41 protein-coding genes (1 of these 41 running past the window's edge) are annotated in these 57,671 nt (G+C 52.6%); 33 read left to right on the plus strand and 8 right to left on the minus strand.

Translation table 11 applies throughout. The features are described 5' to 3' along the window. The first annotated feature begins 152 nt into the window (after positions 1-152). From pssA to ACSFXJ_RS05360, 4 genes are read left to right on the plus strand one after another with little or no spacing between them, the layout of a single operon-like run. Positions 153-680: a CDP-diacylglycerol--serine O-phosphatidyltransferase gene (gene pssA, locus ACSFXJ_RS05345; protein ID WP_435924174.1), complete on the plus strand. Its 528-nt coding sequence runs from the start codon at positions 153-155 to the stop codon at positions 678-680. After that, complete coding sequence (locus tag ACSFXJ_RS05350; RefSeq protein ID WP_435924175.1) at positions 680-1,165, plus strand: DedA family protein; 486 nt, start codon at positions 680-682, stop codon at positions 1,163-1,165. The genes pssA and ACSFXJ_RS05350 overlap by 1 nt, the downstream gene beginning before the upstream one ends. Positions 1,166-1,187: 22 nt before the next feature. Continuing rightward, a complete protein-coding gene (locus ACSFXJ_RS05355) occupies positions 1,188-1,868 on the plus strand; it encodes a response regulator transcription factor (RefSeq protein ID WP_435924176.1) in 681 nt (226 codons plus the stop codon). Continuing rightward, entirely contained in the window at positions 1,865-3,634 is a 1,770-nt protein-coding gene (locus tag ACSFXJ_RS05360; protein ID WP_435924177.1) for a sensor histidine kinase, read from the plus strand. Before ACSFXJ_RS05355 ends, ACSFXJ_RS05360 begins: the two co-directional genes overlap by 4 nt. A 70-nt stretch (positions 3,635-3,704) precedes the next feature. Here the strand turns inward: ACSFXJ_RS05360 and ACSFXJ_RS05365 are convergent, their stop codons facing one another. Both ACSFXJ_RS05365 and ACSFXJ_RS05370 read right to left on the minus strand, forming a co-directional pair. Continuing rightward, the gene (locus tag ACSFXJ_RS05365; RefSeq protein ID WP_435924178.1) at positions 3,705-4,016 is read right to left on the minus strand and encodes a PH domain-containing protein; all 312 of its coding nucleotides are present in this window, start codon (positions 4,014-4,016) and stop codon (positions 3,705-3,707) included. A 152-nt stretch (positions 4,017-4,168) separates the two neighbouring features. Then, positions 4,169-5,125 (minus strand): hypothetical protein, encoded by a 957-nt coding sequence (locus ACSFXJ_RS05370; RefSeq protein WP_435924179.1) that lies wholly within the window; start codon positions 5,123-5,125, stop codon positions 4,169-4,171. A gap of 97 nt (positions 5,126-5,222) precedes the next feature. On the opposite strand from ACSFXJ_RS05370, the gene ACSFXJ_RS05375 reads away from it, so the two are divergent. Next, positions 5,223-5,834: a copper amine oxidase N-terminal domain-containing protein gene (locus tag ACSFXJ_RS05375; protein WP_435925677.1), complete on the plus strand. Its 612-nt coding sequence runs from the start codon at positions 5,223-5,225 to the stop codon at positions 5,832-5,834. Between the two features lie 92 nt (positions 5,835-5,926). On the opposite strand, the gene ACSFXJ_RS05380 is transcribed toward ACSFXJ_RS05375, so the two are convergent. Continuing rightward, entirely contained in the window at positions 5,927-6,775 is an 849-nt protein-coding gene (locus tag ACSFXJ_RS05380) for an AraC family transcriptional regulator (protein ID WP_435924180.1), read from the minus strand. 119 nt (positions 6,776-6,894) lie between these two features. Between ACSFXJ_RS05380 and ACSFXJ_RS05385 the strand changes: the two genes are divergently transcribed. Continuing rightward, positions 6,895-9,261, plus strand: coding sequence for a beta-galactosidase (locus ACSFXJ_RS05385; RefSeq protein WP_435924181.1), 2,367 nt, complete (start codon positions 6,895-6,897; stop codon positions 9,259-9,261). 1 nt (position 9,262) lies between these two features. Here the strand turns inward: ACSFXJ_RS05385 and ACSFXJ_RS05390 are convergent, their stop codons facing one another. Both ACSFXJ_RS05390 and ACSFXJ_RS05395 read right to left on the minus strand, forming a co-directional pair. Further along, positions 9,263-9,670, minus strand: coding sequence for a hypothetical protein (locus ACSFXJ_RS05390; RefSeq protein WP_435924182.1), 408 nt, complete (start codon positions 9,668-9,670; stop codon positions 9,263-9,265). A 96-nt stretch (positions 9,671-9,766) separates the two neighbouring features. Continuing rightward, entirely contained in the window at positions 9,767-9,964 is a 198-nt protein-coding gene (locus ACSFXJ_RS05395) for a hypothetical protein (RefSeq protein WP_435924184.1), read from the minus strand. Between the two features lie 220 nt (positions 9,965-10,184). On the opposite strand from ACSFXJ_RS05395, the gene ACSFXJ_RS05400 reads away from it, so the two are divergent. From ACSFXJ_RS05400 to ACSFXJ_RS05505, 22 genes are all read left to right on the plus strand, one after another. After that, positions 10,185-11,948, plus strand: coding sequence for an NTTRR-F1 domain (locus tag ACSFXJ_RS05400; protein WP_435924186.1), 1,764 nt, complete (start codon positions 10,185-10,187; stop codon positions 11,946-11,948). A gap of 186 nt (positions 11,949-12,134) precedes the next feature. After that, positions 12,135-13,088 (plus strand): carbohydrate ABC transporter permease, encoded by a 954-nt coding sequence (locus tag ACSFXJ_RS05405; protein WP_435924187.1) that lies wholly within the window; start codon positions 12,135-12,137, stop codon positions 13,086-13,088. Then, positions 13,085-13,930, plus strand: a complete 846-nt coding sequence (locus ACSFXJ_RS05410) for a carbohydrate ABC transporter permease (RefSeq protein ID WP_435924188.1) — start codon at positions 13,085-13,087, stop codon at positions 13,928-13,930. Before ACSFXJ_RS05405 ends, ACSFXJ_RS05410 begins: the two co-directional genes overlap by 4 nt. Before the next feature lie 101 nt (positions 13,931-14,031). Further along, positions 14,032-15,762, plus strand: a complete 1,731-nt coding sequence (locus tag ACSFXJ_RS05415; RefSeq protein ID WP_435924189.1) for a sensor histidine kinase — start codon at positions 14,032-14,034, stop codon at positions 15,760-15,762. 105 nt (positions 15,763-15,867) lie between these two features. Next, complete coding sequence (locus ACSFXJ_RS05420; RefSeq protein ID WP_435924190.1) at positions 15,868-17,202, plus strand: ABC transporter substrate-binding protein; 1,335 nt, start codon at positions 15,868-15,870, stop codon at positions 17,200-17,202. A 128-nt stretch (positions 17,203-17,330) separates the two neighbouring features. Beyond that, the gene (locus ACSFXJ_RS05425) at positions 17,331-18,953 is read left to right on the plus strand and encodes a response regulator transcription factor (protein WP_435924191.1); all 1,623 of its coding nucleotides are present in this window, start codon (positions 17,331-17,333) and stop codon (positions 18,951-18,953) included. Between the two features lie 15 nt (positions 18,954-18,968). Further along, positions 18,969-21,047 carry an alpha-glucuronidase family glycosyl hydrolase gene (locus ACSFXJ_RS05430; protein WP_435924192.1) on the plus strand — a complete coding sequence of 693 codons (2,079 nt, stop codon included), beginning with the start codon at positions 18,969-18,971 and terminating at the stop codon, positions 21,045-21,047. A 119-nt stretch (positions 21,048-21,166) separates the two neighbouring features. Continuing rightward, entirely contained in the window at positions 21,167-21,718 is a 552-nt protein-coding gene (locus tag ACSFXJ_RS05435; protein ID WP_435924193.1) for a cupin domain-containing protein, read from the plus strand. Positions 21,719-21,971: 253 nt separating this feature from the next. Then, a complete protein-coding gene (locus ACSFXJ_RS05440) occupies positions 21,972-23,003 on the plus strand; it encodes a LacI family DNA-binding transcriptional regulator (RefSeq protein ID WP_435924194.1) in 1,032 nt (343 codons plus the stop codon). Positions 23,004-23,276: 273 nt separating this feature from the next. Beyond that, on the plus strand, positions 23,277-24,638 hold the full coding sequence (locus ACSFXJ_RS05445) for an ABC transporter substrate-binding protein (protein ID WP_435924195.1): 1,362 nt from the start codon (positions 23,277-23,279) through the stop codon (positions 24,636-24,638). 107 nt (positions 24,639-24,745) lie between these two features. After that, entirely contained in the window at positions 24,746-27,682 is a 2,937-nt protein-coding gene (locus ACSFXJ_RS05450) for an extracellular solute-binding protein (RefSeq protein ID WP_435925678.1), read from the plus strand. Between the two features lie 12 nt (positions 27,683-27,694). After that, the gene (locus tag ACSFXJ_RS05455; RefSeq protein WP_435924196.1) at positions 27,695-28,603 is read left to right on the plus strand and encodes a carbohydrate ABC transporter permease; all 909 of its coding nucleotides are present in this window, start codon (positions 27,695-27,697) and stop codon (positions 28,601-28,603) included. Positions 28,604-28,622: 19 nt separating this feature from the next. Continuing rightward, positions 28,623-29,525, plus strand: a complete 903-nt coding sequence (locus ACSFXJ_RS05460) for a carbohydrate ABC transporter permease (protein WP_435925679.1) — start codon at positions 28,623-28,625, stop codon at positions 29,523-29,525. Positions 29,526-29,539: 14 nt separating this feature from the next. Beyond that, positions 29,540-31,045 (plus strand): SMP-30/gluconolactonase/LRE family protein, encoded by a 1,506-nt coding sequence (locus ACSFXJ_RS05465; RefSeq protein WP_435924197.1) that lies wholly within the window; start codon positions 29,540-29,542, stop codon positions 31,043-31,045. Continuing rightward, positions 31,026-31,646 carry a Yip1 family protein gene (locus ACSFXJ_RS05470; RefSeq protein WP_435924198.1) on the plus strand — a complete coding sequence of 207 codons (621 nt, stop codon included), beginning with the start codon at positions 31,026-31,028 and terminating at the stop codon, positions 31,644-31,646. The genes ACSFXJ_RS05465 and ACSFXJ_RS05470 overlap by 20 nt, the downstream gene beginning before the upstream one ends. Positions 31,647-31,658: 12 nt before the next feature. Further along, positions 31,659-34,232 (plus strand): DUF5696 domain-containing protein, encoded by a 2,574-nt coding sequence (locus ACSFXJ_RS05475; protein ID WP_435924199.1) that lies wholly within the window; start codon positions 31,659-31,661, stop codon positions 34,230-34,232. Beyond that, a complete protein-coding gene (locus tag ACSFXJ_RS05480; RefSeq protein WP_435924200.1) occupies positions 34,229-35,128 on the plus strand; it encodes a carbohydrate ABC transporter permease in 900 nt (299 codons plus the stop codon). Before ACSFXJ_RS05475 ends, ACSFXJ_RS05480 begins: the two co-directional genes overlap by 4 nt. Before the next feature lie 15 nt (positions 35,129-35,143). Further along, positions 35,144-36,139 carry a carbohydrate ABC transporter permease gene (locus ACSFXJ_RS05485; RefSeq protein WP_435924201.1) on the plus strand — a complete coding sequence of 332 codons (996 nt, stop codon included), beginning with the start codon at positions 35,144-35,146 and terminating at the stop codon, positions 36,137-36,139. An 18-nt stretch (positions 36,140-36,157) separates the two neighbouring features. Further along, positions 36,158-37,222, plus strand: a complete 1,065-nt coding sequence (locus ACSFXJ_RS05490; protein WP_435924202.1) for a glycosyl hydrolase — start codon at positions 36,158-36,160, stop codon at positions 37,220-37,222. A 166-nt stretch (positions 37,223-37,388) separates the two neighbouring features. Continuing rightward, positions 37,389-38,309, plus strand: a complete 921-nt coding sequence (locus tag ACSFXJ_RS05495) for a helix-turn-helix transcriptional regulator (RefSeq protein WP_435924203.1) — start codon at positions 37,389-37,391, stop codon at positions 38,307-38,309. Between the two features lie 329 nt (positions 38,310-38,638). After that, a complete protein-coding gene (locus ACSFXJ_RS05500) occupies positions 38,639-39,208 on the plus strand; it encodes a YdeI/OmpD-associated family protein (protein ID WP_435924204.1) in 570 nt (189 codons plus the stop codon). 34 nt (positions 39,209-39,242) lie between these two features. Beyond that, positions 39,243-39,572 (plus strand): hypothetical protein, encoded by a 330-nt coding sequence (locus tag ACSFXJ_RS05505; protein WP_435924205.1) that lies wholly within the window; start codon positions 39,243-39,245, stop codon positions 39,570-39,572. Between the two features lie 265 nt (positions 39,573-39,837). Here ACSFXJ_RS05505 and ACSFXJ_RS05510 read toward each other — a convergent pair whose 3' ends face one another. Continuing rightward, on the minus strand, positions 39,838-41,616 hold the full coding sequence (locus ACSFXJ_RS05510) for an ABC transporter ATP-binding protein (RefSeq protein WP_435924206.1): 1,779 nt from the start codon (positions 41,614-41,616) through the stop codon (positions 39,838-39,840). Next, on the minus strand, positions 41,609-43,378 hold the full coding sequence (locus ACSFXJ_RS05515; protein WP_435924207.1) for an ABC transporter ATP-binding protein: 1,770 nt from the start codon (positions 43,376-43,378) through the stop codon (positions 41,609-41,611). The genes ACSFXJ_RS05510 and ACSFXJ_RS05515 overlap by 8 nt, the downstream gene beginning before the upstream one ends. Positions 43,379-43,592: 214 nt before the next feature. Here ACSFXJ_RS05515 and ACSFXJ_RS05520 point away from each other — a divergent pair, with 214 nt between their 5' ends. Continuing rightward, positions 43,593-44,438: an MBL fold metallo-hydrolase gene (locus tag ACSFXJ_RS05520; RefSeq protein WP_435924208.1), complete on the plus strand. Its 846-nt coding sequence runs from the start codon at positions 43,593-43,595 to the stop codon at positions 44,436-44,438. A 90-nt stretch (positions 44,439-44,528) separates the two neighbouring features. Beyond that, positions 44,529-47,315 carry a chitinase N-terminal domain-containing protein gene (locus ACSFXJ_RS05525; RefSeq protein WP_435924209.1) on the plus strand — a complete coding sequence of 929 codons (2,787 nt, stop codon included), beginning with the start codon at positions 44,529-44,531 and terminating at the stop codon, positions 47,313-47,315. A gap of 698 nt (positions 47,316-48,013) precedes the next feature. Here the strand turns inward: ACSFXJ_RS05525 and ACSFXJ_RS05530 are convergent. Continuing rightward, positions 48,014-48,706, minus strand: coding sequence for a hypothetical protein (locus tag ACSFXJ_RS05530; RefSeq protein WP_435924210.1), 693 nt, complete (start codon positions 48,704-48,706; stop codon positions 48,014-48,016). A 587-nt stretch (positions 48,707-49,293) separates the two neighbouring features. Here ACSFXJ_RS05530 and ACSFXJ_RS05535 point away from each other — a divergent pair. From ACSFXJ_RS05535 to ACSFXJ_RS05545, 3 genes are all read left to right on the plus strand, one after another. Continuing rightward, positions 49,294-53,985: a carbohydrate binding domain-containing protein gene (locus tag ACSFXJ_RS05535; protein WP_435924211.1), complete on the plus strand. Its 4,692-nt coding sequence runs from the start codon at positions 49,294-49,296 to the stop codon at positions 53,983-53,985. Positions 53,986-54,132: 147 nt separating this feature from the next. Continuing rightward, on the plus strand, positions 54,133-55,137 hold the full coding sequence (locus tag ACSFXJ_RS05540; RefSeq protein WP_435924212.1) for a LacI family DNA-binding transcriptional regulator: 1,005 nt from the start codon (positions 54,133-54,135) through the stop codon (positions 55,135-55,137). Between the two features lie 251 nt (positions 55,138-55,388). Further along, on the plus strand, positions 55,389-57,671 hold the 5' portion of the coding sequence (locus ACSFXJ_RS05545; protein WP_435924213.1) for a cellobiose phosphorylase. Its footprint extends 939 nt past the window's final position; the window shows 2,283 of its 3,222 coding nt (coding positions 1-2,283); its start codon is at positions 55,389-55,391; its stop codon lies off the right edge, out of view.

Raw genomic sequence — 57,671 nt, forward strand, 5'->3', positions numbered from 1 at the left:
GATACCGAGGCCTTTCTCCTTTTAGGAGAAGGGCCTTTTTGCATGGCACGCGGAAAACACAAGAAGAACACATCTTTTGTCTACAATGGTCGAAGCGGCCGGAAGGAATTGGACAGGCCTCTACAAGCCGAATGGATTTGGAGTGATTTATAATGAAAAAAGTATTTCCGTCCGTATTGACGCTAGGGAATCTATTATTGGGCTTTTCCGCCATTTTATTCGTATATCAGGGCGAAACCGCTATCTCCTTCATGCTAATTTTGCTGGGATTGCTCTGCGATTTTTTTGACGGTTTTTGCGCCAGAAAGCTGGATGCCGTCTCGGAACTGGGCAAGGAGCTTGATTCGCTGGCCGACCTTGTCACTTTTGGGATCGCGCCGGCGGTATTGGCTTACGTCACCTCGCTGCATGAAGTCCGCGTATTGGGAATTGTCGGCTGCTTGACTTACGTCTGCTGCGGTGCCCTGCGTCTGGCACGCTATAATGCTGCCCAGAGCCATATGCCGGGCTTTGTCGGAATGCCGATCCCGCTCGCGGCCATGCTCATTCTGCTGATGAGCGCTTCGCTGCAGCCGGTGCTGGCGGCGTTTGGGGCTTTGCTGCTTAGTTTGCTGATGGTCAGCAGAATTTCTTTTCCCGGCTTGAAAAAAATGAAGCCTGAAGTTGCAGAGGAATGCTAATGGAACCAGTGCTTCAATTTTTGTCCGATTACGGGTATGTCGCAATCTTCGTCCTTTTAACGCTTGGTATCGTCGGCTTGCCCGTGCCGGACGAACTGCTGATGACAGCGATCGGATATTTGACTTTAATCGGTACCATGAAGCTTCCTTATGCCTTGTTCTTTAGCTTCTTCGGCGCGTTGAGCGGCATGATCGTCAGTTACTCGATCGGGTTGAGAGCCGGCCGCCCCTTTCTGGAGCGTTACGGGAAATGGATAGGTTTGAAGCCGCACCGGATCGCCAAGGTCGAAGGATGGATGAATAAATACGGTCCCTTTTCCATTATGATCGGTTATTTTATTCCCGGATTTCGGCATGTCACCTGTTACCTGTGCGGAATAAGCCGGATGCCGCTGCGAAAATACTGTCTATTCGCGTCCATCGGCGCCTTTTTTTGGTGTTTTATTTTTATCATGGCGGGAAGAATTTTGGGATATGCGCATTAACGAACAGAAAGGAGCGCGCGTTTTGACGAAGAAAGTGCTGATCGTTGAGGACGAACTTCGAATCCGGGAGCTCATTTCGGATTATTTTGCCGCCCAACAGTGGGAGGTATGCCAGGCGGGGGACGGCGAAGAAGGTCTTTACGCCTTCGAAACGGAAATGCCGGATCTTGTGATTCTCGATTTGATGATGCCCGAGATGGACGGTTGGGAACTGTGCCGCCAGATCCGTCGCCGTTCGGGTGTCCCAATCATTATTCTAACCGCGGTATCCGGAGATGAGCGGCAGATCGAAGGCTATGAGTTGGGGGCGGATGATTACGTAACCAAGACATTTAGCCCCAAAGTGCTCGTCTCGAAAGCCGAAGTGCTGATGAAGAGAATTGCCGGCCAACTCTCTCCTTCTCCCTATTCGCCGGTTGGTTGCGGCGTTATGCTGCATATTCAAAGTCGGCGATTGGAAAGGGAGGGAGCGTCGATCGACCTGACGCCGAAGGAATATGAACTCCTTCAATTACTGTTGCGCAACCGGGGGATCGTGCTGCCTCGGGACACCATCTTGAGCCACACTTGGGGACCGGATTATGAAGGGGATATTAGAGTCGTGGATACGCACATTAAAAAGCTGAGAAGCAAGATGGGGCCGGCTGCAGACTGTATCCGCACCGTATTCGGTATCGGTTATATTTATGAGGAGGCTCCATGAAGCGATTCGGCATTACAACCAAGCTTTTTATCGCTACGGCCGTGATCTTCATTCTTTTTTATCTTATCGTGCTCATGTGTCAGCTGCTGGTTTTTCCCGAATTTTATGAGCACAGGAAAATGCTCAAGCTGGAACGGGCGGCAACGTCGTTAGCGTCGATATACCAAAAGGATCCTGAAGCCGCCCGCGAGCCGTATTCGAAGACATGGTTTCAGATGCACAAGAATGACGCCGATTTCGCATTGACGGACTTTGCGGGAAATATGACGGTCGACGATCCTTTTCGGATGCGGATAATCCGCAAGGACGGCACCGCCATTGACGTCTCGCTGTCTTATTTCGTCAGTGCTTACAGGCGGGAATTCAAGCGTATGAATATTAAGATTGGACAAGAGGTGGAGGTACGAGGAGAATTCGCCGAGGATCCGGGCAGCATCACCTTTTATCCGCATTATCTCAAAAAAAGAGATGGAATCAATGCTGGCGTGCAAGAGATTGGAAAGATCGAGGCGGGGGGTACGGAATCCGATGTGGAGATTGGAAAAGTGGAGAAGATTAGCGTCCCCAATCCCAACAAAGCAGGCTTACGTCTGGGTATCCTCTATTCGGCTATGGACGAGTTTTTTCCCTTGTCGACAGCCTATACGGATCGGTTGAAGAAAATGGAAACGATCGAGCAGAGGTGGACCGATCCGTGGACCGGAAGCCGAAATGGGATTATCATGCAGCCGGTGCTCAGCCGGGACGGCGGGATCGAAGTGCTGTTTCTGGTGACTTCGCTGCAGGAGATCAAGGAGACGAATAGCGCATTGCGCCTGTTCTTTGGATATTTGGGCCTCGGCGGCTTCATATTGATCATGCTGCTTTCCATCTTTTATTCCCGGATGATCACACGTCCCCTTTTGCTGCTGAACAAGCGAGCCGAGGAAATGAAGCATTTGAATTTTTCCGGGGGAGAGCCTATTCAACGTAAAGACGAACTGGGTAGTTTATCGAATACCCTCATTGATTTGTCCGGCAAGTTGGAAAGGACGTTGGGCGAACTGAATGAAACGAATGCCCGCTTGAGAAGGGAGATCGAACAGAACAAGGAGCTGGAACAACTGCAGAAGGACTTTTTTGCCAACGCTTCGCATGAACTCAAAACGCCGATCAGCATTGTGCGGGGATTTGCGGAAGGCATGCGGGACGGGATCAGCGCGGGCCGTCAGGATCATTATGTCGGCGTAATTCTGGAGGAAAGCGGGAAAATGGAGCGACTCGTTCAGGATATGCTGGACCTGCTCCGGCTGGAATCGCCTACAGTCAAACTTTACAAATCTCCGATTCTGCTCGGCGAGCTTACGGAGGATATGCTGGGGAAGCTTGTATATCAGCTGCGGGAGAAGCGTCTTACCGTCCGGGTAAATCGAGATCGTGAACGGGAAATTATGGCGGATGCCGCCAAGATGGAGCAGGTGGTGATGAATTTGATGACCAATGCCATCCGCCATGCCGAAGAGGGCAGCACCATCCAAATCCAAGTCTCGGTAGAAGGCGAAGCCTGCGTCTACACCATCCATAACAAGGGCGAGGCTATTCCGGATGCTTACCTGAAACGAATATGGGAGCGATTCTTTCGGGCAGAGCCTTCGAGGGACCGCAAAAGCGGGGGGACGGGCCTCGGTCTCGCCATCGTCAGAAGGATTTTGGAGCTGCATGAGTGTGAATACCAGGTGGAAAACAGGGATGGCGGCGTTATGTTTACCCTCAAGTTTTGGACCTAAGCTTGTCTTCACGAAATAAAGAAGGAGCATGACAGCAAAGTCTGCTCCTTTTTGTATTGCAGGGGAGGGCTTATTGGCAGATACGTCTGGAGAGGATCATATAGAATTCTTTAATATTGGCGAGTTTGTCGAACTCCAATTCATGTTTTCCCGCTTTTGTGATGACATTGATCTTATTGGTCAGCGAAAAGGATCCGGTGATCTCAAATCCAATTTCTTCGATCTTGCTGTATGGAATGGAGGTCACTTGCGTTTGCTTGCTTAATGGAACCTTTCCCACATAAATTAAACGTTTGTTGGTGAGCGCAACGAAGTCGCTGGAAAGGCCATAGGTCCGTTCGACCTGTTCGCCTTCGAATAAAAATTCATATAGTTGCTGCATGTGCTTCTCGCGGTTATCGCCGCTTTTAAAGAGTGTATAGTTCGATAGTCTCTAACAATTTCCTCCATGAAATCACTGCAATCGACAGAAAAGAGAGGTCAAGGAACATCCTCAGAATTCCCGAACATGAATTGTCGGCTGATTAGCTCAAGTTAATTTTTATATGAGAGTGATAACTTCACAACGATTTCAATCATTTCTTTTATCTGTTGATTTGTATTTAATACCCCACCTCGTCTTCTTAAAAATTCATGAAGCATGAGTACCTTTTTCCCCTCGATAATATGGAACGAAAACTTTTTCTCACGGGGAATTTCAACAGGCGTCTCAAAGTTTACATCCATTATTTTCAATATATCAATAAATGCCTCTGAAGCAGATTTACCATTGCATATAATCCAGGCGTCTTTAGCTGATTCGTTAAGAATCAAGTTTAATAATTTGACTAAATAATTCTTAAAACAAACCTCTGTACGGAAAAGTTCATCTAAACCATCTCTTGATAAGGAAAACTCTTTCGATGCGAAAGGAATGAGCTCAACCACCGCCATGGGCTTAGTCGAAATGAGTTCAAGGTACTTTTGCTTTGTTTTGGCATTATTACTACCCTTCCGGAAGTCCGACCAGCTTACGAATTTGCGTTTCTCTAATGAATTCATTAACAAGCCCAAGTTTCGATAATAAGGAACAACTGCTCCGGGGTCACCAAGCACTCTGTTAAAAATATGGTCTCCCTCAAGATTTTTCGGGTTATGATACTCAGCTAGCGCTTCCCAAGTTTTCAAATGTCTTGTATCCCCGGCTTCCCCATCGTCATGAGGATTTAATCCTAATATTACGTATCCGAAGTTGCTTCCGGATGAGGCAATAGGACAGAACTTATCCGGATGAAGCCGGTATTTTGGATTGCTTTTCGGATTAAGAATAAATTCAATCCTTTTGACCAGCTCTGTGAATACTTCGTTCTTACCAATAGGCCCCTTCAAAGTTTCATTTGTGAAAGATTGCATCAATTCTAGAAAATGATTATTTTGCATTTTTCCACTCTCCGATAGCGTCATAAGACAATATATAATTTGAACATATTGAGAGGCATAATGGTTTTCCAATAATCTCCTCCTTATCTTAATGTTATGCTACTATAATTAGTAACATAATACTAAAAAGGGGTTGTTTAATTTGAGAAAGAGATGGATATCAGGGGCTATGGCACTATTTTTGGCGTTTTCAAGCACATCTATGATTTCCGCTCATCCGGGAAGAACGGACTCAAAAGGCGGGCATACGTGCAAAACGAATTGCGAGAAATGGGGATTGGAATATGGGGAGTACCATTACCATAACGGCAAGGGATCTTCCTCCTCGAACAGCACATCGTCAAAGAATTCATCCTCTTCCGGCTCAAGCACGAAAGCTTCTTCATCCAAAAAATCCGCCTCTAAACCTGCAACGCCTGCATACAAGGAGTCTGGGCTTGAGGTATACGTGAATGGAGATAAGCTCAATTTTGGCAGTCAACCGGTTATTTACCAGAATACGAATCTTGTACCTTTGCGCGAAATTGCCGAGGGATTGGGAGCATCCATTTCCTATGATAAAGATAGCGGCACGATCGGAGTAAGTAGAGGAACAAATAAAATTACGCTTACGCTCGGAAGCAAAACCGTATTTTATAACGGTACCTCCGAAACGGCAAACGTGGCTCCTAAAGTCATCAAAGACGTTACCTATGTTCCTGCTCAGGTTTTTGCCAGAGGACTAGGAGCGAGCATTGAATACAATGCCGACAGTAATTCGCTTGAAATTTCTATCAACTGATACTAAATAGTATAAAACCAAGGCCGTATGGAAATCGGGAGACCCTCCTGTTTTTCATAGGCCTTTTATTTTTTTAAAAGGTATGAAGCAGCTCATCTGCTCCGAAGCAGACTCCCATACCGCTTCGGCGTCGTACCATACGTCCGCTTAAACATCCGGATAAAATAACTGGTCTCCATGCCGAGCTGTTGGGCGACGGCCTCGACGGTCATGTCGGGCTGGCCCTCCAGGAGCTGAACGGAACGCTTCATGCGGAGTTGAAGAATATACTGCTGCGGCGTTACGCCATAATGAGCAACGAAAAGCCGGTGGAAATGCTGCATGGAGTACCCTGCGGCCCTCGCCACATTGCTAAGGAGCAACCGTTCGTTATAGTGGTCATGGATCAGTTTTACGGCTGCCTGAAGCGCCGGGTTCGATTGACCGGCCGGGTAGATGCGGCTTACGCTTCGCTTGCCGAACGACTGGCCCTCAAGTACGCCCAAAAGGAGGGTATACAATCGTTTGGAGGCATCCCAATAGGCATTCTCTCCGTTTAGGCTGATCAAATGCCAAAGCGATTCCAATTGAGTCCAAAGCGCACTAAAGTCCGGAACATGGAGGACTCTGCACGAGGTCTTGCCGTTAGACCCTAGGAGGGGAGCGGCGGCGGGACCGTTAAAGGCGACGAACCCGAGATCCCAGACGTCATCGGAGTTATAAGGACGATAGGTATGGGGAACATGGGCGGGGAGAAAAAGAGCGGTGCCCGGCGTCAAAATCAGTTCATCCGCCCCCTCGATTTGAAGCCGTCCCGCGCCGCTTCGGGTCAAAAACAACTGATTTGCCGAATAGCCTTCCGGACGGGACAAATGTTTCTGTTCATGACTTCCGATACAGCAGACGTAAAGCGGCAATGTCTCATCCAGGTTTGCAAATTCGGCAAGAAGAAAAGGCAGCATCCAGGAACCCTCCGCAAATGTTAAGATTGTACGATTTTTTGAACTGAATATTCTATAAGTATAAAAGTATTATCGGATATGATCAAAAGGAGATGAGTGAATGGGAGGAGTTTTTTGAGATGGAGTATCCTATAGATGCGCGGATTCCGGTTAAGACGATCACCCCGTCCTCTTTACGAATGGGAGGCATCTACCCGGAGGGAGTCCGTATCGGTTTTACGAATTATTACCTGCAAATCGATGGAAAACCGGTGATTCCCGTGTGCGGCGAATTCCATTATTCGCGCTATCCGGAGTCGGAGTGGGAGACGGAGCTGGCAAAAATGAAGATGTCGGGCATCAACATCATCGCCACCTACATCTTCTGGAACCATCATGAAGAAATCGAAGGTACGTTCGATTGGAAGGGAAACCTCAATCTGCGGAAATTTACGGAAATGTGCGCGCGCCAAGGGCTCTACCTGATCCTCCGGATCGGTCCGTTTTGCCATGGGGAGGTACGTAACGGCGGTTTGCCCGACTGGCTGTTCGGCAGGCCTTTCGAGGTTCGCTCGAACGACGCAGGGTACATCGAATATGTCCGCAGGCTATACGGGGAAATCGGCAGACAAGCGGAAGGCTTCATGTATCGGGACGGGGGACCGGTGATCGGGATTCAGCTTGAAAATGAGCTCAACGCCGCGGCCGCGCTGTGGGAGTTGACCGCGAAGCAAGGCGACGAGTATATGAGCGGCGGTAGCGGAGGCGACGAAGGGGTGGAGCATATGCGAATCCTCAAGCAGCTTGCCGAGGCGGCCGGGTTGATTGCGCCGATTTACACATCGACGGGATGGGGAGATGCACCCCTGCTGGAGGACGAAGTTCTTCCGCTTTATGGCGGATACGCATATACGCCTTGGAGCATCAGCGCGGACAATCCGGCACAGAAGCCGACGAACGAGTATGTTTTTGTCAGCTATCATGACGATGAATCGGATTCCGGTGAGTTTCGGCCGCCATACCCCAAAACGAAATATCCTTTTGCCTGCTGCGAAATGGGCTGCGGGATGCAGACCTGGTATTTATCGAGGTTTCAGGTGGAGCCGGAGAGCGTCCTGGCGATGAGCCTGGTCAAGGTAGCCGGAGGATGCAACTTTGTCGGCTACTATATGTTCCATGGAGGGACCAATCCGGTCGGAAAGACCGGCTATTTGAATGAAAGCACGACTCCGAGGATCACCTATGATTTTCAAGCTCCGCTCGGAGAGTTTGGGCAATTCCGGAGCTCCAATCATCTGCTTCGGCCGTTTCATTATTTTCTGCGTCAATTCGGCGGACGGCTGGCTCCGATGGGGACGGTGCTCCCGGTAGGGGCGGAATCGATCCGTCCGGAGGATGCGGAGACGCTTCGGTATGCGATTCGGACCGACGGAAAATCGGGATTTTTGTTCGTAAACAATTATCAGGATCACGTCGAGATGGGGTCGCATGAGGATGTGCGGTTCAAGATCGCCCAAAGCGGCGGTACTCTCGCGTTCCCGCAAAAGACTTCGCTTACGGTTCGTCCCAACGCCTCCATGATGCTGCCGTTCCATTTCGATCTTGACGGATTGAATTTGACGTATGCGACGGCGCAGCCGGTCACGGCCGTTGAAACGGCAGACGCGGCGACTTATTTCTTTGCCGTTCCGGCAGGCGTGGACGGGGAGCTGGCCTTCGATACGTCAAGCTCCGAGGACATTGTCGCCGACGGAGCCGGGCTTGAGCGCGGCCGGGAAGGTTCGGCCATCGTGATCGTTCCGCGCGACAATTCGGCATGGATCCGGATTCGGCGTGAAGGGAAGCGGGAGATCCGCGTCTATGTGATGACCGCAAAAGAAGCGGGAACACTGTGGGAGGCGGAAGTATCCGGCACGCGTCGTATTTTTTTCTCCGAATCGCCGCTGGCCGTGAAGGAAAACGTCCTTGAACTTTACATGAACGGGGAGGAAGAATTCGCTTTCCGCGAATTCGCAACCGAAGAATCGCAGCCCCCTTGGCGGACCGAGTCGGGGCATTGCAAGGTATCCATGGAAAAAGAGGGCTTGTTCCGCAGCTACTCCATCCGGCTGCCCAAGCTGCAGATTCCCCTGGAAGTTAAGCGGATGAAGGATCATAAAGTGGTCGTAAGCTTCGAACCCGCTTTGCTGCACGAGTCAGACGATATTCTGTTGAATATCGACTATACAGGGAACGTGGGTTATGCCTTCTCCGACGGGCGACTCTTCCATGATCATTTTTATAATGGGGCCCCGTGGGAAATCGGTTTAAAACGCTTCGAAGCTCAGCTTCAAAACGGAGAGATCGTGTTGGAAACGACGCCGCTGCGCAAAGGAGTCATGACGGTGGACGCCAACGCGGCCATGGCGGTGGAGCGTCATTTTTCCGGGGAGCAGCAGGCAATTTTCCACCGGATTTCCGCCAAGCCCGTACGCCGGATCCTGCTGCATGCAAATATAGAAGGGTGATTTAATCCATCTTCTTTTTTAGTGCATCATTTTCCTGTTTCAAACGGTCGAGCTCGGATTTTAAGTGGTCGATGTCTTGTTCGATATTTCTTTTCCGCGAAACTTCTTTTATAGCTTTATGGCTCATGAAGGCAAAAATAAAACAGATCACTCCCCAACTTGCAAACTCTTTTGTCGGGCTTACCGCGCCTAAGAGACCGATCGATCCTGCCACAATGAACCATACTTTGGAAAGCCTAGGTTTATTAAATACGAAGGCCAGACCCAGTATGAGAAAAATGCCCATGAAATTGCTGATTAGGGACATGGTCTCATTTTCGCTCCGGCTAAACTCCGGAAGAGGATGATTCCCTTGATAAAAGACAAAAATCATAAAAAAGAACGATAAAATACCTGTTGCGATTCTCATTATGGTGATTACCTCCGAATGATGTCGTCCATGGATATATCGGCATAACCGCCGAATCCATGAAGAAGGGGCCTATTGGCCCCTTTTTCACATTCGTCATTCCATTGGCTTCCCGTTAAGCGTCGGCGGAGCTTCTTGCTTCATTTCCGGACCGAACTCATCGTCTTTTGCGGCCGGATTACCATCTTGATTCCACGCGTCCATCGTCATAAAGGCCCTGCTGCGCCCGCCATCGGTCGAATCTTTAGCTTTGGCACGCTCAAGCTGCTCTTTCGCTTTCTCGTTTGCGTCCATCGGGTCACCTCCTCCAGTCGTTGAATAAAGTATCTCCAATAATCGGGTTGTGAAATTCCTTAAATTACCTTTTGAATTCTAAAGAGAGCCGATTCTCTTCAAAAATAAATATGTAATTGACATAGGACAAGCGCCATTACAAATCTATAAGCTAGTAAATAAGATGTTAGTAGGTTTCGTGGCTGTCCATGAAACACGATGAGTAAAGGGGTGAGATTTATTGCCAATTCAAAATATCATTATTAACGGCAGCTTCGAGACCGGGGAATTCAGTCCATTCGTCGCACATAATGCTTCGATTACTCGCACTTACAGCCATTTGGGTTATTTCAGTGTTTTATTACCCGGCGGACCGGTAAACTCCTACATTTACCAATTCGCGCCCATCAATCCGGGCGACAATTCGGAATTGTTCGTTTCTCTTTCCCGTTTAGGCTCTGGTGAGAGTCCGGCCGTCAGCTTGAGTGTACAGTATTATGATGCTGAACTTAACTTTATTGAGTATCAATTAATCGGCGTTGTGGACGACGGGGTCCTTCCGAATGTAGCCGATAAGGATTGGACGGAGTTTTATGCAACTGCCGGACCGGCACCCGCAAATTCAGCCTTTGTATTTCTTCTCGTGAATAAATTGCCGAGACCTGTAAGCTCCGATGTTCTCGTTGATGACGTTACGTTGTTGACGGCTCCATTTGGGGGTTCGCCAGGTCCAACCGGACCTCCAGGTCCGACAGGAGTGGCGGGCCCGACGGGTGCAGCCGGCGCGACTGGAGCAGCAGGTCCAACCGGACCTCCAGGCCCGACGGGAGCAGCCGGCGCGACTGGAGCCACTGGCCCGACGGGAGCGGCAGGCGCAACGGGAGCGGCAGGCCCAACGGGAGCAGCAGGCCCGAGCGGGGCAGCAGGCCCGACAGGAGCCACCGGCCCGACGGGAGCAGCAGGCGCAACGGGAGCCACCGGCCCGACGGGAGCCACCGGCGCGACGGGAGCGGCAGGCCCGACAGGAGCGGCAGGCGCAACGGGAGCCACCGGCGCGACGGGAGCGGCAGGCCCGACCGGGGCAACAGGCCCGACGGGAGCAGCAGGTGCGACGGGAGCAGCAGGTGCGACGGGAGCAGCAGGTCCGACAGGAGCGGCAGGCCCGACGGGAGCAGCAGGTGCAACGGGAGCCACCGGCCCGACGGGAGCGGCAGGCCCGACCGGGGCAACAGGCCCGACGGGAGCGGCAGGTGCGACGGGAGCAGCAGGTCCGACAGGAGCGGCAGGCCCGACGGGAGCAGCAGGCGCAACGGGAGCCACCGGCCCAACGGGAGCAGCAGGCGCAACGGGAGCCACCGGTCCAACGGGAGCAGCGGGCGCGACGGGAGCCACAGGCCCGACGGGAGCAGCAGGTCCGACCGGGGCAACAGGCCCGACGGGAGCGGTAGGCGCAACGGGAGCAGCAGGTGCAACGGGAGCAGCAGGCCCGACGGGAGCAGCAGGCCCGACCGGGGCAACAGGCCCGACGGGAGCGGCAGGCGCGACAGGAGCAACGGGTCCAACGGGAGCCACCGGTCCGACTGGAGCAACAGGTCCTAATTTTACCGAAAGCTCCGGCTTCGCCGCGAATACGACAGGAACGACAATTTCGGTCGTACTTGGCGGTACAGCCGTGCCGCTTCCGAGTGCCCAAAATTTAAACAATATTACCGTCAACGCGGCCAACACCGTATTTACAGTCGCAAATCCGGGAAGGTATTACATTTCCTATAATGTCAACACTACTTTGGCGGTCGGGGTTACCGCCCAATTGGTGATCAACGGTGCCGCCAATGCGGCATCATCCAGAACCGCCCTTGCGGGGGTAACCGAACTGCATGGCGAAATCATCCTGAACTTGACCGCAAACAGCACGATATCGCTTCAGCTGGCCGGGCTGATCGTGGCGGCCGTGCTGCAGGCCGGGCAAGGTGCGACACTTACGATCATTCGCTTGGACGATTAAAAAACATGCAAAAAAGACCGGGATAATCCCGGTCTTTCTTTTTTCAAGATAACCGGGAGCTTCATGCGATGAAAGCTAAAATACCAGCATATTCTGAAAATATTGAATGATTTTGAACAATTGTCTCATGTAGTTCCCGGCAGCTCTCCATCTATACTTAAGGTACGGAAAAAGGAGAGTGAATTTATGGAACGATCCACGTCTTTAGCATCCGGAGTACCTGTCCGCAAAAAAACATTTCTCAAGCGCTGGGACTCTCCAATTGCAGGTTACCTGTTTATTTCCCCGTGGTTGATCGGTTTCTTGGCTTTGACGGCCTATCCGATGCTGCTATCCCTCTATTATTCCTTCACGAATTATACCTTGATGAAGCCGATCGAATGGGTCGGTCTGGAAAATTACAATCGTATTTTGAATTCGGACGAGAAATTCGCCAAATCGTTATGGATCACGTTTTATTACGTGCTGGCTTCGGTGCCGCTGAAGCTGATTGCCGCGCTGCTGGTCGCCATGCTGCTGAAAAAAGCGGTGCGCGGAATCTCGGTCTACCGAACGGCCATCTATTTTCCCTCTTTGATCGGGGCGAGCATTGCGGTTTCCCTGTTATGGAAAAATATTTTCGGCGTGGACGGCTTCTTCAACAAGCTCCTAGGCGCTTTCGGAATCCCGGGAACGGGCTGGGTGACGAATCCGGATACCGCGTTATGGTCGCTGATCGGGCTGTCGGTCTGGCAATTCGGCTCTTCGATGGTTATTTTCCTCGCGGGCCTGAAGCAGATTCCGAATGACCTGTATGAAGCCTCGGCGGTGGACGGTGCGGGCAGGATGAGACAATTTTTCAAAATAACGCTCCCTATGTTGTCCCCAACGTTATTTTTCAATCTCATCATGGGGGTCATCAACTCCTTCCAGATGTTCACGCCTGCCTACGTGATCACCGCCGGGGGGCCGATGAACTCCACCTATGTGTACGCGCTGTATTTGTACGAACGGGCATTCAGCCGCTATCAACTGGGCTATTCCTCCTCCTTGGCCTGGATCATGCTGCTGTTGATCGTGGCTGCCGCCGTGATCATTAACCTGACTTCGAAATACTGGGTATTCTATGAATCCGAAAGCCAGGGAGGGAAACGAAAATGACCAGGTCCAGCCGGAACAAATTCATTCGCCATTCGGTGCTCATTATCTTCAGTCTGATCATGGTTTACCCGGTCATTTGGTGGATCGGCGCTTCTTTAAAAAACAACCGGGAGCTGAGTTCCCCGTCCATATTCCCGACCGTGCCCCAGTGGTCGAACTATACCAAGGGCTGGCATTCCGTACCGGGATTTACGTTCACCGATTTCTATGTGAACACCTTTTATTTAATCATCGCGGTCGTCATCGTAACCGTGATTTCCAGTACGCTGGTTGCTTTCGGATTCGCCAGATTGGACTTTCCGCTGCGCGGATTCTGGTTTTCCCTGCTGATGCTCACGCTCATGCTGCCGGGCCAAGTACTCATCATTCCGCAGTATGCCATGTTCCACCAATTCGGCTGGGTCAACACGTATTTGCCGTTCATCGTCCCCCATGCCTTGGCAGGTGGAGCGGGAGGAACCTTCTTCGTCTTTCTGCTCGTTCAATTTATACGGGGGCTCCCGCGGGAGCTGGATGAATCGGCAAAAATAGACGGATGCAGCTGGTTCGGGATTTACTGGAGAATCATCATGCCGTTGTTAAAGCCGTCCATCGTTACCGTCGTTATTTTCTGCTTCCTGTGGAACTGGGACGATTTCCTCGGCCACCTGTTGTACATTAATTCCGTGGACAAATATACGGTCGGGCTGGCTTTGCGGATGATCAACGATTCCCAAGGCGGCGCGGAGTGGGGACAATTGCTGGCCATGTCGCTCGTTTCTATTTTGCCGGCGACGCTCCTGTTTATTTTTGCCCAGAAGTACTTTGTCGAGGGTGTTGCCACGACAGGGCTAAAAGGCTAGCCAGCTTTTCCATCATATATTAAAATTAGAAAACATTGAGGCAGCGGTTCGCCGCAGCTTCAATGTTTTTTTCGGATAGATGAAAACGGAGGATGCGCGAAATGATCAATCCTTTCAAAAAATACCGGATCGACTCCTTATTTATGATTTGCTTTGCCGGGTTGATCGCGATTGTACTGGCGATTACGGTATGGATCAGTTATGTCATTACTTCGCGGGAATTGGCCGAAAACACGTCTTATTACCAAAAAAGACTGCTTGAGGAGTTGAACAACGAAATTACGGGCCGGCTTACGTCGATTGAGCAAATATCGCTGACAACGTCCAGAGATAACGACTTGCTGACTTTTTTGTCGGGAAAAGAAGACGAATTCAACCACTATCAGAGGTCGAAGGGAATTCAGCAGGCGCTGGCCCATCTAACCTATTCCATTCCGCAAATCCAGGCCATCGATCTATACATGATGCAGCCGGAATGGGGGGGAGAGCAGAGCTACATCCAATTTCATGATTTGACCAAAGCCGTCTATCAACCCTGGTATTCTTCTTTGCGGAAAAATGATTTCGCCTGGTCGAAGGAGCATGAATTGTCTACATATAAGGGAAATGTGCCCGTGTTGAGCTTTTCCCGCAAGGTGTACAACAATTCCCGTTATTTGGGCATTCTCGTCGTGCATGTGAAAGCCGATTGGATCAGAAGCATTCTTGCCGGCTATTCCCAAGATTCGAACAGGATCCTTTTGGATATGAACGGCAGGGAACTGCTAAACGTCGGAAGGTCGATGAAAGATACCGGATTAAGAGAGCAGGACCTGCGGTTCCCGGACGAATCCGGCGTGTTCCGGTCACATACTCAGCCGTACGGCGTCGAGTCCCTGGTCGTATACTCCAAGGTTGCCGACTCAGAGTGGATGCTGTTGGAGATCACCCCGTGGAAGCAAATTACGGCGGGAAGCGTCAAGCTTGCGGGGGCGATTATTTCGATCGGCATCGGGGCATTGTTGCTTGCCTTTTTATTAATGCTCTGGTTAAGCCGTCAATTTATGAAACCGGTCGCCCAGCTGGTAAGAGCGATGAAGAATTACGCGGTCGGAGGAGAACAGGCGGAGCTGGCCAACGACTATACGAATGAATTCGGCATTCTGTTTGCGGGATTCCGCAAGATGAACGAGAGAATCCAGGCTTTGTACGCATCGCTTGCCGAACGTTACGAGAAGCAGCGCAAGGCCGAGATTGAAGCGCTCCAAGCCAATATTAATCCGCATTTTCTTTATAACACCTTAGATCAGCTGAATTGGATGGCGATTGCGGAAGGACAGGAGAAGATGAGCCGCATTCTGGAACTGATGGGGCGCATGTTCCGCATCGGATTGTCGCATGGAAAAAGCTTTATTACGCTGGAAGAAGAGCTGACTCATGTCAAATGCTATTTGGAAATCCAGCAGATCAGGTGGGAAGACGGATTGGATTACGAGGTGCAGGCTTCCCAGGACGTGCTCGGCTTGTGTATACCCAAAATGACGCTTCAGCCTTTCGTCGAAAATTCCGTCATTCACGGCTTCAACGGAAGGCGGAACGGTCGGATTCTGATCAAGGTTGGAGAGCAGGACGACCATGTCCGGATCATGATTATGGACGACGGCAACGGGCTGGGCCAGCGGGACAAAGAAAATCATCGCCGAAAAGGAGGGTACGGCATCCGGAACGTGACAGAGCGGTTTTCGGCTTATTTTAACGATGATTTCGCGATTGCCATCGAGAATGGGGATCCGCAGGGGGCGGTGGTGTCGATCGTCTTTCCGAGGCTGGAAGAATCGTATAGCGAAGCATAATCAGACGATTTTATAATAAATTGTGCATCTCTCTTATACTCCGGCTAGCCTCGAATTGATAGGATACTAATTGACCACATTATATTGTTTTAGGGGGAAGTCGGCATGAACAAATGGAAGCGATTGCAATTCGTCGCGGTATTGATGGTGCTCTCCTTGCTGGTGGCGGCCTGCGGCAGCGGCGGAGGCAAAGGAGGCAACTCAAGCAATGCGGGCGGCACAACGGCAACCACGAACGAAACCCCGGCCGAAACGGGCTCGGCACAGGAAAATGTGAAGCTGCGGATTATGTGGTGGGGCTCGCAGCCGCGTCACGAAGCGACGCTGAAGGTACTGGATTTGTATACGCAGAAAAATCCGCATGTGACGTTCGAGCCGGAATACTCCGGGATGGACGGCTATCTGGATAAACTCTCTACGCAGGCGGCCGCGCATAACGAGCCGGATATTTTTCAAATGGACCCGGGCTGGATTTCGGACTGGACCTCCCGCAACCAATTGGAAGAACTCGATACCAAGGTTAAACTGGACGAACTGACGCCAAGCCTTTTACCGATCGGGCAGAGAGACGGCAAGCAATACGGCGTACCGCTGGGATCCGTTGCTTTCGGGATGATTTATGACAAGGCGGCCCTTGAGAAATTGGGCGCAACGATGCCGGAAGACGGCTGGTCATGGGACGATTTCTTCGCATTGGCGGAAGAAGTAAAGCCTAAACTGGCTAAAGGCCAGTACTTCACGTTGGATTATGCCGGTAACTACTTCGTGTTCAGCGCTTATCACTATGCCAAGGGCAAAGGTACGCTGATCACGGAAGACGGCAAATTCAATATCGATGAAGCGACATTTCTGGAATGGACGAAAAAATTCGAGCAGCTGCGCAAGGACGGACTGGTGCCACCTGCCGATTTGAACGCGTCCGACAAGGAAATGGACCCGACGGCAGACTTGCTGGTGAACGGCAAAGTGCTGTTCCGTTACTCTTTCTCCAATAACTACACCACTTGGGACAGCATGAAAGAAGGGGCGTATGATCTGGTGACGATGCCTCGGGCCGAGGAAGCCGGAGGTTGGCTGAAGCCTTCCATGTATCTCAGCCTTTCGCCGAATTCCAAGCATAAAGAAGAAGCGGCCAAGTTTATCGACTGGTTCGTCAATGATCCGGAGGCAGGGGCTATCCTTGGAACCGTTCGCGGCGTGCCCGCCAATGCCAAGATCGCCGAGAGCCTGATTCCGAATCTGCCGGAAGGGGAGAAAGTGGGCATGAAGCTGATCGACGCAACGACCCCGGACGGCCAAACGTTTACGACAGGGCCGGAAGGATGGGTGAATTTCATCGACAAAGACTTCCCTCTCGTGCGGGATGAGCTGAGCTTCGGCAGAACCACGCCGGAAAAGGCCTATGAATCTCTGAAGAAGGCCGCTCAAGAATACGAATAAGCGAATAAGCGAATAAGCCATTCCCGGTTCGCGTCATGCCTGAGCGGTTTTTTTAAGCCTATCGGGCATGGCGCTTTATCGGCTAGTATGAAGCATTGCCTTTTGCAAAAAAGAAGGGGGATCTTCAGATGTGGAAGATAGGAATCGTGGATGACGACCGCGCGGTACTGCAGGGAATCCGAAAAGCCATTCCTTGGGATGAGCTGAATGCGGAGTGGGCAGGAGAAGCGTTGAACGGGGAAGAAGGGCTTGAAATGATCGAATCCGCTTGTCCCGATATCGTGATTACCGATTTGTATATGCCTGTCATGAATGGTCTGGACATGATCGAACAGTTGCGGAAAAAGAATGATTATGCGGGTAAAGTGATTATTTTGAGCGGTTACTCGGACTTTGAATATGCCCGCCAGGCATTACGCTTGAAGGTGAACGATTACCTTTCCAAGCCGGTCAGTCTTCCGACGCTAAAGTCGGTTTTAAGCCAGGCCATATCCGACTTGGAGGAACGGGAGGAGCGGCGGATGAAGCAGGATGAACTGCTGCGGAAGCTGCGTGTGTACGAACCGTTCGTCGAGAAGGAATGGGTCAAATCCATTGCGGCGGGCACATTGAAAGATCCCCGTCTTCAAAGCGAAATCCCGGCGCCATATCAAAGCTGGCTTGATTTTGACCATACTGTCGTAGGCATCGAATTGGTCCGCGATCAACGGGCGGCCAAGCTGAGCTTATCCGACTGGAGCCTCCTCCGGTTCGCAATCGGCAATATGGTTTGCGAGATTGCCCAAGCCGTGTTCTCCTCTTTTGATCATGCCGATCTCCACACGAATCGCTCCGTGATCATTATTCATCATGACCGAACGGAGTCTGCCGGGCGCTTGCGGCAGCGGATGGAGCAGCTCAGCGTCAGATTAATCGACTGTGCGCGGAACTATTTGAAGCTGAAGCTCCGGATCGGGATCGGGGAACGCAAGAGCAACATAAGTGAAATCGGCGTCTCGACGGAAGAAGCGTTTCGTGCGATCGATTTGAATTTCCGGCCGGCGGTTCCGGAATATGATCTGTATTTCTACAATACGCAGGAGCTGAGTCATCAGGGGAACGAGCCCCCGGTGCGTCCCGTTAAGCTTTACCTGGAGCTGGCCGGCGCGATTCGAACGTCGCAGGAAAATCAGGCCCGCACGATGATCAAGGATCACATGATGCGTTTGGAACAAGCGGGCGGGATCGCCAAGCCTTACGTCGGCATGCTGGCCGGAGAGCTGTGGGGCATTATCGCCTTCGCGTTTTATGAGACCGGAACGGTGGTCGATGATATTTTCTCGAATGATTGCATTGCGCGCGAAATAGCGGAGCTGCAGCGTCCATCCGAGCTTGCCGAATGGCTCGGCAACAAGATCGGGCTTGTGTTCGGCAGCCGCGAATGGGGCGGAAACGGAAAGCATCGTCAGGCCGTCGACTTTATGATCGAGTATATTCACGAACACTATGCCGAGGATATTACGCTTGGCAGTTTGGCGGATAAGGTTTATATTTCCCGAAACTACTTGTCGATGATCTTCAAAAATATGACGGGCGAGACGTTCAACAATTATTTGACGAGAGTCAGGATTGAGAAAGCGCGGGAACTGCTGATGGAGAACAACGCGCTGGTTTACGAAGTGGCCGAAAAGGTCGGATATAAAAATGTTCCGTATTTCAGCACGCTGTTCAAGAAAATTACGGGCATGAACCCGACGGAGCTCGGAAAATGAATATGAGGAGGCAATATGAACAGGATTTATGATCCGGCCTGGTTGAATTTTGGCGGAAGCTCGGCGGAACGTTTCAAAACGTTTAAGCCGCTTGAAGCTTATTTGCGTAAGATCGTGACGGCGGAGGCCAACCCTTCGCAAGTGTTCCGTACGGCGATTCAAGAATTGACCGGAGGCATTGCTCTTCTGACAGGGGCGGAGCCCGAGGTTATTCACGAAGAGACCGCCGGTAGTTTCCTGATCTTGGCTACCCTCGGCAGCGGGGGATACCCGCCCTTCCTGGACGAAACGCTTGGTGCGGGGGAAGCTGCCCGTTTGGGAGAAGAAGGTTACATCCTGCGCAGTTCCGGGGGAGACAAGAAATTCATACTGATTGCGGGAGGGACGGAAAAGGGAGTGCTTCACGGCGTATTTCATTTCCTGCGCCTGCTCCAGACGGGCCGTGCGAACGAAGCGTTAAATCTGCTGGAAATTCCAAAATACCGGCTTCGCATGGTCAATCAGTGGGATAACATGGACGGAACCATTGAGCGCGGATATGCGGGCAGGTCGATATTTTACAAAGACAACGCCATCGTTCCCGATCTGACTCGCGTACGGGAGTACGCCAGATTATTAGCCTCCGTCGGGATTAACGGGATCGCGGTCAATAATGTAAACGTCCATGCTGCGGAAACGAAGCTGATAACTCCACCCGTGCTGCCCGATGTCGCCCGATTAGCCGACGTGTTCCGCGATTACGGAATCCGCCTCTATCTCAGCGTAAACTTCGCGGCGCCGCTGGAGCTAGGGGATACCTCCACAGCCGATCCGTTGGAACCGGAAGTGCGGGGCTGGTGGAAACGAAAAGCGGCCGATATATACCGGTACATTCCCGACTTTGGCGGTTTTCTGGTCAAGGCCGATTCGGAGAACCGTCCCGGGCCGTTTACTTACGGGCGGAATCATGCCGATGGAGCCAATATGCTGGCGGAAGCTTTGGAGCCCTTTGGCGGACTCGTCCTGTGGAGATGCTTCGTGTACGACTGCCATCAGGATTGGAGGGATCGCAAAACGGACCGCGCACGCGCCGCCTATGATCACTTCAAGCCGCTGGACGGCCAATTTAAAGACAATGTAATCCTGCAAATCAAGAACGGACCGATGGATTTTCAGGTCAGAGAACCGGTGTCTCCCTTGTTCGGAGCCATGGAGCGTACGAATCAAATGCTGGAACTTCAGATTACGCAGGAGTACACAGGCCAGCAAAGACACGTATGCTATTTGATTCCGCAATGGAAAGAGGTGCTGGAATTCGATACGCTTTGCCAAGGGAAAGGCAGCAAGGTAAAGGAGATCGTGGCCGGGCAGGTATATTCTTTTCAGCATAGCGGGATTACGGCGGTATCCAATATCGGCGATGACCTGAATTGGACGGGGCACTACCTTGCCCAGTCGAACCTTTACGGGTACGGGCGATTGCTATGGAATCCGGATTTGACGGCGGAAGAGATTGGCGAGGAGTGGACCCGCATGACCTTTGGACTTGATCAGGACGTGACTGATACCATCCTGGAAATGCTGATGGAGTCCTGGCCGGCCTATGAAAATTATACCTCGCCGCTTGGCGTGGGCTGGATGGTCGTGCCGCATACACACTATGGCCCGGACGTGGACGGTTACGAATACTCCAAATGGGGAACGTATCATTTTGCGGATCGGGACGGTATCGGAGTAGACAGAACGCAGGCTTCCGGAACTGGGTATGCGGGCCAATATGTCGGCGCTAATGCAGCCATGTATGAGGGCTTGGAAACTTGCCCGGACGAACTCCTGCTGTTTTTTCACCATGTTCCGTATACCCATGTTTTGAAATCCGGCAAGACGGTGATTCAGCATATTTATGACACCCATTTTGCGGGGGTGGAGCAGGTGGAACAGTGGCTCGTGCACTGGGATGCCCTGGAGCGCAAGCTTGATCCGCGGCGCTTTAATCATGTCAAAGAACGGTTGCTGGAGCAGTTGGAGAGCGCGAAGCAATGGCGCGATGTGATCAATACGTACTTTTACCGAAAATCGGGTATTAAAGATGAGCACAATAGAGTGATCTATTAGCGGCAAGGGCCTTGAATTTCAACCCGGGTTGGAATTCAGGGCCTTTTATGTTTCCTTCACCCTGCTATAGGCACCCGCATAGGCTATAACGAGAAAGGGAACCTGGGAGGAGAATGAAATTGTACTGTAAGACTTGCCAGCAATATTACGGGTATGAACCGGTAAGAGGGGCCTATTGGCCTTCGTATTATTACAACCCGCCCGCGTCCGGACATTGGCGTTTCTACCGGGATCATGAGCAAATGACGATGAATATCAAGGACCACGGTCCGAATCCATTCGTCGTCAATATCGAAGAGGCGGCCGAGCACAACCGAAATTTCCGGACCGCATTATGGACGGGAACCCACTTGCAGGTCACATTGATGAGTCTTATGCCGGGTGAAGATATCGGATTGGAAATTCATCCGGGGACTGATCAATTTCTTCGTATCGAAGACGGGCATGGCTTCGTGCAAATGGGAGCCCGGAAAGACCGGCTGGATTTCCAAAGAAACGTGAATGAGGATGATGCGATCATCGTTCCTGCCGGAACTTGGCATAACCTGACCAATACGGGAACGAAGCCGCTCAAGCTGTACTCGATTTACGCTCCTCCCCGGCATCCGTTCGGAACCGTGCAAAGAACGAAAGCGGACGCTTTGGCGGGCGAAGGTCATGCTTCGTATTAACAATAGGTTACATTTTCTGGAAGTTGATTTTCTGATATAATGAAAAAAACGCGGGAAGCCGGCTCTTTCTTCGTAAAAGAAGAGTCGGCTTTTGCATATCGAGAGAGATAAAAATGAGCAAGAATGACAAAGAGAGATTAATATTTTGGATTATTTGCTTCCCGTGTTATTATGTAATAAACCTAACGTAAACTAACACGTTTGAGGTTCGGAATTTTTAGAAAAATAATATGTCGTCAAGTAGGTTGATAAAATGAAAAAAGTAACGATCCAGGAAATCGCAGATTATTCCGGGGTGTCCAAGTTTGCCGTATCCCGTGCTCTCTCGGGGAAGCCGGGAGTCAGCGCGCAGACGAGAGAGATGATATTAAAAGCCGCGGGCCAGCTCGGATACTTCAAGAGTTCCGGAAAATCGGCCTTGGTGCAAGTCCCTCCCCAGGACGCGGAAGGAGAAGCCTCGCCCGGGGCTATCCTCGTGTTGTTCCCGAATGTCCGATACCAGGATATCGACTCGCTGTATTGGGGCCGGGTTTTCAACGGAATTTCCGCCCGCCTGAACCAGAAAGGGGCGGACATTCTTACGCTTACGGAACCGTCGGGGGAATCGTCCATGTTTTCCCTGCTCAATCCGAATGCGATTGGCGGAATTTTAACGATCGGAGCCGTGTCGACGCAGGTTCTGCTTGAGATCAAAAATTTGGACATCCCTGTTGTCATGGTGGATCACCAGGATCCGGCCTTTCAGGCGGATGCCGTATTTTCGGACAATTTCCATTGCATGAGAGAAATGATGATCAAGCTGGTCAGCAAAGGCTACAGAAACTTCCAGTTTGTCGGACAGATCGGGTACGCACAGAGCTTTTACGAACGATGGCTGGGGTTCAGATCGGTCATGGAAGAGCATCAGCTGGACTACGTGCAGATTCCTGAGCTCATCGGGCCGGAAATCGCGCATGTTCATGAAGCGGTGCCTAAAGTTGCGGCCGCCCACGAATTGCCGGAGGTGTTTGTTTGCGTGAACGATACGACGGCCCAATTCGTGATGGAAGCTCTTCAAAAGCTGGATGTCCCCGTTCCCGGCAAGATACAATTCACCGGATTCGATAACACGGATGAAACGCTGCCTCTCCTTGCGACCGTGGACGTGAACAAGGAGCTTCTTGGCATGCGGGCCGTTGACAAGCTTTTATGGCGCATGGCCAATCCGCAGTCAAATTTCGAAAGGCTGCTGATTTATGGAGATGTCGTTCTCCGGGAGAACAATTCCGTTTCTAAAGAGCAATAAGAATAAAGGTTGCAAGCCCTGGCGATGAAGGTGATCGCCGGGGTTTTTATTTTGTTTTGCAGGACAAGTTAGCATAAAACCCATCTTGTTATCATAATTATTTATTGACGAATTATATTGTTGGCGGTATATTATTTGGCAAACGGTAATAACAAAATGGGGTGATTTACAATAACTTGTTTTGTAATAGGTGTTATTTTGTTAGTAAATGAATGAGAATGTAAGCGGGGTTTCATGAAAGTAAGATCTATAGAACAAATGGGAGGTTTCACAATGAAAAAAATGAAAGGGCTTTCTTTATTGTTGTTCTGTCTTATTTTTCTGCTTTCCGCCTGCGGTGGCGGCAATAACACCGCCCAGAATACGCCGTCCCCGTCGCCGGAAGCGACCAATACGGCTCCGCAGGAATCGGCCGAGCCCGAACCGTCGGAGGAGCCTGCCATTGATTTGGGAGGACGGGTGATCAAGGTTGCCGCTTGGTGGGATTTGAAGCCGGCCGGGGCAACCGCGGGTGACAAGGCGCGCCTCGAAAAAATAGCTGAAGTTGAAAAAAAATATAACTGCAAATTTGAATTTGTGAACGTGCCGTTTGAGGAGTACATGAACAAATTCACGACGAGCGTACTGGCCGGCGAGCCGTTCGCCGATATCGTGCAGATGGAATATAAGTCCGCATTGCCTGCCATTTTGAAAGGGCAATTGCTTCCGCTCAGCGAGTTTACGACAGAAAAAAACAACATCAACAACGGGGGCAACCTGCAAATGAAATATCCTGCGATCGGTGGCGGGGAATATGCTTTCGATAACCCGCTTTCGATCGGACCGGGGCTCCACTACAACCGGGAATTGTTCAAGAAACTGGGCCTCCCGGACCTTCAGGAACTTTACAGTAAAGGAGAATGGAACTGGGATAAGCTTTTGGAAATCGCCAAACAGGCGACAAAAGATACGGATAACGACGGAAAAACGGATGTTTGGGGCTTTTCCGGCTGGGCCATCGATGCGGTGAAGCACTTCACGGCAGCCAACGGCGGAGTAACCGTAGACTCCAATAACGCGAAGGAAATGTTGTCCGACCCGCGCACTATTGAAGCCGCGGAATTCGTGAACCGTTTGTACAACGTCGATAAGGTCGTTCGGGTAAAAACGGGCAACAAGACCAACTGGGAAGAAACAAACACGTTTAAAGACGGCAATGTGGCGATGTTCCCTGCAGCGGAATGGATGCTCGGCGATTTGACATTTGAAGTCGGCATCGTGCCATACCCGAACGGGCCGCAAGGATCGGCGGAACAAACCTATGCGAACACCGCGGCTTCCGCCAAATTCATTCCGAAGGGCGTGAAGGACCCGGCAGCCGTGTACCAGGCCTATGAAGAAACGTTCGATTTCCCGCCGACCGAGGAATATCCGGGGCAGGATTACCTGGAAAGCATGTACAGCAACCAGGAGGACATCGACATGATCCGCGAGCATATCGTGGGCACGGGCGTCATTACCTTGGACGAAGCGTATCCGGACTATCCGACGAACGCGTTCGTGGAAGACATTATCGTGAACAACCAATCCGTCACCGCGACAGCCGAAAAATACAAGCAGCAGGCGCAGGCAGCCGTCGATAAGCTCGGCAAGTAAGGGTTCGCGTCTTTAGCTGAATAGATTGGCGGGAAGGGGACGTATTTATCATTCGCGTCCCTTTCCTGTTCACACGGGCTTTGCGAGGAGGATGGACTTTGACTGGGATACAGAAGCTTAGCAATAAATGGGGATGGTTGTTGGTCATCGTCGCTGCCGTTTTGCTGATCCTGTGGATCGCCGGCGTTTTCGGCGGCACCGCCGATTCAACAAGAACGGGAGGAAAGATCACCGAGCTTCCGGTCGTCAAGCTGGCCGCCGGGGTGAAAGGGAACTCGTCCTTGCCCTCCTATACCGATTACTTGGCCGGATTCGAAGGAGCCTCGCGACCCGACGCGGAAGTCGTTATCGAGGCCTCGGAGTTCTCCCGTGCGGATGGTGCGGATATCAAGAAGCTGGAAAATTACGAGGGAAGCGACGGAATCTCGGTTTATACCGGGGAGAAGGGCGAGATCGAATGGAAGGTCGCCGTTCCCGAGGCGGGATTTTACAATTTGTCGCTGCTTTATTTTCCGGTGGAAGGTAAAAGCTCCTCGATCGAACGATCGCTCAAAATCGACGGCGGCATCCCGTTCGAGGAAGCGGGGTACCTGCAGTTCGACAGGATCTGGGACAACGAGAAGCCGGATATCGAGCGGGACAACCAAGGCAACGATTTGAGGCCGAAACAGGCGGAGCGTCCGGAGTGGCGGGAGACCTTGATGGAGGACTCCGACGGATATATCACGGAACCGTTCCGATTTTATTTTGACAAAGGAGAACATACGTTGACGTTGGCCGCCTCGCGGGAGCCGATGGTCATTCGGAGCCTGAAGCTGTTCAAGCATGAAGAGGCGCTTCCGTACGAAGAAGCGAAACGGCAATACGAAGCGGAAGGATGGAAGGAAACCGAAGGGCGGCTCATCGTCGTACAGGGGGAAGACGCAATCCGGAAATCCTCGCCGACACTCTATCCGCTGAGCGAACGTTCGAGTCCGAGTGTAAGCCCTTACAGCGCGTCCAAAGTGCGGATAAACACGATCGGGGGCTATAGCTGGCGGCTCCCCGGGCAGTGGATCGAGTGGGAGATCGACGTTCCCGAGACGGGCTTGTATAAAATCGGGTTCCGGACCCAGCAAAATTTCGTGCGGGGGATTTACTCGACGCGGAAGCTGACGATTGACGGACAAGTACCCTTCGAGGAAATGAACCGGGCTCCATTCCGCTATCAAAGCGGATACCGGATCGATGTGATGGGGGCGGAGGACCCGTATTTGTTCAAGCTGGAAGAGGGTAAGCATGTGCTCCGTCTCGAGGTCAGCCTCGGAGAATTCGCGCCGCTGATCCAACAGGTGGAGGACAGCCTGCTGAACCTGAACGCGATGTACCGAAAAATACTGATGATAACCGGCACCAAGCCGGATGAGTATCGGGATTACCGGGTTGAGCAGCGGATTCCCGAGCTGCTGGAGGTGTTCCAGGCGGAAAGCGAACGCCTGAAAGCGATAGCGGCAAGGCTTGTGGAGCTCTCCGGACAGTCGAGCGACCAGGAAGCGCTGCTCAAGACGATGGCGGTTCAGCTCGACGAGATGTTGAAGGAGCCCGAAACGATTCCGCGGAGACTGACGGCATACAAGACGAACACCGGCGGCCTGGGCACCTGGCTGCAGCAGGCCAGAGAGCAGCCGCTGGAGATCGACGAGATTTATATCGCATCCCCGAATCAAAAGCTGCCGAAGGGCGGTCTCGGCGCGGGCGATAAAATCGTCCACGAGTTGTCCACCTTTGCGGCTTCGTTCTTCATCGATTACAACCGGATCGGCAACGTGGCCGACGAAAAGGATCAGCGATCGGTAACCGTATGGATCGGCAGCGGACGCGATCAGGCGAATGCGATCAAGGCGATGATCGACGAGACGTTTACGCCCCAAACCGGCATTAACGTTAACCTGAAGCTCGTCAACATGGGTACGATTTTGCCCGCGACGCTGGCCGGGCAAGGCCCCGACGTCGCCATGCAAATCGGCAACGATTTGCCGGTCAATTTCGCGATGCGGAATGCGGCGGCCGATTTGACGCAGTTCGGCGATTACGAAGAGGTGGCCGCCCGATTCCGGGAGAGCGCGATCGTGCCGTACGAATATCGCGGCGGTGTGTATGCGCTGCCGGAAACGCAGACGTTTAACATGCTGTTTTACCGCAAGGATGTGCTTGCCGAGCTTGGCCTTGAAGTGCCGGAAACCTGGGACGACGTCTCGAATTTGCTGGCCGTGCTGAACAAAAATCATATGGCCTTCGGTCTCCCGGTCGTGGCCCAGGCGCCGAACCAATGGACGACGCTGCCGCCGAACTCGATGTACGCTACCTTGCTGATGCAAAACGGCGGACAATTTTACCGGAATAACGATACGGAATCGGACCTGGACTCCAAGGTCGGCATCGAGTCGTTCAAGCAGTGGACGGAGTATTATACGGATTACAAGCTGGAGCGGGAGTACGATTTCCCGAACCGGTTCAGAACCGGCCAAATGCCGATCGGCATTGCGGATTACACCACGTACAATCAACTGTCTGTGTTCGCCCCGGAAATTCGCGGCTTGTGGGGGTTTGCGCCGGTGCCCGGTACGGTCAAGGAGGACGGAACCGTCGATCATACCGTTCCGGCCGGAGGAAGCGGGGTGCTGATGCTGGATGATGCCAAAGATAAAGAAGCCGCTTGGGAGTTTTTGAAGTGGTGGACGAGTGACGACACGCAAACGACCTTCGGGAGAGAGATGGAAGGACTTATGGGTGCCGCTGCCCGTTACCCGACCGCGAACATTAACGCGCTCGCTCAGCTGCCATGGCCGGTGGAGGATTACGAGAACCTGGAAGAGCAGTTCAAATGGGTCGAAGGCATTCCCGAAGTGCCCGGCGGCTATTCCACGGGAAGAAATCTGTTCAACGCGTTTTACAGATCGGTTATCAGCGGGATCGAGCCGCGGGAAGCGATCATGGATTCCGTTCAATATATCCACGACGAGATCCGCAACAAGCAAGAAGAATTCGGCCAGCCGCAGAAGTAGGGGGGAATCGATATGCACAATACCTGGTGGGCCTTAAAGTGGCGCGAGATCAAAGCCAGCAAGCATTCCTACATTCTGCTGGCGCCGTACATGATTTTATTCATGCTGTTTACCGTGCTTCCCGTTCTCATTTCGATCGTACTGAGCTTTACTTATTTCAACATGCTGGAATTTCCGCGGTTCGTCGGGTGGCAAAACTATACCCGTCTTTTTCTCGAGGACGACATCTTCCTGACCGCGATGAAAAATACGCTCCTGTTCGCGGCGATCACGGGACCCGTCAGTTACCTGGCCTGCTTCGTGTTCGCCTGGATCATCAACGAGCTCGGCCCAAAGCTCAGGGCGTTCATGACGCTGATTTTCTACGCTCCGTCCATTTCGGGCAACGTGTATTTCATCTGGCTGATGATTTTCTCGGGGGACCGCTACGGGATCGCTAACGGGCTGCTCATCAAGCTCGGCTTTATTTTGGAGCCGATTCAATGGCTGAAGACGGAAGCCTATATTTTGCCGATCATTATTCTCGCCCAGCTGTGGCTGAGCCTGGGAACCGGCTTCCTCGCGTTTATCGCCGGCCTGCAAACGGTCGACAAAACGCTGTACGAGGCCGGGGCCGTCGACGGCATCCGCAATCGCTGGCAGGAGCTGTGGTACGTCACGCTTCCGTCCATGCGTCCGCAACTGATGTTCGGCGCCGTCATCCAGCTCACGACCTCGTTCGCCGTCGCGGACGTGTCGATCGCACTGGCCGGTTTTCCGAGCGTCAACTATGCCGCCGAGACGATTGTTACCCACCTGATCGATTACGGGACGACCCGGTTTGAAATGGGCTTCGCGTCCGCGATTGCGACCGTGCTGTTCATGCTGATGGTCGGAACGAACCTGATCGTCCAAAAACTTCTGAGTAAGGTGGGTGAGTAACGTGAAAGTGGAAACGAAAATGACCGGAACGGGGGCCCTAAGCCGCCCGTTGCCGTTCAAATTCAGACTGCGGCGGGGAAAAAAGCGGGTCAACCGTTCCTTTGCCGGGACCTTCTTCCTGTTCCTGCTGCTTGCGGCGTTCGGCGCTTTCATGGCGCTTCCGCTCGTCTATGCGATCAACAACGCGTTCAAACCGCTTGACGAAATCTTTCTGTTTCCGCCGACGCTATTCGTCCGAAATCCGACGTGGAACAATTTTCTCGATCTCATGAACCTGCTCGGCCAGTCGTGGGTACCGTTTTCCCGTTACATTTTCAATACGGTGTTCATTACGGGAGCGGGAATCGTAGGTCATGTCATTCTCGCTTCGGCTGCGGCGTATCCGCTGGCCAAGCACAAATTTCCGGGCAAATCGATCCTGTTCACGATCGTGGTGCTGTCGCTGATGTTTACGCCCGTCGTGACGCAAACGCCGAACTACATGATTTTGTCCTGGCTCGGCATGATCGACACGTACTGGGCCTTGATTATTCCGGCGTTCGCCTATTCCCTCGGCCTGTATTTGATGAAGCAGTTCATGGAGCAGATTCCCGATGCGCTGCTGGAGGCGGCGAAGATCGACGGAGCCAGCGAATACCGGATCTTCTGGCAGATCGTCATGCCGAACGTCAAACCGGCTTGGCTGACGCTGATCATATTGCTGTTCCAAATGCTGTGGGGAAGCGACGGGAACGGGTTCATTTACAGCGAGCAGCTGAAATCGCTCCACTACGCCGCGAACCAGATCATATTGGGCGGGATTGCCCGGGCCGGCGCGGGGGCGGCGGTGGCGCTCATCCTGATGAGCGTTCCGATCACCCTGTTCGTGTTCGCGCAGAGCCGGATCATCGAAACGATGGCGACGTCGGGCATGAAGGATTAAGGGAGGGGAGAAATATGACAGCGAAAAAATGGTTCGTTTACGCCGCAGCGATCTCCCTGATACTGACTTCCGTCATACCCGGCACGTCGTCCCGTGCTTCGGCGGCGCCAGCTTCTTCCCCGGTTTCGGGAACCGCTCCGGCACCGTACGAAAGCTACAACTACAATTTCTGGAAGGAAGCGACGCCGATGCCGGCGGCTTACTTGCCCGAGAAATACATTACCGGCAAGGAGCTGGGGGTCGGAAATTTCCTCGAACCTGCAGACATGCATATGTCGGATGCGGGCACCCTGTACGTCCTGGATAGCGGCAACCAGCGGATCGTAAAGATTCCGGAGGACGGAACGGGAGCCGAAGTCATTTCCTCCTTCGACAATAACGGCAAGGAGGACGGGTTCGCCAATCCCTCGGGCATATTTACGGACCGGGATGAACGCATCTATGTGGCGGACACGGATCACGGCCGGGTCGTCATCTTGAGCCCGGAAGGAAAGCTCGTGAGCATCATCGAAAATCCGCAATCGGAAGTGCTGCCGGCGAATTTTCAGTTCGTGCCGCTCAAGGTGAGCGTCGATGAAGCGAAGCGGGTGTTCGTGGTCGCCCGCGGCGTCTATGAAGGCATCATGCAATTCGACGAGAAAGGGACGTTCATCGGGTACGTCGGGACGATCAAGGTCAAACGCAACTATGTCGACTATTTCTGGCGGCTCGTATCCACCAAAGCGCAGCGGGCGCAGATGGCGCTGTTCGTGCCGACGGAATTTTCCAATCTGGATATGGATCATAAAGGCTTCGTCTACGCCACGAATATCGACGTCGGTTCCAAGGAACCGATCAAACGGTTGAACCCGTCCGGCGAGGACGTGCTGAAACGGTTCGGATACTACGACGTGGCGGGAGACATCTACTACCGAAGAGTCGTCGGGCCTTCGAAGTTCGTGGACATCAAGGTGATGGGAGACGGCATGTACAGCGCGCTCGACTCCACGCAGGGACGGGTGTTTACGTACGACGAGTCCGGCAATCTTCTGTACATTTTCGGAGGACGCGGTAATCAGCTGGGCATGTTCAAAACGCCTGTGGCGATCGAACAGTCGGGAGAACGGCAGTTTGTACTGGACCGGGGCAAAGGTAACATTGTCGTGTTCGGACCTACGGAGTTCGGGCTTAACGTCAATACGGCCGTCCGCCTGCATTACCGGGGCGAAGATACCGAGGCGGAAAGCTATTGGAACCGGGTGCTCGAGTTGAACGCCAATTATGATATCGCTTACACCGGGATCGGCAAAGCCAAGCTGATGCGTAAGGAAAATAAAGAGGCATTGACCTATTTCAAGCTTGGCATGGACCGTAAAAACTACTCCGTCGCCTACAAAAGATACCGCAGAGAAGTGATGAAGGAGCATTTCGGCACGGTGCTGACACTGCTTTTGACGGCCGTGCTGGCCTTTGCCGCTTATAAGGCAGCGAGACACTGGAAGCAAAGGAGGGTTAAGGGCCATGAAGCGGGACGATCTTAAATTTCCTCTCCATGTCATCGTTCATCCGTTCGACGGTTTTTGGGATATGAAATACGAACAAAGAGGCAAGCTGCGCATCGCATTGGCGATTCTGTTCCTTCTCGTGGTTGCCATGATTTTGCAGCGGCAGTTTGCCGGTTTTCTCGTTAATTTCAACGATCCCCGGCGGCTGAACAGCATGAGCGAGCTCGTTTTCGTCGTGCTGCCGTTTTTTCTGTGGTGCATTGCCAACTGGTCGGTGACGACGCTGATGGGGGGCGAGGGCAAATTCAGGGATATCGTGATGGCTACCTCGTATGCGCTCGTTCCGATGGTGCTGATATATCCGCCGATGACGCTGGTCAGCCGGTTTATGGTGCAGGAGGAAACGTCTTTCTACTACCTGCTGAACACGGTGGCCGCCATTTGGTTTATCGGCCTTTTGTTCGTCGGCATCATGACCGTTCACCAGTATACGCCCGCAAAAACGGTGCTGACGATGATCCTGACCGTGATCGTGATGGGCATCATCGTTTTCCTGGGAACGCTTATTTTCAGCATGCTGCAGCAAATTTACGAGTTTATCGTCAACATTTACAGAGAGCTTATTTTTCGGGTATAGGAGGCGGGAGACATGAATAAACGAAAATGGACCTTTACGCTGCTCGCCTGTGCCGTTATCGTCGCCATCGCCGGAGGGTTTATGCTGTTTAACCAGGGGGCTCCGGCGGTTGATCCCGCCGATTACCGGCCGAAGGCCGAGGGCCCTGAGCCCGGAAAAGAGCTCGCTGCGCTGCAGGATGGGGGAGCCGGGGTTCCCGGGATGATGCTGGTCGCACAAAATGAAGCTTTATCTTTATATTACAACGAAAAAACGGCCGAAGTGGCCGTCGTGGATCGCGAAAGCGGCGAAGCCTGGTACAGCAATCCGCAAGGGCGAGACGAAGACGCGATCGCTTCCCCGTTCGAAAAAGAAGTGATGGCCTCCCAATTCGCCGTCTCGTTCCGCGACGAAATCGGCACGCTGGAGACCTATTGGAGCAACCCTTGGAGCGTGGTAAACAACAACTTTTCGGCGGCGGCGATCGAGAACGGCATCCGGGTGACGTATACGCTCGGCGACGTTTCGCTCGGGATTGACGCCATGCCGAAATTCATCACCAAGGCAAGGTTCCAGGAAAAGGTGCTGAGCAAGCTGGACGAGACGCTCGCCAAGTACGTGGAGGTGCGCTACTACCCGGTGAAGGACAATCCCGACTTGCTGGAGCGGCTCGACGACCAGGTGAAGAAACCGCTCGTCATGAAAAAAATGCTGGCCGCCTTCCAGGAAGCGGGATACACGGAAGAAGACCTTGCCTTCGACAACGAGGCGAACGGCGGGGGTGCGGGCGGCGGCGCGGATAAGCCGAATTTCACGGTACCGCTGGAATACCGTCTGGACGGGGACTCCCTCGTCGTGTCGGTGCCGGTCGCTCAAGTGACGGAAAGCGCGAAGCACCGCATCCGCAGTATCGATCTGCTTCGTTTCTTCGGAGCGGCGGGAACGCAGGATGAAGGATATATGCTGGTGCCTGACGGCAGCGGCGCCCTGATCCGGCTCAACAACGGCAAGGTGAAGGAAGAGCAGTACGTCCAGCGGGTATACGGAGACGACCCGAACGACAACAGCTGGAGCCGGGGGCAAGTCGCCCGGAAGGCGTCCATGCCGGTTTACGGCATGAAAGCCGGCGATACCGGATGGTTCGCCGTGATCGAGGAAGGCGATGCGGTCGCAAGCATCGCCGCGGACATCAGCGGCAAGCAAAATTCCTACAACTATGTGTTCAGCAGCTTCGCCGTGCGCGGCGAGGATGAGCTGGAGCTGTACACGGGAAGCGAGGTTCAGGAAATTCAGCTGCTGAACGATAAATTGTACCAAGGCGATCTGACGGTCCGCTACCGGTTTCTGACCGGAGACGATGCCAGTTATTCCGGCATGGCGCGGACTTACCGGGAAGCGCTGGTCGGGCAGAACAAGCTGCGGCCGCTGGAAGAAGGGACGGACCTGCCGTTCTATGTGGATGTGCTGGGAAGCATCGACAAGCAGAAGTCTTTCCTGGGCGTTCCTTATGACGCCGTCGTGTCGATGACGACCTTTGAACAGGCCGGCCAAATCGCGCGGGAACTTGAGGATGACGGCATCTCCAATGTCCGGATGCGGTATTTAGGCTGGTTCGGCAAGGGCGTCCACCATAAAGCGCCGGTCAAGGCGAAGCCGGACGGGGTGCTTGGGAGCGGAGGCGACTTCAAAGAACTGTCCGCGCAGCTTGCGGAACAAGGCGGAGCCCTTTACCCGGATGTGGCGTTCCAGCGGGTGTACAGGGATGACGGTAATTTCAACCCGTCGTCGGACGCCGTGCGCTTCGTCACGAGGGATGTAGCCGAGCTTCATCCGTACGACCGGAATATGAACCGGATGGATCCGTATTACGGAACCTATCACCTGTTGTCGCCGGCGAAGCTGCCGTACTATGTCGGGAAGTTTTCGGACAGCTACGGAAAATACGGTCTCGGCGCGTTGTCGCTGCGGGATCTCGGCGGCGTGCTCAGCTCGGATTACCGGGTGCAGCGGGTCGTCTTCCGGGAAGACGCGAAGGCCATTGTGACGGACCAGCTAAAAGATTTAAGCGAAGCTTTTCCGGATCTGATGGTCTCGGACGCCAATGCTTACAGCTGGCCTTACGCCAAACATGTGATTGACGTCCCGGTAGCGAGCAGCCGGTTCAGCCTGACGGATGAGGAGGTTCCTTTTTATCAAATGGTCGTTCACGGGTATCTCGATATTGCCGGAGAGGCGCTGAATCTTAGCGATGAGCAGGAGCTGCGCAGACAGGTATTGACCTCGGTCGAGTATGGCACTTCGCCGCATTTCCTGTGGTCGTATGAGCCAACATCGGTGCTGAAGTTTACGCGGTTCGACTCGATGTTTTCCACGGAATACAAGGCTTGGTATGAGGACGCCGTCGCTTATTACAAAGAAGTCAACGAGGTGCTCGGTCCCCTGCGGACCCGGCCGATTTCCGAGCATATCCGGCATCGGGAAGGGGTTGCGGAAGTGAAGTATGAAGGCGGGGCGTCGGTCATCATTAACTATACGGATCAGCCGGTTACGGTAAACGGCGTTCGGGTGGAGGCACGGCATTTTGCTTTGGGTGGTGACGGGGCATGAAATTGAAGCTTAGCTTAACGCAAAAACGCTCCATGCTCGGCCTGTTGTTCATTGCGCCGTGGCTGCTCGGATTTATTTTCCTGTTCGCGGGACCGCTTGCCCAATCGATTCGCTTTAGCTTCAATAAGCTGACAGTGGCGCCGACCGGGTATGAGCTGCAAAATGTCGGCTGGAGAAACTTCACCGATGCGCTGTTCGTTGATGCGAATTTTAACCGGATTTTGACGGAGTCGGTTCTGGGCATGGTGGTCGATGTGCCGCTGATCTTATTTTTCAGCTTGTTCTCGGCCGTGCTGTTAAATCAAAAATTCCGGGGCAGGGGGATTGCGCGGGCGATCTTTTTCCTCCCCGTCATTCTGGCCTCCGGGGCGGTCGCGGCGGCGGAAAGCTCGGGACTCATCAATCTCGTCGGCAATGCAGAGGTTGCGGAACAGCTGGGTCAGGCTTCTTCCCAGTTCAACATCCGCTCGATGGTGATGATTTTGGCCGAAGCCGGGTTTCCGATCACTTTTATCGATTATATCGTGGAAGCGGTTATGAGGATTTACGAAATTATCAGCAGCTCGGGCGTGCAGATTTTGATCTTCCTGGCGGCGCTGCAGTCGGTTCCCGGCAATTTGTACGAAGTCGCTAAAATCGAAGGGGCTACGGCTTACGAAACCTTCTGGAAGGTGACGTTTCCGATGGTCAGCCCGCTGATTCTCACGAACATCATTTATACGATCATCGATTCTTTCTCGGACAGTCCGGTGACGCGAATGATTTATGAGACGGCCTTCAAGACGCAAAACTTCGGATTAAGCGCCGCGATGGCCTGGCTCTATACGATCGTGGTCAGTATTTTGCTGATCGTGATGGGCTACATCGTTTCGAGAAAAACGTTCTATCACAACTAGGAAGGGGCGATAAGCATGCAACCGATATGGAACCCTGCGGACACGGCCGCCCATAACCGCATCAACCGGGTGAAAAACAAAACGCTGGAATGGCTTTGGAGCATGTGCCGCTTTTTGCTCATCATCGGAATTACCTTTGTGATCATTTATCCGATTCTGATGAAGTTTTCGGTGGCCTTCAAGGCGAAAGAGGATATTTACAATCCGACGATTTACATGGTTCCGGTGCATGTTACGCTGGAAAACTTCAGGCTGGCGCTGGAACTGCTCGATTACTGGCCGCTGCTGCTTAATACGATGACCTACGTGGTGGTCACCATGGTGCTGACGACGATGTCGACCGCGCTGGCCGGTTACGGATTCGCCCGGTTCAAGTTTCCGGGGAGCAACCTGTTGTTCGGGCTCGTCATCCTGACGATTCTTATCCCGATGAGCACGCTGATGGTGCCGATGTACCTGCATTTCCGAAACTTCGACGTGCTCGGGCTTGTTCATCTGTTTACGGGTAAGGACGGGGTCAATCTGCTGAACAGCTTCTGGCCGTCCGTCATTACGTCCGCGACGGCGACGGGGCTGAAGGCGGGGCTGTTCATCTATATTTTCCGCCAGTTTTTCCGCGGGCTGCCGAAGGAAATCGAGGAAGCGGCGCTCATCGACGGAGCTGGCGGGATCAAAACCTTTTTCAAAATCATGCTGCCGAACGCCATCCCTCCGTTGATTACGGTGACCTTGTTTTCGTTCGTATGGCAGTATAACGACACGTTCTACACCTCGCTGTTCATGAGCGACAGCGCCTTGATGCCGCTGAAAATCGCCTCGCTGCCGGCGGACGCCAGCCAGTTCCTGACGATCCTGGCGGGTCTCGGCACCTCGGGGAAAGTGGATCCGAACTACGTGGCGCTCATCGTGGACACGGGCATATTGCTTGCCATTCTGCCCTTGATCGTGCTGTATTTGTTCGTGCAGCGTCACTTTGTGGAGAGCGTGGAGAGAACGGGGGTCGTGGGATAAGTTATGGAGAGAGCGGACATGCAACATACGCGGAGAGTGCAAGAATCGTTAACGTCCCAAAGCCCGCCGGATCCCCGCTTCCGGGTCGAACCGGCGCTGGTCAATCCAAAGGCATCGCCGGCCGCGCGGGCGCTGATGAAATATTTGTGCGACGTCTATGGCCTCAAAATGCTGACGGGCCAGCAAATCGGCGTGTTATCCACGCCGGAGCTGGACATCATCCATGAAGCGACGGGGAAATATCCGGCGGTGGCCGGGTTTGATTTTATGAATTACTCGCCTTCCCGCGTGGAGCGCGGCGCGGAATGCCGCGATACCGATTTGGCGATCGCATGGTGGAAGCGCGGCGGGATCGTGACGTTTTGCTGGCATTGGAATGCTCCGAAGGATCTTGTCGATCAACCGCCGGAACGTCCTTGGGATCGGGGATTTTATACCGATGCGACCACCTTCGACGTGGAGCGGGCGATGGGCGATCCCGATTCGGAGGAGTACCGGCTGATGATCCGGGATATCGACGCCATCGCCGTGCAGCTCGGACGCCTGCAGGATGCGGGCGTTCCCGTGCTGTGGCGGCCGCTCCATGAGGCGTCCGGCGGCTGGTTCTGGTGGGGCGCGAGGGGCCCGGCCCCGTGCATTGCGCTCTGGAAGCTGATGTACGACCGGCTCACTTTCTACCACGGGTTGAACAACCTGATCTGGGTGTGGAACGGCCAGCATGCGGATTGGTACCCGGGAGACGAGTACGTGGACATTATCGGCGAGGATATTTATGCTCCGGCGAAGGACTATTCGTCCCAGAAGGAGCGGTTTTCGACCGCATTGGCTTACACCAAGGCGAACAAAATCATCGCCTTGTCGGAGAACGGTGTCGTTCCCGATCCGGACCGGATGGCCGAGGACGGGACGCCATGGGCGTGGAACTGCACCTGGTACGGCGGGTTCGTCTTCGCGGAGGAGGGCGGACGGCGCGCGTATTCCGGCGAATACACCGAACTTGAGCAGCTCAGGAAGACCTACCATGATCCAAGGACGATTACGCTGGAGGAGCTGCCGGATTGGAAGGAATGGATCGGGGACTGAGGGGCTTTTGCTTCTTGCGGACATGGCGGCGCAAATCGCGCCTCTCATGTCCGTTCGTCGTTTATTTCGGTTCTTTGGGTTCGAATAACGGCCCCGCTATCGGATATCCGGACTGTGTTATAATAGTGGGCAATAAATCGAAATGGACTGACGGGCGGGGATACGCATGAAATTGGAGCGCTTGATCTCCATCATCTACAAGCTGCTGAATCACGAAGTTTTGTCCGCATCCACGCTGGCCGAAGAGTTTCAAGTTTCCCAAAGAACGATCTATCGGGATATCGACGTGATCTGTGCCGCGGGCTTCCCGGTGGTATCGTATCAAGGAACCAAAGGCGGCTATGGCATCATGGACGGCTACAAAATGGATAGAAGTCTTCTCGGGTCTTACGATGTCAATTCGCTGATTACCGTGCTCAGAAGCCTTTCCACCGTATTTGAAGACGAACGAGCGGAAGGGACCATCGAACGACTGCAGGTTCTCGGACCGGAGCAGCGGGAAACGAGTCTGTCCGTGGACTTCGAAACCCGCCGGACCGAACCGGGCTCGCTTACTCTTCTGCGGACGGCCATTACCCGGCGAAATACCGTTGCTTTTGATTACATCAATGTTAAAAATGAACGCGCGACCCGTGAAATGGAGCCGGTCAAGCTTCATTTCAAACACGGCAATTGGTACTTATACGGTTACTGTCGGACGCGGCGGGATTTTCGGGAGTTCCGGCTGTCCCGGATGATGAATTTGTTCCTGAAAGAGGAGACCTTTCCACCGCATCAGGAAGTGCCGAAAAAAGAGGCCCGTTATTCAAACCAGGCATGGCAAGATCATGTGGAGGACGTCGTCATCCGAGTGGGACCGGAAGCGTTGGCGGCAGCATTGGACCAGTTTCATCAGGCGGATAAGCAATTTCATGACGACGGGAGCATGACGATGCGAATTCCTGTGTATGAGCCGCTTGGCGCGCGTTGGCTTTGGTCGATTTTGCTGAGCTTCGGCTGCGGGGCCGAAGTCCTCGAACCTCCAGGGTTAAGAGGCATCATAAAAGAACAGCTCCAACATGCGCTGAAACTTTATGAAGAAGTGTGACACGCTGATGTCATACTTCTTTTTTTATGATGATATCAGAAGAACCTTCAAATCCATTGCGAATCAAAAGGAGACGATTTCCATGACGAATCATCCCGCGGAAATGTTTGAATACCACACATGGGCAAACCGAACGATCCTGGGGAGAATCAAGGAGCTTCCGCCCTCGGTACTGAATCAGGAAGTGAACAGAATGTGTCTACCATGCTGCGCCAGTTGGGCCATGCATCCGTCATGAACGATTACGCTCTTTTTTGGAGATATTTCCGGGAACGGGGGAGCGGCCTCTTTTTCACTCTCCATTTTAGAAAGGAGAATATCTAACATCTATGGAAATCGAAAATCTGATTACGGTAAAATCGAAAGAGGATTTGAGGATTTGGCTGCAGGAAAACGGCGGGACCGAGAAGGCTTGCTGGGTCGTGGTCAGCATGACGCCAAAACCGGATACGCTGCTGTATTTGGACGCGGTAGAAGAAGCATTGTGCTTTGGATGGATCGACGGAATTAAAAAGAACATGTCCGAAACCGGGACGGTTCAGAGACTGTCTCCCAGAAGCAAAAAAAGTTCATGGACCGAATTGAATAAAGAACGTGTCCGCCGCCTCGAAAAGTTGGGATTGATGAGAGAAGAAGGAAGAAAGGTACTGCCTGATATGGGGCCCGATTCTTTTAAAATAGATAAGGTTGTAGAACAAAGGCTAAAAGAAGATAGGGAGGTATACGAGACTTTTTTGGCATTTCCGGCGCTTTATCAAAGAGTCCGGATCGACACCATCCAAAGCGTGAAACATCAGCCGGATTTATTTCAGCGGAGATTGGACAAATTTATCGCACATACGAAAGAAAACAAAATGTACGGCCAATGGAATGATCACGGACGTCTGCTGGATTATTAAGATGCATGGGTTTGCATAAAGGAGGGGGCGGAATATGAAGTCGGAGGAGGAAGCACTTCAGTTAATTCGTTGGCTTTCGACGGATATGGCTGAAAAAAGGAGATGGCTCACTTCTTTGGAAGGATGGAACGGTCATGTGTTCAGGTTAAAGTCGGTCGAAGCCTTTGCAAATCAAGGAAACCGGATAGATACCGGCATTTTTGAACTGGACGGCGGCGAATTTGTTTTTGTACCGGGAGGCAAATTCATGCTGGGGTGGGACCGGCCGCATGACCGCGACGCGAACATCGTGGCTGCGATCGGAAATGAACTGGAAACAGCCGGCGTTGAGGAGCCTGCCGAGGTTGCTCCCGGATTCAAATAGTTAAATTAACGGGAATTTCTCCATCTAATTTGGGACAATCGGAGCATTTCTTAATTTTAACCGGAAAACCTCCCTTTAATAGCTCTGTTTGGGTCATGATGAGACATTTTTGTGCAAATTAGCGGGAGAATTTCCGGTTAAATTTAAATATATCGCGTTCCGAAAGGAATTAACGGGAGGTTTTCCCGTTAAATTAAAGAGGCCGGCAGTTCAAGCAGGGTATACGTAAAGTGTACATCTGCTTAAACTGCCGGCCTTTGATTTTTTAGACGGCTTCCATCTTCTGTGCCGTGTAAAGCTTGTAATACAGCCCGCGCTTCGCCATCAGCTCGTCATGCGAGCCGCTTTCGGCGATGCCTTTGTCGGACACGTACATGATGCGGTCGCAGTTTTTGACGGTCGACAGACGGTGCGCGATGATGAACGAGGTCCGGCCTTTGAGCAGTTCGTTCAGGCCCTGCTGGAGCAGGCGCTCGGTCTTGGCGTCGATCGACGAGGTCGCTTCGTCCAGGATCAGAATCCGCGGATCGGCGAGCAGCGTCCGCGCGAAGGAGATCAGCTGGCGCTGACCTTGCGACAGCTTGGAGCCGCGCTCGTTGACCTCGGTCATGTAGCCCTGCTCAAACTCGCGGATGAATTCGTCGGCGCATACCGTTTTCGCGGCGGCGATGACTTCTTCCTCGGTCGCGTCAAGCTTTCCGTAACGGATATTGTCCATAATCGTGCCGGAGAAGATGAAGCTGTCCTGCAGCATGATGCCCATTTGGCTGCGCAGCGATTTCAGCGTCACCTGCGATATATCGTTTCCGTCGATCAGAATTTTGCCTTCGGTTACGTTGTAGAAGCGGGAGATCAAGTTCACGACCGTCGTTTTCCCCGCTCCCGTCGGTCCTACCAAGGCGATGCTTTCGCCCGCTTTGACATCGATGGAGAGGTTCTCCAGGATGTTGATGCCCGGATCGTAGGCGAAGGTGACGTCGTCAAATTTGACATTGCCCTGAACGGAAGGCAACTGCTTGGCGTTCGGCACATCGCTGACGGTAACCGGTTCGTCCAGCGTTTCGAAAATCCGCTCCAGATAGGCGACGGCATTGATGAAGTTATTGTACAGCTGCGAAAGGTTCAAAATCGGCTGCCAGAAGCGTGCCGCATAGGCGCCCATCGCGAGAATGACCCCGAAGGTGATGTCCTGCGGGCTCAGCGCGAGCAAGCCTACCAGATAGATCAATGTCGTTACGATCGTTGCCAGGTTGTCGACCGTGAACGGAATTAACGCGTTGTAACGAAGCGCCTTCATCCATTCCGTCCGGAAATTGCCGGCAAGACGGGTGAAGATCCCTTTATTGTGCTGCTCCCGGGAAAAGATTTGCGTCACGCGGATCCCGCTGATGCTTTCCTGCAAATACGCGTTCAGGTTGGAGCTTTTGTTGGATACCGCCTGCCAGGCGCGCCGTTGCCGGGTTTTGATCAGCAGCATGATGCCGAGGAAAACCGGCAGGCCGGCGATCGTAATCAGCGACAGGTGGACATCGACGGCGAACATGAAGGCCGCGATGAAGATCAGGTTCACGATTTCAAGAATAAAGTTGATGATACCGTTGGATAACACATCCGATACCGAGTTTACGTAATTGACGACCCGGATCAGGATTTTACCCTGCGGGCGGTCATCGTAATATTTAAACGGAAGCTCCTGCAGGTGCTTGAACAGATCCGTCCGGATATCGAAAATAATGTCCTGCCCGACTTTGGTCATAATCCGGGAACGAATCGTGGCAAAATATACGCTGACCACGATCGTCGCGAGAAACAGCATCGACCAGCCTACGAGCCCGGATACGTCTTTCTTCGGAATCGTCACGTCGACGACATGCTGCATGATGAGCGGGCCCGCCAGCGCGATGGCTGCCGACAGGGCGCTCAGCACGAACGCGATAATCATCGGTTTTTTCTGCTTTTTGATATAGACGAGAGCACGCCGGAAGTGGGTGATATCAAATGGCGACTCCAGATTTTCATCGACGTCGAATCTATTTCTAGCCAAGTTCGGTCACCGTCCTTCCAATGCCTTCGTTTTGCAGCATAAATACATCATAATAATAGCCCCGCTTCTTCAGCAGTTCGGCGTGCGTGCCTTCCTCGACCAGACGGCCGCCGTCCAGGATGAGGATGCGGTCGGCTTCGGCCGTGGTGGACACGCGTTGGGCGATAATGATTTTGGTGCAAGGAAAATCAAGCTCGCGCAAGCTCTTCTGGATATGTTCCTCGGTCTCGAGGTCGACGGCAGAGGTCGTATCGTCCAGAATGAGGATCGGCCGCCGGACCGCCATGGCCCGCGCCAGCGCGATGCGCTGTTTCTGTCCGCCGGACAGGCCGACGCCGCGTTCGCCGACGATCGTGTCATATCCTTCCGGCATTTTGGTAATGAAATCATTCGCGGCCGCCAGCCGCGCATACTCAACGACCTGCTCTTCCGGCAGATCGGGGTCGCCGTAAGCGATATTCCCGTCGATCGTATCGGAGAACAGCAGGACGTCCTGGGTAGCGATCCCGACATTCCCGCGAAGCTCGTCGAGCTCCAGCTTACGAACGTCTTGGCCGTCCACCAGGACGCGGCCCTTCGACACATCGTAAAAGCGCGGGATCAGGTTGATGAGCGATGTTTTCCCCGATCCGGTCGAGCCCATGATGGCAACGGTTTCACCCGGTTCGATCGTAAAACTGATATCGTCCAGCACGGTAGCATTATCATATTTGAAGCTGACGTTTTCGAATTCGATCCGTCCCGCGTACCGGCGTTTTTCCACGTCGTTGTGTTCGTTGACGATATTAGGACGGGCATAGTACACATCGACGATTTTGGCCACACTGGCGAAAAAACGTTGGAAATCGTTAATGATAATCCCGATATTGCGCATCGGGTTCGATACGGCCCAGATCAGCGAAGAGAAAGCCGCGTATTCGCCGAAAGTAATCCGGCCGTTCATGACGAAATAACCGCCCGCAATCATCAGGATTACGTTGAAAGCCTGGGCGAACGTCTCCAGATAAGGGAAGTAGTCCAGCCACACGAGTGCCGCCTTTTTGTTGGCCTGTGAAAAGTTGACGTTTTTCTCGGTGAATTTCTCCACTTCGAACTCCTCGCGTGCGAAAGCCTTGACGACGCGGTTGCCTGCGATATTTTCCTGTGCGGTCGTGTTCAGCTGGGACAGCCGCTCCCGCAGATCCACATACATCGGGCGGACCCGCTTCGCAAACAAATAGGCCACGACAAAAATCGGCGGCGACAGAATGAGCAGCCACAGCGTCAGTTCGGCATCAATCGTGAAAAAATAGATGACCGCAGCGATAAAGATGGTTACCGATTCGATGATCGTTTTAATAATCCACGCCAACGAATGCCGTACCATATCCAAGTCGCCGGTCATCTTCGTCATGAGGTCGCCTGTTCGATTGTGATCGTAATATTGCATATCCTGTCCTTGAATCTTGTTGTACAAAAAAATGCGGATGCGGTAGAGCATGTTTTGCGAAGACCGCTCGTACTGCATCGTCGTTAAGTAAGCCAGCCCTGTGCGCAGTAAGGAAAAACCGATCATTCCGATACATAACGCGATCAATAGCCCGCGCTGGTCGGTCAGATTTTGCACTGCATTATCCCCGGTTATGAACGTATCGACAATCTGTTGGCCTATGTACGGATTGACGATGGTGAGCGATGAGCCCACCACGGATAAAATGAGTGCGACAATGTACCTTGTTCGGTCCCCTTTCAGGTTCTGCCACAGCCACTTCATTTCGAACATGTGATCACCTGTTTCTGTTTGTTTTTTGATTCATGATGAAAAATCGGAATTACCCTATCCAACAAACTAAGGTGATTATAACACTTAAATAGGCCGTGTGGACCATCAATATTACAACCCGAATTTTAGGTTTTCAAACGCAATAAACGGATACTTCCAAGATGGGAAAGGCACAATGAAAAAGAAAAAAAATAATTTTCCAGGAGGATGAACGATGGACAAGGAAATGAGCTACGGCGAGGATTATAAATACATTCCGACAAGCTCCGTCAGCAGCGGGGAAAGCCTGGAGGTGCTGCCGGATCTGTTATGCCATACGGTACAAATCGTCAATATCGCACTGGTCGGCGAACCGGAATCCCATGCTTTTGTTCTGATCGATGCGGGGATGCCGGGGTCAGCGAATGAAATCATCGAAGTCACGGAAAAACGTTTCGGACCGGGCGGACGTCCGGAGGCTATCCTGCTCACGCACGGGCATTTCGACCATGTCGGCGCGATCATCGAGCTGGTAAAGCATTGGGAGGTTCCCGTTTATGCCCATCCTTTGGAGCTTCCTTATTTGACCGGTGAAAAAAGCTATCCCGTTCCCGATGCGACGGTGGAAGGGGGCATGGTCGCCAAAATGTCTCCGATGTTCCCGAACGAGCCCGTAAACCTTGGCCGGCATGTCCGGACGCTTCCGGAAGACGGAGCGGTGCCGCACCTGCCGGGTTTCCGCTGGATTCACACGCCCGGGCATTCGCCGGGACATGTGTCCTTTTTCAGAGATAGGGACAGGGCGCTGATTGCAGGCGACGCGTTTGTGAACGTCAGGCAGGACAAGCTGTACAAGGTGGTTACCCAGCAGCAGGAATTAACCGGACCGCCGAGATATTTGACCACCGACTGGAAAGCGGCCAAGGAATCGGTCGCCAAGCTTGCGGCTCTGGGTCCGGCGGTAGCCGTTACGGGACACGGTCTGCCGGTATCGGGCGGTGTCTTGAGTTCGGGCTTGGAGCGTCTTGTGCGGAATTTTGACGAATTGGCCGTTCCGGATTACGGGAAATATATAAATTAACAAACATTTACAATTCCTATGTTTTCTACTAATAAACCGCTGCGAGAATAATAGAAGGTTTACTAGTATGAAAACATGGGAGGGTAATTCATGAACAAGTTTACCGGAATCTTGGCGAAATCTTGGAAGGCCGCGGCGGCGTTGTCGCTCGCCTTTTCGCTGCAGCTCGGGTTGGGGGCCGCCCCCTCGGCGTTAGCCGAAGGACCGGCCGATCCCGCGCCGGTGATTGCTCCGAAGGTCGTCAATGAAAATGCGGGCAAAAAGATTCTGTTCGACAACACCCATGGACAGACCGCGGGTGCGGCCGACTGGGTCATTGACGGCGGGTTTTCCGATTTTGGACATGCCTTGGCCGGGGAAGGGTTCGAGGTGAAGGAGCTGCGCAAGAGCACTCCCATTACTTATAGCGATCTAAGCGATTATGAAGTATTCGTCCTTGCAGAGCCGAACATCCCTTTTAAACAAAGCGAGCAAGCGGCGATGGAGCAGTACGTTGAAAACGGAGGCAGCATTTTCTTTATCGGGGACCATTATAACGCCGACCGCAACAAAAACCGCTGGGACGGCTCGGAATCGATCAACGGGTACCGGCGCGGGGCTTGGGAAGATCCCGCGAAAGGCATGAGTCAAGAAGAAAGAAATTCGTCCGCCATGCAAGGCGTGGTCAGCTCCGACTGGCTCTCCGACAACTTCGGCGTCCGATTCCGGTATAATGCGCTCGGAGATATAACGGCAAATCAAATCGTTGCCCCGGACCAGGCGTTCGGCATTACGGAAGGGGTGCAGGGCGTGGCGATGCATGCCGGATCGACGCTGGCGATCACGGACCCTGCCAAAGCCAAGGGCATTGTATATCTGCCCGAGACGGATGATGCCTGGGGCAATGCGGTGGATCAAGGGGTGTATAACGGAGGAGGCATAGAAGAAGGGCCTTATGTCGCCGTTTCGAAGGTTGGACTCGGAAAAGCGGCGTTTATCGGCGATTCCTCTCCGGTCGAGGATGCTTCCCCGAAATATTTGCGCGAGGAAACCGGCACGAAGAAGACGACGTATGACGGCTTCAAGGAGCAGGACGATGCCGAGTTGCTCGTCAATTTGGTGGATTGGCTGGCCACACAGGAGAATTACTCAAGCCTGGAAGAAGTGTCGGGACTCGAGTTGGACGAGGTGACCGCCCTGCATCCGTTTGAGGCTCCCCAAGCTTCCACGGAACCTCAGTCGGAACCGTGGTCCGCTCCGGCCGCCGGATACAAATGGTGGGATCCTTCCACGTTCAAACCGGGCTCCTACGGTGGTCCTTCCATCGACGACAAGGTCGTCTACGGGTTCGAGCATCAGGCCGTGCTGCCTAATGCGGCGGATTTCCAAATCCGCGTTGCGGTGGACCATCTTCCGGCCAATTCCACCGTATCGGGGTTCAGCGTCGGGATTTATTTGACGGGAGGAACCCAGATCGCGAAGATTCAAAACGCGGACGGGACCTGGCCTTCCGCATACGGATACGGCAGCACGTTCAGTTTGACCGCGAATAGCCAGGGCCGGGCTTTCAAAGATCTGACCGTTCGTCTTAAGCCGGGGGTGACCGGTACGGCGAATCTTCGACTGAGACAAAACGGCAGCAACCTGTTGACGAAGTCCGTGTCCATCGCGGATGTGCCTGCCGAGCCGCTGCCGGAGGAGAACGGCGGAATCCCGGAGCTGATCTCGATTTCGGAAGCCCGGATGCAGCCGGAAGGCACGCTGGTCACGGTTGAAGGTACGATCACGACGGAACCGGGAATTTTCGGAGGACAAGCGTTCTATGTGCAGGATGAAACCGGCGGCATCTATGTGTACCAAAGCGCGAGCGGGTATCATCAGGGAGACATCGTCAAAATTACCGCGCCGTTAGAGTTATATAATACGGAGCTGGAGCTGGCGAACCTGGTTTCGATCGAGAAGACGGGGAGCGGGGCGGAATTGCCGGAACCGAAAGCGGCTGTTTCCGTCAGCGATGAAAATCAGGGGCAATTGCTCGAAATCCGCCGGGCCGAAATCCGTAATATCATTACCGTCGCACCGTCGGGATCGTTCGAGTTTGACGCCGTCAGCGGCGATGTCAGCAACCATGTGCGGGTGGACGCGAGAACCGGGTTGACGCTGGATGATTTTCCTTATAAGGAAGGTCAAGTCGTGGATCTGCGCGGCGTATCCGCCATTTTCAAAGGAGTATATCAACTGAAACCCCGCGGACTCGGTGACATGACGCTGTCGGCGCCTGTCGAAGAACCCGGGGAAGAACCGGAGGAAGGACCCGCCGTCGGGGCTCCGGGACAACCGGTCCTGTCGGACGATAACGGGCATGACACCGGACTTCGGGACGGGAATTACACGGTGACGATGAACATGTGGTGGGGAAATAACGGGACAGCGCTCAAATTGTATGAAAATGATGTATTGATCGAGACGGTTGACTTGACGGACGTTTCCCCGGCAGCCCAATCGAAGTCCTTTTACATTGCAGGCAAAAAGAACGGAACCTACACCTATACCGCCGAATTGATCAATTCCAAAGGCGTGACGAAATCGCAACCGCTTGTCGTTACAGTTACGGATGCCGCCCCCGGCAAATCGGTGTTATCGAACGATAATTGGGACGGGGACGGGGAGTATAAGGTGACCATGAATTTGTGGTGGGGGACGAACGGTTCCGGATACCGGCTTTATGAGAACGGGCAATTGATCGACACGCAAGCGCTGTCCGAGGTGACGCCGGGAGCACAGCAGGCTGTTTCGGTTGTGAGCGGGAAAGCCGCCGGAACGTATGAGTACGTGGCGGAGCTTGTGAACGCTGCGGGGGAGACCTCCAGCGAAGTCATGACCGTTGTCGTAAAGTAAAAAGTGCATGATGCGTAAGTTAGGCGCCGATCGCGGGATCGGCGTCTTTTTTGGCGGAAACTATCGGCTTCTTAGGGGCTGGGTTTCGAATATAAATTTTCCCGAGACGATCCAGGCACGTAGCTTGATGAAGATGTCCCGGAATGGATAGCGGAGGACGACGAGCCGGCGGCCAGGAATCGAAATAACATCAACCTCGGATATTCTCAATTCCAACTTGCGTCAATTTCAATAGAATAAGGATGTTAAATAAATATACAAAAACAGTAATATTAACGGTAGTATTAAATATTGCCGGTATGGGGGCTTTCTTTTATTTAGTTGAAACAATCTAATGAAACTAAACAACGGGGCTAAAATTAAAAATAGGAAATATATTACTATAATGTTTCCGGAATAACCGTAAAATGCCATAGCATATAACAAGTAAAGAGTATTAAACACTTCTTCTTTATTTTTTAATACTGTAGAGATAGATATAAATAGAAGGGAGGATATAGGGAAAATATAATTTCCGAATAATAATTTTGCTTCGGCGAAATTCGATTTTTGATAAATAAAAAAAGAGATACCGATAATTAGGAGTACGAGTAATTCCGTATAGTACCATACGGTGATGATTCTGTTTTTATTCATTTGTTCTCCTTACGTTAGAAAGACTGGAACATATAAACAGTTCCAGTCTTTTGTTTTTATTATTATTTATAGACTGTATAAGTAATGTTTTTAGTATACTGATCAAATTCTGGGACTTCAAAATAAGGGTAATAATTCCATGGAACCCATACAGTATCTTTTCCTCGACTTGTAGTGTAAGTCATTATCACCGATTGACCGCCAGCTCTTTCTATCGATCGAATTGTTTCTGCATCCAGATAACTGCCGATTGTTGACAAGGCGCCGTAAGCACTAATAATAGTTCCGATTATTGGGAATTTGACACCTACCAAAAAACCAATCAAGGTTGTATATACATCGTTCCAAGTTGTTAATTCACCGTCTTTATAGTCATTAATAAGTTTTAATGTTGCTGAAGGTGATAGATATTGGTCTTCTATCCTAGCTCCAAACAAATTACCATAATACAAGTCATAATATACTTCTCCACCCTTTGATGCATAAACCAGGTCATCGACGCCTTGAATGCTAACGCCTTGTTGTTTAGAGAAATGCTCCTGAACTCGTTGTGTGAAATATGCATAAGACTCAGGAGATGCATTTTGTTGAGCGAGTTGTTTTGTAACAATTTTCATTACGGCATCTTCTGTCAATACGGATGCCACTTTACCTTCTGTTACATCTTCTGATTGATTATGTAGCGGATTAGCGAAAGCACTTGCAGAAGGTACAAGTAAAGATGCAGACAAAAGTGTGACTAATAACTTTTTCATTATTATTCCCCCTATGTCAATAAAATTACTTTCAAATCCTATAATGCCATAAATATATCTTAATTGTAAATAGATGGATTAAATTATTTGATAGAATAGGCCCCTTTTTTACATTCCGACCATGGACGACATTGGAGGGAGGGAGCTTCAATCAGCAACCATAAACGTTGACATCTTTTGGTCAACAATAAAATGAAGATCAGACGAACGACTCCAGCCCCGGACAAATCTTCTTTTTCGGGTAGCGGATTCTCATTGATCTCAAGGAATTCTTCGTAACTAACACGACTCCCTTACATGACTATATCTCCAAGCTATTTGTTTAATCCGTGCCAAAGCGTCTCAATTAAAGGTGTCGCGATCGAATTCGGCTTGGCCTCACTCGCTAAAGTCGAAATTTCATACAGGAAATTTACGAAAAATTTCGTAGATGGGAATCTGAAGTTTTTTCCAATTTTTATATTGACGGCGTCCGGTCTCACGAATAATATATGCTGTGAAAGCGTTTTACAGCTGTAAACATGTTTCGCTTCATTTTCGTTTTTGGCGTTGCGATTTTCACTTTATACGAAAGTTGAGGGGAAGAGATGAGCAAACAAAAAGGTAAGAGGCATTTGTCAGGATGGTTGGCGTTGATTTTGCTGGTGACCAGCTTTACGGCAAATGCAGGCGCTTTGGCCAGCGAAAAATCGAAACCGGTTTCGAAACTGCCGGAATGGGCATCCGATTCTTTGGAACGGTGGAATTCGGCCGGGATCATCCAGGGATATGAGGATGGTTCGATGCGTCCGGACCGGCAAATCCGTGCGATTGAATTTGCGGTCATGATGAACCGGCTTTTCGGATTCCAAGAACCGGCCGGGGAAGAAACAGCAGGTCAAACCGGCACGGAAGCCTGGTATGCGAAGGATTTATCGTTGGCCTTGCAGGAAGGATATCTCCAACTGCCGGAAACGGGCGAGATCGGCAAATCGGCGGAAGCCGAACTGACGAGAGGCGAAGCTGCCCGGAGTTTGGGCAGATTGTTCGGTCTGGGCGAAGACGGTCCGGTCAAACCGGGTGTCTTTGGCGATGTGGCCTCCCTGGATCAGGAAACGCAGCGGGCGATTGCCGCTTTGGCCTCCGGCGGATATATTAACGGGTATCCTGACGGATCGTTCAAGCCGAACCGGACGATTACCCGGGCGGAGATGGCCGTAATTCTGGATCGGCTGCTGGCTGCATACATTTCGGAAAGCGGTTCCAAAACCATCGGAATGATTTCCGGAAACGGCCTGCTCAACCGCGCGGATACGGTGCTTCGCCAAGGTACGGTTTCGGGGAACCTGTATTTGACGGAAGGCATCGGAAGCGGAAAAGCCGGGCTTGACCGCGTAAACGTGCAAGGCATCTTGTTTGTTCGCGGCGGGGTCAAAAACGTCGAGATCAAGGACTCGAACATTACCAAGCTGGTTGTTTTGCAGGCTAAAGGTGCCGGCAATTCCGGCAGTCTTCCCGTTATCACCATTTCCGGCCAAATCGGCGAGCTGCATTTATCGGGACCGGCGGAAATCGTGCTTGCGGACGGGGCGCAAGTCGGAAAGGTTATCGTATCGGAGCGGGCGAGTGCTTCCGCCATCAAGGGAACAGGTACGGTAGCCAGTCTGAAGATTGAGGCGCAAAGTCTGTTGATTAACGGTAAGGCGTTCAGCAAAGGCGAATATACCGACGTAAAAGTCGAAGCTTCTTTCGGGACGCAGCCGCCGGTCGCGACAACGCCAGGTTCATCGTCCGGCGGAAGCGGAAGCGGCGGCGGAAATTCGGGAGGCGGCGGATCCAACTCGCCGTGGACTCTGGTTTGGAGCGATGAGTTTAACGGGACCTCACTCGACCGGAGCAAGTGGACGTTCGATCTTACCAACGGCGAATCGGTCGGCAATCCGGGCTGGGGCAACAACGAGCTTGAGTATTACACGGACCGTCCCGAAAACGTCAAAGTGGAGGACGGAAACCTGGTCATTACGGCGATAAAGGAGCAGCAAAAATACGAAGGCTATGACTATACCTCCGCCCGCGTCAAAACGAAGGGACTGTTCAGCAAAAAGTACGGCAAGTTCGAAATCCGGGCCAAAGCGCCCGGCGGAAAAGGGTTATGGCCCGCCATCTGGATGCTTCCGGAACATGATGTTTACGGAACGTGGGCGGCTTCCGGCGAAATCGACATCATGGAAGGATGGGGCAGCGATACGGGCAAAATAGGCGGCACGCTCCATTACGGCGGCCAGTGGCCTCGCAACATGTATACCGGCAAGGAGTACCGGTTCTCGAACGGATCGACGATCGAGGATTATCATGTTTACGGCCTGGAATGGGAGCCGGGCGAAATACGCTGGTATGTGGACGGTCTTCTCTATGCCACCCAGAACGACTGGTTCAGCATCAGCGAAGGCCAGCCGGCGAACAACGCTTATCCGGCGCCTTTTGATGAAGCGTACCACTTGCTTATGAATTTGGCCGTCGGCGGAAACTTCGACGGGAACCCGACCGCCGATACGGCTTTCCCGGCGCAAATGAAAGTCGACTACGTGCGGGTATACGAATTGACGGGAAGAGCTTACCGCGAGCCGGTACCGCCTTCCCTGCCGAAAGAGGACTACGCGGCAGGATCGATCGAACCGCTTCCCGACGGCAATCTCATGCGCAACGGGGATTTCACCAAACATAACGAAGCGCCGGGCGTTCCGCAGATCGACGGCGTAGACAATACGGATTATTGGAATCTGTATACCGGCGAGGGCGGTGCCGGAAGCCTCGCGATTGAACAGATCGATGGTCATAATTTCGCGAAGGTGACCATCAGTCAGGGCGGAAATCAGCCGTATTCGGTCCAACCGCTCGGTATCGTTTCTTTGGCGAAAGGGCGCAATTACAAATTAAGCTTTGACGCCAAATCGGAAGGGCAGCGCAGCATAAGCGTCAAGCTGACCGGCGGCAGCTCCCGGGGCTTTGCGGTTTATTCCCAGGCGCTTCAGGCCGATCTGGGCAGTCAACTGAAACATTATGAAGTAACGTTCCAAATGAAGCAGGATTCCGACGCGGCGGCCCGGATCGAGTTTAATATGGGCATGAACACGCTGCCGGTATGGATCGGCAATGTCCGGCTCGAAGAGCTCGACAGCATCGAATTCGATCACGACGTTCCGAAGCTGCCGCTGGGCGACGGGAACCATGTATATAACGGAACCTTTGACCAAGGCGAAACGAGCCGCTTGAGCTACTGGCATGTGCTTACCCGGGACGGTGCCAAGGCAGCGGCGTCCGTAGACCCGTCGGAGCGCAAGTTTAATCTTGCAATCGCGGCAGGAGGCAGCGGCAAATCAAGCGTTCAGCTTTTGCAAAGAGGAATCTCCCTAATTCAGGGGCTGGAATATGAGCTGTCGATTGAGGGAAAAGCTTCGACAGGCCGGACGATCGAGGTGGAACTCGCGGACGCGAACGGTAATCCGTACGATAAACGGGAGATTACCTTGGGAACTTCCACGTCCGTTCAAAAGGCCTTGTTGAACATGCAGGCTCCTTCGGATCAACAGGCACAGTTGATATTCCACCTGGGCGGAGAAAAAGGAACGCTGCAGCTCGACAATATCAGGCTGGTGCGGACCACGGAGTATTTTGAACCGGACACCGTATTTTATCCGCTAGTGAACGGGGACTTCACCGATGAACTTGCGCCGTGGCAGTTTGTCGCGCCGGAGGGCGGGGGAGCCGGAAGAGCGGAGCAAAATAACGGCCAGGCTAAAGTGCATGTCGATAACAGCGGTTCACTGCCGCACTCGGTGCTGTTCTTCCAGGAAGGATTGCCTCTCTCCAAGGGATTGACCTACATTGTTGAATTCGACGCCTCTTCTTCTTTGGCACGCCAAATGAAAGCAACCGTCGAAAACTCCAGTTATGCCGCAAGATGGGCGGATACGGTACAGCTGAGTTCGGAGATGAAGCACTTCAGCTACGAGTTCAAAGCACCGGCGGATGAAGCCGTGGGATTGAAGTTTTTGCTCGGAAAAATCGGCACCCAGATCACGGACGCCCATGAGATTACTATCGATAATGTGAAGCTGATGGTGAAGGGCGCACCGGTACTGGAAGCTCCCGCTTTGAAGGCAGACAGCACGAATAATGCACCCGGCAGCGATATCGTGCTTTCTTTCCGGGACAATGAGGCATGGAGGAACGCGGTAACTTCGGTCACCGTCAACGGGTCGCAGATGACTGGTTACACGATCGCTGCGGGTTCCATTTCGCTTCCTGCCTCCTCGTTCCCCGCACCGGGGAACTATGAAATCATCGTCGCAGCGGCAGGGTACGCGAACGCAAAAGTCACGCAAACGATCCTTTCCGGCGACGGAAATCTGGTCGTTAACGGCGATTTTGCGGCCGGAGACTCATCCTGGACGTCCTGGACGGGAGATGGTGGAAGCTTTGACGTATCCGCCGGTCAGGGATATGCCGCATTGACGATTAACGCGACCGGACCGAACAATTGGAGCAACCAGTTCTATCAGGAAGGCATTCCGATGCAAGCGGGAAAAACGTATGAGCTCAGCTTCAAGGCCTGGTCGACGGAGGCAAGGGATATCACGGTGGAATTTTCAAATACGACCGGCGGTCAGGCGGTCTTTACCCCGACGGCCACGGAGTCGACTTACAGCGCAACGTTTACGGTCGGTACCAATGCTCCATTGAAATTGAACTTCCTGATCGGAAAGGGGCAGAGTCATTTTGCGGTTCCGCACGTCCTGTATCTGGACGATATCATGATCAAGGAAGTCGCCGGACCGGCGGGCGGCGATTTGCAGAACGGCACGTTTACCGGCACGACCGATCCTTGGCAGCTTTATGCCTCCGACGGATCCAATGCGGTCATGAGCATTGTCGGCGACGAGTTGTCCGTGGATTTTGCGAATTACGACGGTTGGAATCCCTGGTCTACCCAGGTTTATCAGGATAATCTGAAGCTGGAGAGCGGAAAAACGTACACGCTATCGTTCGAAGCGCGTTCCACGCTGGACGGCAAACCGTTTGCTGTGGAATTGATCAATCCATCCGGCGGCAAACCTTTCGAAAAGAGCGGTTTAACTCTATCCGCCGCGGGTCAAACCTGGACGTACGAATTCACGCATAGCGGACCGGATGAGCAGAACGCCAAACTTGTTTTCCTGCTGGGAAGCCAGAACGTGGACGGCACCGCGTTTACGCCTCATCAAATTTTGCTGGATAACGTCATCTTGGCTGAAAAATAAATAACGGAAAGCTGTTGACCGGGGGTCTCCGCCCCCGGTTATCCTCGCATATGGAAGCAATTTCATTGACTTCCCTGCCGATGACGGCTACAATTTCACAGGGGGAATGTCAAATTTGCCCAGTCATGGCGGGAGTTGAATTGGCAAGTGATTACGATTTATGATATCGCGAAAGCGACGGGGTTTTCGCCGACGACCGTTTCGAAGGTATTCAACGGATACTCGGATGTCAGCCCGAAAACCCGAAGAAAAATCATGGAGACGGCCGAGGAGCTAGGATACGTACCGAACGCCCAAGCTCGCTCGCTGACGATGAAGCGGTCCTGGACGATCGGGGTGCTGTACATTGAGCCGTCGGGCGCGGGCATGCTTCATCCTTATTTTGCCGGCGTCATTGAAGGTTTTAAAAGCATCGCAACGTCGCGGGGATATGACTTGATGTTCCTTTCCAAGGATATCGGCGGCAAAAAAAGCAGCTATCTGGAACGTTGCAAAATTCGCGGGATCGACGGCGTCGTCGTGATTTTGCCGGATTATTCGGACCCGTATTTTACGGAGCTGCTGGAGTCGGATATTCCATGCGTTCTGCTGGATCAGGAATCGGAATCCAAAAGCACGGTCTATTCGGACAATTTCGACGGAAGCAAGCAAGCGGTCGAATATTTGCATCGTCTCGGCCACCGGGAGATCGCCCACATTGGCGGCGGGGACAGCTTTGCGGGACGGAAGCGGCATGCGGGGTATTTACAGGCTATGGAAAGTCTCGGGTTGCCGATTCAAAGCGAGCACATCATTCAAGGCAGCTACGATTACACGGTGGAGACCGGCAAGATGGCCATGGAGCGGCTGCTTCAGGCAAGCGTGCGGCCTACGGCCGTGTTTGCCGCGGGAGACAATTTAGCGGTTGGCGCGATGATGACGCTGAAGAAGCAAGGTCTGAGAGTGCCAGAAGATATTTCAATCATTGGATTCGACGATATCGAAATGGCCAAATATTTGACGCCGCAGCTGACGACGGTTCGGCAGGATACGTATGCACTTGGCAGTAAAGCCGCCGACATGTTAATCTCTTCTATAGAAGGCGGGGAACGCACCCCGTCCGCAATGATTCCGGTCGAATTGATGATCAGGGAGTCGTGCCGGGAGGTTTAGGCGATTTCCGTAAACCGGGAGTGCGCCGCCACTGGGAAAGAAAGCGCGACAACTGCGTCTGGAGTAGATGAATTATTGCATTACCTGTATTTAAAAGTCGAAATCGGAGCTTTTAAAAATCGCCGGAAAACAATCCACTTTTATATGCAAGGAATGAAATAAATTATTTTTTTGAAAATTTCGAAACCGGTTTCGAATGGTTTTACTAGTGAACTAAATTTTAAATTTTATTATTTCGGGAGGGTATACAAATGCCGGATTACAAATTTGAACAGGATACGTTCGTCATTGAGGATTTTGATAAGGCGAAGCCGTTCTCCAGCTTTTTGCCGGGGTTGGCGGGATTGAAGGGCATTCCGATGTGGACGTTTTACGTGAATCGCGGTCAGGCGATCGCCAGCTTCGGGATTCGGGACAAGAACAGTCCGATCATGGAGTTTTCTCCGGCGAGCATTACCTACCAATCCGTATCGATGAAAGGATTCCGGACATTCGTGAAATTTGCCGGTGCCGAGGGGATTTACGAGCCGTTCCAAAGCGCGGTCCCGGATTCCGCGGCAAAACGGAGCATGCGGATTTTGGCCAACGAAATCGGCATCGAAGAGATCCATGAGGCCAAAGGGCTGCGGACGAAAGTCACTTATTTTCACGTTCCGAACGATGACTATGCCGCCCTGGTCAGAAAAGTAGAGCTCACGAACCTGTCGGAGGAAACGCTGCGGATGGAAGTGCTGGACGGCCTTCCGGAGATTCTGCCTTACGGGGTCGAGAATGCGGCTTATAAGGAAATCGGCAACCTGCTTCGCAGCTGGATGGAGGTCGAAAACTTAGAAAACGGGGTTCCGTATTACCGCAATCGTTCCAGCGTTTCGGACGAGGCGGAGGTCAGCGAAGTGCGCAGCGGGCACTTTTACCTGTCGTTCGACGAGAGCGGAAATGTGATCAAACCGTTTGCGGATTTTGAAATCGTGTTCGGCGGTAACACGTCGCTCGGATATCCGGAAGGCTTCGCTGCGGCGACGCTGGCCGAACTGGCGACCCGGACGCAATACTGCACGAACAAAGTGCCTTGCGGGTTTACGGGGGTAAGCGCAGAATTGGCTCCCGGAGAGAGCAGAACGATTTACAGCCTGATCGGCCACTTTGACAGCGTGGAACGACTGAACGAAAAGGTGCCGTCGATCGCTTCCCCGGCCTATGTGGAGCAAAAGCAAAAAGAAGCCCGGGAACTGACCGACACGCTGACGGCCGATGTGGCGACCAAAACGGCGATGCCGATGTTCGACGCTTACGCCAGACAAAGCTATCTGGACAATTTTTTGCGGGGCGGATATCCGTTTATTTTTGAAAACGGCCGTGAAGGCTTTGTGATTCACTTGTATTCCCGCAAGCACGGCGATCTGGAGCGGGACTACAATTTCTTCTCGATCGCGCCGGAATATTATTCACAAGGGAACGGCAACTTCCGCGACGCGAACCAGAACCGCCGCAGCGACATTTACTTTAATCCTCGGGTAGGTTCGTTTAATATCAAAACCTTTTTCAGCCTGATTCAGGCCGACGGTTACAATCCGCTGGGAGTCGAGGGAACGAGTTTTCATGTACCGGAAAGCCGGGCGGCGGAGCTGACGGAATGGTTGAAAAAAACAGCAGGAAGCCATGTTGAAGAACTCCATGCGTTGTGCCGCGGCAAATTTACGCCGGGTAAGCTCATTTCGTATATCGTGCTGAACGGGGTAACTTTGCAGGTGGAGGAGAACGAATTTCTCGCCGGCGTTTTCTCGCTGGCCGAGCAGCAAATCGAAGCCGCCTTTGGCGAAGGCTACTGGTCGGATCATTGGACCTACAATATGGATCTTATCGACAGCTATCTGGACATTTTCCCGGACCGGAAAGCCCGGCTTTTGTTTGAAGAAAACGACTATACGTTTTTCGATAGTCCGGCAAGAGTGCTGCCGCGGAGCGAAAAATATGTGCTGAACGGGGAGCATGTCCGTCAATACGGATCTCTGGAGCACGATGAGGAAAAAATGCAGCGCTTCGGTCTGACGCCGAAAAGCACGAACTGGCTGAAAACCGGCCATGGAAGCGGAGATATTTACCGCACGAATCTTTTCGTCAAGCTGCTGTCCCTGTCCCTGAACAAGTTCGCTACCTTGGATCCGTATGGCATGGGTATCGAAATGGAAGGGAACAAGCCCGGATGGAACGATGCGATGAACGGGCTGCCGGGGCTGTTCGGTTCGGGGATGAGCGAAACGTTCGAATTGAAGCGGATGCTGAAGTTCGTCCTGGAAGCGTCCAAGGAATCGGGCGAAAAAGAAATCAAGGTTCCGGAAGAGATGGCCGGTTTGCTGGAAAAAGTGACCTTATTGCTGAATCGTCACCTGGAAGGCGGACTCGATACGTTCGGATATTGGGACCAGGTCGCCTCCGCGCGCGAACAGTACCGCGACAGCATCCGGTTCGGCATTTCCGGCAGTGAACAATCCCTGCAGGTTATCTCCCTCATTCCGATATTCGAGGCGATGATT

This window comes from Paenibacillus salivarius, assembly GCF_051307165.1.
GTDB lineage: Bacteria > Bacillota > Bacilli > Paenibacillales > Paenibacillaceae > Fontibacillus.

What these genes read in the sequence shown, in the direction of transcription:
- ACSFXJ_RS05505 (WP_435924205.1), top strand. Translation starts at nt 39,243, where the DNA reads ATGAAGTCGGAGGAGGAAGCACTTCAGTTAATTCGTTGGCTTTCGACG.
- ACSFXJ_RS05440 (WP_435924194.1), top strand. Translation starts at nt 21,972, where the DNA reads ATGAAAAAAGTAACGATCCAGGAAATCGCAGATTATTCCGGGGTGTCC.
- ACSFXJ_RS05470 (WP_435924198.1), top strand. Translation starts at nt 31,026, where the DNA reads ATGAAGCGGGACGATCTTAAATTTCCTCTCCATGTCATCGTTCATCCG.
- ACSFXJ_RS05410 (WP_435924188.1), top strand. Translation starts at nt 13,085, where the DNA reads ATGACCAGGTCCAGCCGGAACAAATTCATTCGCCATTCGGTGCTCATT.
- ACSFXJ_RS05535 (WP_435924211.1), top strand. Translation starts at nt 49,294, where the DNA reads ATGAGCAAACAAAAAGGTAAGAGGCATTTGTCAGGATGGTTGGCGTTG.
- ACSFXJ_RS05465 (WP_435924197.1), top strand. Translation starts at nt 29,540, where the DNA reads ATGACAGCGAAAAAATGGTTCGTTTACGCCGCAGCGATCTCCCTGATA.
- ACSFXJ_RS05380 (WP_435924180.1), bottom strand. Translation starts at nt 6,775, where the DNA reads ATGCTGCCTTTTCTTCTTGCCGAATTTGCAAACCTGGATGAGACATTG.
- ACSFXJ_RS05495 (WP_435924203.1), top strand. Translation starts at nt 37,389, where the DNA reads ATGAAATTGGAGCGCTTGATCTCCATCATCTACAAGCTGCTGAATCAC.
- ACSFXJ_RS05500 (WP_435924204.1), top strand. Translation starts at nt 38,639, where the DNA reads ATGGAAATCGAAAATCTGATTACGGTAAAATCGAAAGAGGATTTGAGG.
- ACSFXJ_RS05490 (WP_435924202.1), top strand. Translation starts at nt 36,158, where the DNA reads ATGCAACATACGCGGAGAGTGCAAGAATCGTTAACGTCCCAAAGCCCG.
- ACSFXJ_RS05375 (WP_435925677.1), top strand. Translation starts at nt 5,223, where the DNA reads ATGGCACTATTTTTGGCGTTTTCAAGCACATCTATGATTTCCGCTCAT.
- ACSFXJ_RS05430 (WP_435924192.1), top strand. Translation starts at nt 18,969, where the DNA reads ATGAACAGGATTTATGATCCGGCCTGGTTGAATTTTGGCGGAAGCTCG.
- ACSFXJ_RS05475 (WP_435924199.1), top strand. Translation starts at nt 31,659, where the DNA reads ATGAATAAACGAAAATGGACCTTTACGCTGCTCGCCTGTGCCGTTATC.
- ACSFXJ_RS05520 (WP_435924208.1), top strand. Translation starts at nt 43,593, where the DNA reads ATGGACAAGGAAATGAGCTACGGCGAGGATTATAAATACATTCCGACA.
- ACSFXJ_RS05360 (WP_435924177.1), top strand. Translation starts at nt 1,865, where the DNA reads ATGAAGCGATTCGGCATTACAACCAAGCTTTTTATCGCTACGGCCGTG.
- ACSFXJ_RS05405 (WP_435924187.1), top strand. Translation starts at nt 12,135, where the DNA reads ATGGAACGATCCACGTCTTTAGCATCCGGAGTACCTGTCCGCAAAAAA.
- ACSFXJ_RS05385 (WP_435924181.1), top strand. Translation starts at nt 6,895, where the DNA reads ATGGAGTATCCTATAGATGCGCGGATTCCGGTTAAGACGATCACCCCG.
- pssA (WP_435924174.1), top strand. Translation starts at nt 153, where the DNA reads ATGAAAAAAGTATTTCCGTCCGTATTGACGCTAGGGAATCTATTATTG.
- ACSFXJ_RS05350 (WP_435924175.1), top strand. Translation starts at nt 680, where the DNA reads ATGGAACCAGTGCTTCAATTTTTGTCCGATTACGGGTATGTCGCAATC.
- ACSFXJ_RS05415 (WP_435924189.1), top strand. Translation starts at nt 14,032, where the DNA reads ATGATCAATCCTTTCAAAAAATACCGGATCGACTCCTTATTTATGATT.
- ACSFXJ_RS05425 (WP_435924191.1), top strand. Translation starts at nt 17,331, where the DNA reads ATGTGGAAGATAGGAATCGTGGATGACGACCGCGCGGTACTGCAGGGA.
- ACSFXJ_RS05480 (WP_435924200.1), top strand. Translation starts at nt 34,229, where the DNA reads ATGAAATTGAAGCTTAGCTTAACGCAAAAACGCTCCATGCTCGGCCTG.
- ACSFXJ_RS05455 (WP_435924196.1), top strand. Translation starts at nt 27,695, where the DNA reads ATGCACAATACCTGGTGGGCCTTAAAGTGGCGCGAGATCAAAGCCAGC.
- ACSFXJ_RS05525 (WP_435924209.1), top strand. Translation starts at nt 44,529, where the DNA reads ATGAACAAGTTTACCGGAATCTTGGCGAAATCTTGGAAGGCCGCGGCG.
- ACSFXJ_RS05420 (WP_435924190.1), top strand. Translation starts at nt 15,868, where the DNA reads ATGAACAAATGGAAGCGATTGCAATTCGTCGCGGTATTGATGGTGCTC.
- ACSFXJ_RS05530 (WP_435924210.1), bottom strand. Translation starts at nt 48,706, where the DNA reads ATGAAAAAGTTATTAGTCACACTTTTGTCTGCATCTTTACTTGTACCT.
- ACSFXJ_RS05445 (WP_435924195.1), top strand. Translation starts at nt 23,277, where the DNA reads ATGAAAAAAATGAAAGGGCTTTCTTTATTGTTGTTCTGTCTTATTTTT.
- ACSFXJ_RS05365 (WP_435924178.1), bottom strand. Translation starts at nt 4,016, where the DNA reads ATGCAGCAACTATATGAATTTTTATTCGAAGGCGAACAGGTCGAACGG.
- ACSFXJ_RS05485 (WP_435924201.1), top strand. Translation starts at nt 35,144, where the DNA reads ATGCAACCGATATGGAACCCTGCGGACACGGCCGCCCATAACCGCATC.
- ACSFXJ_RS05390 (WP_435924182.1), bottom strand. Translation starts at nt 9,670, where the DNA reads ATGAGAATCGCAACAGGTATTTTATCGTTCTTTTTTATGATTTTTGTC.
- ACSFXJ_RS05460 (WP_435925679.1), top strand. Translation starts at nt 28,623, where the DNA reads ATGACCGGAACGGGGGCCCTAAGCCGCCCGTTGCCGTTCAAATTCAGA.
- ACSFXJ_RS05515 (WP_435924207.1), bottom strand. Translation starts at nt 43,378, where the DNA reads ATGTTCGAAATGAAGTGGCTGTGGCAGAACCTGAAAGGGGACCGAACA.
- ACSFXJ_RS05395 (WP_435924184.1), bottom strand. Translation starts at nt 9,964, where the DNA reads ATGGACGCAAACGAGAAAGCGAAAGAGCAGCTTGAGCGTGCCAAAGCT.